Raw genomic sequence first — 57096 nt, forward strand, 5'->3', positions numbered from 1 at the left:
GCACACGATCCGGTTCTCCGTATGTTGCAGCCGTTGATGAGAAGACAATTTGCTTTACATCGAACTCTTTCATGACCTTTAACAGGCAAACGGCTCCGTAAACATTGTTGTCATAATATTTGAGAGGATCTGTTACGCTTTCTCCAACCAAAGAATCGGCCGCGAAATGCATGACAGCCTCAATCTCGTTTTCCTGAAATACTTTTCTTAGGAATGCTTCATCGCGCAGATCTCCATTATAGAAAGAAGCTCCCTTTAAAGCCGCCTCTTGATGTCCAGTTTGCAGGTTATCAATAATCACGACTTCTTCATTGCGGCTTAACAGTTCCGCTACAGCATGGCTTCCAATATAGCCCGCCCCTCCGCATACTAATATTGCCAATTCATTTCTCTCCTTTCAGCGGCGTTATTCTTCCATTTTAAGTCTATAAAACGCCTGTGAATCTCTTTTTTAATCCTAAGATGATATATTCGCTTTTTCATTTTACCACCTTCAGCATTTTCCAGCTCGTATTTTCATCATTTTTTCAAATAAAAACTAGGGGCAAAACAAGTGGAAAGGTTTCTGTTCCATTAAATGCCTTACAAGGAATAGTTCGGGTTTTTATCCATTACAATGGTTTCATCCTGGTGAATTAAAGCGATTTTGAGGCAAAAGCTATACTTTTTTCTCTGCATTTGAAACCAATGTTCTTTTTTTCCACTTAATACTGGTCGATAATAGTATTTTCGTATTACCCTTCTTTAACCCATACAGCAACTAAGCCGAAAGGACCCTCCCTACCCACCATGTCTTTATTCTAAATCATTCCTTGAAACCATTGATTTTCCAATACTTTTGCGTAATAATCTGCCAAAAATCTCTTTCTTATTTTTAGAATATTCAAAGGATATTCGGCTGCAATTGAGAAATTCTTAATAGGGAAAAATGATCATTTTTAATTGAATACTATCCAGTCAGTAATTGATTGTTTATTATTATAAGTAAGAATCTAAGATTTTTTGGTTTTTTTAGTCAGTTATTTAGGGAATAGGTAGGTTTATCAAAGATGACTTTGTGAATTTTTTATGAAATTTGTCATTGTTTTCACATGGCTGTTGTTTTATAACTTTTATTGCATCTCAAGGAAAAACCGTTTTTTTCTTTGAGGTGAACAACGTCTTATCATATTGGAGGAAGCTATGAATACTCAAACGAAACACAAGTTGGACAAAGATTGGGTGATTTTGATGAAGGAGGCGAAAAAACTTGGGCTGCAAATTGAAGATGTGAAAGAATTTCTTCACAGTCAGCCCGTCCAAAGCGATGCTGAAAAACCGATAAAGCAGTAAGCGTTTAGAAGCATCAGTTATCCAAAAAAACAGGCGGTTCTGTTGAATCTTGATCTATCAAGATGATCCAACCGGCTGTTTTAACGAGTGTTTTAATTGATAATGACGTATTTGAGCAGCAGGCCTGCTGCCTGTGTATAGATTCTGTCTGCTCCATAGAAACGCGCGTTTTAAGGAGCAGCCTTACCTTTGCCCTGTACATAGGTCGTTTCATTTTTCCAGCTTCACTCTCTTAAGGGGTACCAGACCGGATTGAATAAGGCGTTTTAGAGCCATTGCTAACCAACGCTGACGCCAGCAGTCCCATTCACTTTCTTCTGCATCGGTTTCGATTGCCTTTCTCCCGAAGGGGGGCGGAGCTTTTCGTCTTGATCCTTCTGATAATATCCTCATGCTTCCTTTCCATTCTCTCTTTTCTGTTAAGTTTGCCTATATAATCGATTTTTCCGATGGTAAATATCTAAAATATCAATTTTACTGATGATTGTTGTTATCTTAAACTGAATTCATGACCGATTCCAAAGGAGGATGAAGAATATGGGGATAGCAGCAATCTGCGGAAGCTCCCGTGAAAATGGAAATACGGAAGAACTGATGAATCGATTAGTAGACGGACTTGATGCCGATAAGATATTTCTGCGAAACTATCACATTCAGCCCGTATCGGACTACAGGCACAGCAATACAGCCCCTTTTTACCCTGATGATGACTACAGAGACCTGATCAGCCGGGTGCTGGAGAAGGATATCCTAGTTTTTGCCACTCCGATCTATTGGTACGGCATGTCGGGTCTGATGAAAAATTTTATTGACCGCTGGTCACAGACATTGATAGAGCATGGAAGATCTGCATTTAAACAGCAAATGGCGAAAAAAACGGTCTACGTGGCAGCTGTCGGAGACGATGATCCCCGCTTGAAAGGGCTGCCGCTCATTCAACAGTTTCACTACATATTTGATTTTATGAACATGACATTCGACGGCTATTTGCTCGGCAAAGGAAACAAGCCCGGCGGCGTGATAACAGACCGGGAAGCGATTGCGTCTGCAAATGAACTGAGAAGGAAGCTGACAGAGGCGGAAACGAGGCGGAAGGCATGACAAATGAGAAGAAAAAGGTGAACAAACGGTTTCTTTTATGGAAAAAACATTTATTCGAGATGATCAGGTCTTTCATCTTATATAAATAAAACGCTGTGTGAAAATTGAAGAATAAATCCGGAGCGCGTTACATACCTTTGTTGTATCTTTTCAGACAAACACAAGGAGGGGCAAAGAACAAATGAGAGAAGGCAAAATAGATTACAGCAAAGCTGCGGCATCTCCGGAGTTCCAGCGGTTGTTATCACGGAAACGGGCTTTTATTGTACCGATGACGATTTTCTTTCTGCTCTTTTATTTCCTGCTGCCGGTTATGACATCATACTTCACATTTTTGAATCAGCCGGCAGTCGGAGCCATCACATGGGCATGGGTTTTTGCGATAGCTCAGTTTGTTATGACATGGACGCTGTGCATTATGTATACAAAAAAAGCCGGTCAATTCGATCAAATTGCAAGCGATTTCAAAAAGAAGATTGGAGGCGTTGATTCATGAGTGCCACAGCCTTTATTCTGTTTCTTGCCATTGTTGCTCTCACGCTTGTCATTACGTATTTCGCGGCCAAACAGACAAAAACGGCCAATGAGTTTTACACGGCGGGAGGAGGGCTTACCGGCATTCAAAACGGACTGGCTATTGCGGGAGATTACATGTCAGCGGCTTCTTTCCTCGGCATTGCCGGGATGATCGCTTTGAACGGGTTTGACGGTTTTTTCTACAGCATCGGCTTCCTCGTCGCTTATTTAGTCGTGCTTTACATTGTGGCAGAGCCGCTCCGAAACCTCGGCAAATTTACAATGGCGGACATGATTGCCTCTCGTTTTAAACAAAAGAAAATTCGCGGTGTCGCCGCATTAAACACGATCACGATCTCCACCTTTTATATGATTGCACAGTTAGTCGGCGCCGGTGCGCTGATCAAGCTTCTGCTCGGCATCGATTATACGCTGGCCGTGTGCATTGTCGGGGTTTTGATGACCATCTACGTCGTATTCGGAGGAATGATCGCAACCAGCTGGGTCCAGATCATCAAGGCCGTTCTCTTGATGGCAGGGACGCTCATTATTTCAATCATCGTTTTTTCAAAATTCGGCTTCAGTCTGACGAACATGTTTGAACAAATGAAAACAGCTACTCCGCTTGGGGCTGATTTTTTGAACCCCGGCAATAAGTATAATGTTCCTCTTGAAACACTCTCACTCAATTTGGCACTCGTCCTCGGGACAGCCGGCCTGCCTCACATTCTCATCCGGTTTTATACAGTAAAAGATGCCAAAACGGCAAGGAAATCGGTAATCTCGGCTACATGGATTATCGGTATATTTTATATTATGACGGTCTTTCTCGGTTTTGGTGCTGCCGCGTTTGTCGGTTTTGAAAACATTTTAGCTGCCGATAAAGCGGGGAACATGGCTGCACCGCTGCTTGCTCAGGCGCTCGGCGGAGATTTTCTGTTCGCCTTCGTCTCAGCCATCGCGTTCGCAACGATTTTGGCGGTGGTCACAGGTCTTGTGCTGTCGGCGGCATCCGCTTTTGCGCATGATATATACAGCCAGATTATCAGAAAAGGCGCGGCTACGGAAAAAGAGCAAATGATCGCTGCAAGATGGGCTTCCATCGGCGTATCCGTCCTTTCGATTCTGCTTGCTGTCTTCGCCCAATCGCTGAATGTCGCGTTTCTTGTCTCGCTTGCATTTGCCGTGGCGGCAAGCGCCAATCTGCCGCTCATTATCTTCACCGTCTTCTGGAAAAGATTTAATGCGGCCGGCGCTTTGGCCGGCAGTCTGACCGGTCTTTTAAGCGCGCTGATTCTCGTCTCCATCAGCCCGAGTGTCTGGGACCCGGCCGGAAACGCTATCTTTGTTGGAGAACCGCTGATCCCGCTTTCCAACCCGGGTATCATCTCCATTCCGCTCGGCTTTTTAGGCGCTTATCTCGGGACGATTCTGTCTTCAAAAACCCCTGATCAAGAAGCATTTGCAGAAATTCAGGTCAAAGCACATACAGGCATTCACATGGATCAATCTTAAACTGGATGCACACCCGAAAAAACTTATGAGCCGGCCGGCTCATAAGTTTTTTTATTCCCGAAAGCTCGCCAGCCGCTCGTTCAGCGCTTTCGTGTGCCGGTAGACATCTCTGTAAATTTGAAACAGAGCTTTGTATTGTCTGCTGTATTCACGGCGGGGTGAAAAGGTTTCTTTGATGAGAACGAATCGGTCTGCACAAGCTTCAAGCGACGGAAACCAGCCGCACCCGACGGCCGCGATCATGGCTGCTCCATATGCCGGCCCCTGTTCGCTTGTGAGTCTGATGATGTCGGCGTTGAAGATATCCGCCTGGATTTGCAGCCATTGATCGCTTTTGGCGCCTCCGCCGATTGAAATCACGCGGCTGATATCCTTTCCCGCGGCACGGAATTGTTCAATGCTCTCGTGTAGGGAGAATGTGATGCCTTCAATGACGGCTCTGACGAAGTCCGCCCGTGTATGTGCGCTGTCTATCCCGATGAAGCTGGCGCGAATATCTGCGTCGGCATGAGGGGTTCTCTCCCCTGACAAGTAAGGGGTAAACAGCAGCCCCCGGGCACCGGGACGGGAATGGTCAATATCGCTAATTAATTCGTCAAATGACGTTTGCCCGGCAAATACATCTTTAAACCAGCTGAAGCTGCGTCCTGCGGAAAGCGTCACTCCCATTGAATAAAACGCATTGGGGGCGGCGTGGTTCAGAAAATGAATATTGCCATCAAACGCTTGATCTCGGTTTGATTCATATGTGAGAACAACCCCTGAGGTGCCTATGCTGCAAAGGGCCATTCCTTCTCTTAAAATACCGGCGCCGACCGCGCCGCATGCATTATCAGCGCCGCCGGCAAACACCTTGACTTCAGGAGCCAGACCGGTTTCGGCCGCGAATTCCGGACTGACGCCGCCGACACAGGCGCCCGGCTCAATCAGATCCGGACATAAGGACTCCGGGATGCCGAGCTTGCTGCAGATTTCCCCGCTCCATGTCTGATGTTTCACATCGAGCAGGAGCGTTCCGGCCGCATCTGAATATTCGCTGTGCAGACGCCCCGTCATCGTGTACCTGACGTAGTCTTTCGGCAGCAAAAAAACGGCCGCCTTTTCAAACAACTTTTTTTCATGTTCTTTCACCCATAAAAGCTTCGGAAGGGTAAAGCCTTCGAGCGCCGGGTTTTTCGCGATCTCGAGCAGGCGCTCCTTTCCGACTTTCTCGTTAATCAGACGGCATTGTTCGGTTGTCCGTGTATCGTTCCACAGGATCGCGTTTCGCAAAACCTCTCCGTTGCCGTTTAAAAGTACCAATCCATGCATCTGTCCGGAAAAGCTAATCCCTTTAATCTGAGATGCTTTTCCCGGGAAATGCATAACTAATTCCTTAATGGCTTCCTTCGTTTTTACCGCCCATTCTGCGGGATCCTGTTCAGAATAACCGGAATGGGGCTGAATGATGGAAAATGGTTTGGAGACCTCGCCGCACAGCTCTCCCCGCTGATTGACAAGGATGATTTTAACCGCGCTGGTGCCGAGGTCGACCCCGATCACGTATTCCACTAGCGTGTCTCCTTTTCTGCCGGCGCTTCGCGCAAAGCGTTCAATAAGTAACGGTTAACGGTCGCTTTCAGTCGTTCCTGGCGGCCTGACTGATTTTCAATTTGGTCGTGTTCAAGAGCGTATGCGGCAAGCTTATTCAGATCGGTGCGGCCTTCTTTGATCTCAAGCCCGATCCCTTTCGTATAGCTTTCATAACGCTCTTCAATGATCTGGTCGAGGGCTTTGTCTTCAAGCAGACGGGAGGCGACTTTCAAGCCGACTGCATACGTATCCATTCCTGCGATATGAGCGTGAAATAAGTCTTCATCCGCAAAAGACGAGCGCCTTACTTTAGCATCGAAGTTAATGCCACCGGTTTTAAACCCGCCTGCTTTCAAAATTTCATACATCGCAAGTACTGCAGAATACAGATCGGTCGGGAACTCATCAGTATCCCAGCCCAGGAGCAAATCGCCCTGATTGGCGTCAATGGAACCCAACACATCGTGCAAGGCAGCCACCCTTAGTTCATGCTCAAATGTATGCCCGGCCAAGGTCGCATGGTTCGCCTCAAGATTGAGTTTAAAATGGTCTTTTAAACCGTAAGTTTCTAAAAAAGCGATCGTTGTGGCCGCATCAAAATCGTACTGGTGCTTCGTCGGCTCCTTCGGCTTCGGCTCGATCAAAAATTGGCCGTCAAAACCGATTTCGCGTGCATACTCAACCGCCATTCTATAAAATGAAGCCAAGTTTTCGAGTTCAAGCTTCATATTTGTATTCAGCAATGTTTCATAACCTTCTCTTCCGCCCCAGAACACATAGTTTTCCGCTCCAAGCTCCTTGGCGATATCCAGTCCTTTTTTCACTTTTGCGGCCGCATAGGCATAGACATCCGCATTGCAGGAAGTTGCGGCCCCGTGGACATACCTCGGATGGGTAAACATATTGGCTGTATTCCAAAGCAGCTGAACACGGCTAGTCTCCATCATTTCTTTAAGAAAAGACGACATTTGATCCAAATACGTAAAGGTCTCACGCAACGTTGCTCCTTCATCAACGATATCAACGTCATGAAAGCAGAAATAGGGCACGCCGAGCTTTTCAAAAAATTCAAAAGCCGCTTCCGCCCGGGCTTTTGCTTTATCCAAAGGATGCGTCATCCGGTTCCACGGCCGGAACATCGTCCCGTCGCCGAAAGGGTCTTTCCCGTCCGCATCAAAGGTATGCCAATACGCAACAGCGAAGCGAAGATGTTCCTTCATCGTTTTGCCGCCGACGTATTCATCAGGGTTGTAATATTTAAATGCGTAAGGATTTTCCGAATCGGCTCCTTCATACTCAATCACTCCGACATTTCTAAAAAACATTCCGATCTCCCCCTTCACTTTTCCTTGCAAAGCAAACGTTAAAAAATAAGTTTGTTTAACCATTAAACTAACTTCCTTGTATTTATTTTACAAGATGAATCAACCGCTTTCAATGGAAATGAAGGAAAAAATTGAGTTTTCTAAATTTGTTATACTATAATAAATTCACAGCTTCAAAACAATGGAGTGATTGACATTGAATACAGCGGATCAAGCCCTTGTAAAAAAAATGAACAAAGCTCTGATTCTTGATCAGATTATTGAGAACGCACCCATTTCAAGAGCAAAACTTTCGGAAATAACGGGATTAAATAAAGCGACCGTTTCCTCCCAAGTATCTTCCTTGCTTCAAAAGGACATCATTTATGAAACCGGCCCCGGCGAGTCAAGCGGCGGCAGGAGGCCCGTGATGCTGAAATTCAATCGAAAAGCCGGCTATGCGGTCGGTGTAGATATCGGAACCAATTATCTGATTGTTGTGTTAACCGATCTTGAAGGGCATTTGATTGAACAATTCGAACGGACGCTGGATGAAGAAGACATTCAGGCGACAGAAGAGGCATTAATCGAATTGACAGGGCTAGCCGTTGACAAAATACCGCCTTCCCCATACGGATTGACCGGAATCGGCGTTTGCGTACCCGGCTTGGTAGACAACGAACGGCAGGTGGTGTTTACGCCAAATAAGCCAATCCATTTGATTCCGTTAAAGGAAAAACTGGAAGAAAGGTTCGGCGTTCCCATTTTAATTGAAAACGAAGCAAACGCCGGCGCCGTTGGCGAGAAGAAATACGGAGAAGCCGGACAGCTGGAGCATGCCGTGTTTGTCAGCATTAATACCGGGATTGGTTTAGGGATTTTAATGAATGGAAAACTGTTTAGAGGTGTGCAAGGTTTTTCCGGAGAAGCCGGGCACATGTCCATTCACTTTGACGGCCCATTGTGCCGGTGCGGGAATAGAGGCTGCTGGGAGCTTTACGCTTCGGAAAAAGCCGTCTTCTCTCACTATGGAGCGAATTCCGAAGCCCCGCTTTACGAAACCGTTAAAGAACTTGCAGACCGCAGTGATCCGGGGATGATGGAGACGTTTGAAAGATTCGGTTTTCATATCGGCATCGGACTTCTCAACATCTTGAAGACGTTGAATCCCGATACGATTATCTTGCGGAATACCATTGTAGAATCCTATCCGATCATCGTCGATGCGATTAAAAAAACGATTGCCTCAAGAAGTGCTGCAGAAGCCTTGTCTAATTATCATTTGAAAATCTCCTCGCTTGGCCGCACTGCCTCATCGCTCGGCATGTCCTCCCTGGTGATCGGGCATTTTCTGGAACGGTTTATGAACGAGAGATTTTAATTTTTATATCAAAAAGCGCATATTCCATTTAGGAATGCGCGCTTTGTTTAGCAGCTTGCACTTTCTTGCTGAACGCCTCGGCGGCCGCCTTTGGATCGGCAGCTTTGCTGATGGCGCTGATGACACTGATGCCGTCAGCGCCGGCCTCGATGACGGGGGCGCAGTTTTCGGCCGTGATCCCGCCGATTCCGACCACAGGTATGCCAATCCCCTGCCTGCGGAGCTCTTGAATGAGCGAGACACCCTGCACAGCTTTTGTATCCCGCTTTGTTTCAGTCGGGTAAACCGGCCCTGCACCGATATAATCCGCTCCATCCTTTTCCGCCTTTACGACTTCTTCAAGTGTATGCGCGGAAACGCCGAGGATTTTGTCCCCGATTCTCGCTCTGACGTCGGCGGCCTTATCATCATCCTGCCCGATATGCACACCATCGGCGTCAAGCGCAAGCGCGAGTTCTACATCATCGTTGATGATAAACGGAACATTGAACTGTTTGCAAAGAGACTGCACCTGTCGAGCAAACGCCTTTTGATCTCCTGCTTTTAACGCGCCCTCGCCTTTTTCGCGGAATTGAAAAAGTGTCGCACCGCCTTTTAAGGCTTGTTCAATGACAGTTAAAGGATCGCCTGCAGTATTGTTTGAACCCATAATAAAATAGACTGACAACAGATCTTTTATCGTTTCTTTTGAGACTCGCGTCATCTTATTCCACCTCTCTGATCCTGCCGCGTTCTTTTATATCCATCGCTTCAACAGCGGCAAGCTGATTCAAAAACTCGATTTGAAAGCTTCCGGGCCCCAGGTTTTCCGCTTTCTCCGCGGCCAACTCGGCCGCCGTTCCATAAAAAGCGGCTGCAGATACAGCGGCATGGCAAACGTCTTTTTCAACGGCGCAAAACGCACCGATGATAGAGGTAAACAGACAGCCTGTCCCCGTCACTTTCGTTAACAGTTGATGTCCGTTGCCTACGGTATACGTTTTTGTTCCATCCGTTATGACATCTTCAGCTCCGGTTATGATGACGGCTGTATCCCATAATTTCGCGGCTTTTTTGGCGAGCTCTGTTCTGTCGCCGCTCCCTTCGCCTGCATCCACGCCTTTGATCAGCCAGTCCTCTCCAAGCGTGTTGGCAATTTCCGCGGCATTGCCTCTGACGGCGGAAACCTTCACTTCGCGCATAATCGCTTGAGCCGATTCTGTTCGAAACGGCGTCGCCCCAGCACCGACTGGGTCAAAAATAACCGGCACACCGTGTTCATTGGCGGACTTTCCTGCAATGATCATCGATTCAACAGATTCCCGGCTGAGCGTGCCGATGTTCAGCACAAGGGCTCCGGCGATCTTTGCCATGTCGGCGGCTTCTTCCCTCGCATACGCCATCACCGGCGATGCGCCGAGAGCCAGTAAACCGTTCGCCGTAAAATTGGTGACGACATTGTTTGTCATATTGTGTACGAGCGGTTTTTGCTTTCTGACTTTTTCAATTCCTCTTGCGGCATCTTCCAGATTCATTCGGCTGCATTCCCTTCTGTTTTTGAATTTTCGCTCCATATATACGATTTTGTATGATCAATCCACGCCCTCGCCGCGAACGACAGATAGCGGTCTTTTCTCCAAATGACGGCGACATGCCAAGGAATGGCCGGCCTCACCAGCGGAATGATTCTCACTCTTTCCGGGTCAAGATCGCGGCAGATTCTTTCGGGCAAAAGCCCGATTCCAAGGTTAGCGGAAACCATTTCGCTGATGAAATCCCATTGCGAGGTTTCATAAATGACATTCGGCTGAAATCCAGCCTTCAAGCAAGCCGTAATGATCCGTTCGTGAAGAACAAAGTCTTCCCGGAAAAAGATAAACGGTTCTTCGCTTAACTGCCGAAGCTCGATCTCATCCGCATCGGCAAAACGATGAGACGGGTGGACGATCAGCATCAAGTCTTCTTTTACGATTGTAAAGGAGTGAAAAATCTCCTCTTTTGCAGGCAAGACGACAACGCCGATATCAAGCGATCCGTCTTCCACTCCTTCCTGCACTTTCACAGAGCCGTGCTCAACAAGCTGAAAGGTGACGTTCGGATATTTGTCTCTGAAATCCCCTATCACTTTCGGAAAAAAGCCGGAGCCAATCATCGGCGGCAAACCGATCCGCACGTGCCCTTTTTTGACGTCCATCAAGTCATTCAGCTCTGAAGTTAAATTTTGAAACGACTTGGTGATTTCCTGGGCCTGCACATACATGCTTTGCCCCGCATCAGTCAGCTCGATCTGACGCCCCCGCCGGTAAAACAGCTCAATCCCGAGCTCTTCTTCAAGATTTTTAATCATTTTGGAAATTGTCGGCTGAGATATGTATAATGACTGAGCGGCTTTTGTGAAGCTTTTCAGACGGGCTACCTCCAAGAAATAGGTTAAGTGGCGTATGTCCATTTGTTTGACACCCTTTCAGAGTTCCTGCTTGTATTCATATTCTAAACCAATTTCATTGTTTTCTGCACCCCCGCGGAGCACCCTTCTACATCAACATAAAAAACGCCGCCGGCATACAGCCGGCAGCGCCTATCTTCGGGCAATCGCTTCATCCTGTTCCTTCAGCGTGTCCACATTGGAGCGGGTGTCCTCAATGTTTTTACGAACAGCCTCTTTATACTGTTCGACCATATTGCAAATTTCGGCTTCGCGTTCAAGCCACTTTTTCGTAAAATCAAGGTTGTTCCGCCCGAGCGCTCCGGCTGACGGGCTTTTTAAAGACACGGCTTGAAGCGTGCTGCTTACTTGCTCCAGCTGCTTCATAACCGCTACATGGTTAAGTTTAATCGTTTTGCTCATTTCAACCATCCTTTTAAACCGTTGATTGTGCTGTGCAGAGCGTCGACGGCCTCTTCTCCTTTTTCCATCAGAAAGTCCGCCCGGTCGGCTGACCAGCTTGCAGCTTGAACAGCCCCTTTTTCAGAATCTAAAGCAAATATCTTTAAATCAATTTTATGAATATACCGATCATATTCATCGGTAAAAATTCTGTACATTGCCGTGTGCGCTTCATCACGTGCTTCGTCAAAATCGGCTGCCCTGCTTCCGGTCCACGACTCATCAAGGTTCGGACGCAAAATCTGCCTGATTTCTTCGATTCCGAGGTTTTGTTCCCGCTCTACATCGCGCTTTGCCCGCTCCAGCCTTGAAATTTGTTCTTCCAGCTCTGCCGCCTTATGGGAGAGGACACCGTGTATTTTTTGCAGCGTGTCTGAGTAGTCCATTATTGTCACCTCTGAAATTGCAGTATGATTCGCATGGATTGTTTCCTTGTCAAATTATGATTCGGTTGGTTTTTCATAGATTCACATCTTTGACTGGACTTGCTCTCATTTCCAATATTTATAGTTTAAGTCGAAAATCACGGATGTTGAATAGGCTGTAAATACTGTTTTTAGGGATATATACACAGTTCATCATCTTCCTCACAGCGCATTTCAAGGACATATAACCCGTCTTTTTGAATCATCTGTACACCGCTTTCATCGCGGACAAGTCTAAAGACACGGGAATACGGCAGTTTAATGGTCACAAAAAATCGCCAAATGATTCCGGACGACAATTTCTAATTTTAGTCAGGAAACTGTTTCTTTTGACCTGATTTGCGCTTTTAACTATAGACAAAATGAATAATATCTATTCTGTATATGTATTTTACCTATACTTAAAACTCATGTACACTCATGTTTAGAAAGGGGGATAATGACATGAAAACATTCATTAAAGGATTAGGTCAGGTCGCTCTTTTGTTTTTATTCGCGCGTTTCATGAATCTGATTGCCGAGGTTCTTCATATAAACATTCCCGGCAGCATTCTCGGGATTATCGTCATTTTTGCGCTTCTTCATTTCAAAATCATTAAGCTGGAATGGATTGAAATCGGCGCCTTGTGGCTGCTCGCGGAGCTGCTTTTGTTCTTTGTCCCTTCAGCCGTCGGGATTATGAACTACGGAGATATTCTGGCTGAATTCGGCACAAGCATTATACTCGTTGTCCTCATCAGTACATTCGTCGTCATGGTGTCGACCGGAATGCTGACTCAATTGATTGCCAAAAGAAAGGAAAGGAAAAAAACATGCTCATCGGATGCTTAAGCCTGATCGCAACAGTGTTAATTTATCTGGGCGCAAAAGCGGTGTATTCACGCCATCCAAAGGTGTATGCGTCACCTTTATTGGTCACGCCGGTGATACTTGTCGGCCTGCTGCTTTTCATCAACGTGCCCTTTGAAGCGTACAATGCGGGCGGTCGCTTGTTGACAGACATGCTCCAGCCGGCAACGGTGGCTTTTGCGATTCCGCTGTACAAATACTTTCCAGTCTTGAAAAAATACGCGGTTGAGATCATTATCAACGTGACTGTAGGCTGCTGTATCGCGATCCTGTCAACAGCGTTTATCGCAAAACTTTTCAAGCTGAATGAAGACCTGATTGAGAGCCTCGTTCCCAGATCGGTCACAACGCCAATTGCAATGAGCGTTTCTGAAATGATCGGCGGAATGCCCGCGGTGACCGCTGTTTTTGTTATATTGACCGCCCTGTCCGGGTCAGTGATCGGACCGATGGTCATTCGCTACTTCCGGATTGATAATGAAATCGCAAGGGGCGTGCTGCTTGGCACAAGCGCCCACGGCGCAGGTACGTCAAAAGCATTTGAGCTCAGCTCCGTGTCCGGAACGATTTCAAGCGTATCGATGATCCTGGCTGCGATCATCACGCTTTGCGCAGCGCCGTTTCTCATTTCCCTTATTGCAGTATCATAGCCGAAAAATAAAAAAACCAAATTGGGGAAGTTTTTTTCCGCCAATTTGGTTTTTTTCATTTAGACATCGAGCAGCCATATGAATATGGACATTATTAATAATATAAGGGCCAGAATAAAAGAAATACACCTGAGAGCCCAGTCATGCGGCAGTTTTGGAGAAATTGCTTTTAACAGCTTGGCGAACAGCAAACCAATCAAACCGAAAAGTGTGAAGATTCCCGATCCATCCGCCGTCATTTCCGAGAAAAATTCATCGCTTTTTTCTTTGGAAAATGTCCACAGAAATCCCGTGAAAGCCCCTGTGAGAAAAGCGGCCGTCAACAATACGTTGACAAAGACCATCACCCTATTCTCAACCTTTCAGCTGTTCAACCGCCGTCTCAAATTCCTTTTCAATCTCTACGGACGGTTTCTTTGTCATCAGGCTGACAACGATGATCACGACTGTACAAACAATAAATCCGGGAATGATTTCATAAACCGGGTCAAAAGCTTTTACTTGCTCCCACACAATAACAGTCAGCGCCCCGGACAGCATCCCTGAAAGCGCACCCCACTTCGTCATTCGTTTCCAATACAGACTCAGCAGAACGACAGGACCAAATGCTGCTCCGAAACCTGCCCACGCATAGCCGACAAGATTCAATATCGTTTCATTCGGATGAAGCGCCATCATGAGGGCGATCAGTGAAATCGCGAGGACAGACAGCCTTCCGACAAGAACAAGTTCTTTGTCAGAAGCTCCTTTCCGGACAAACGCTTTATAAAAATCCTCTGTCAGCGCGCTTGAGGTTACAAGAAGCTGTGAAGAAATCGTGCTCATGACAGCTGCTAAAATGGAAGCCAGCAAAAACCCCGTAATCATCGATGGGAACAAAAGGTCTGCCAACTTAATGAATATCGTCTCGGCATTCTTTAACGAAAGATGATTTGCGCTGAAATAGGCGATGCCGACGAGTCCTGTCAGCATCGCGCCGCAAATCGAAAAGATCATCCAGCCCATGCCGATTCTTCTGGCACTCTTCAACTCTTTCACGCTTGAAATCGCCATAAACCTGACAATAATATGAGGCTGTCCAAAGTAGCCGAGCCCCCACGCCAGTAAAGAAACAATACCGATTGCGGTTGTTCCTTGAAACGGACGGAGGAGGTCCGGGTTGACCGCGTTCACTTCCGAAAACGCCGGCGCAATTCCCCCCAATTGGACAAATACGACGATCGGCATTAAGATGAGCGCAATAAACATGATCGTCCCTTGAACAAAATCGGTCCAGCTGACAGCCAGAAAGCCCCCGAAGAGCGTATAAAGAATGACAACCCCGGCCGTCAGCCAGATGCCGATCCGATAATCAAGGTGGAATGCTGTTCTGAACAGCTCTCCGCCCGCCACCATTCCGGATGATGTATAAAAAGTGAAAAATACTAAAATAACGAAAGCCGACGTCACCCGTAACAGCCTTGAACCGTCTTTAAAACGGTTTTCGAAATAATCGGGTATGGTAATGCTGTTGCCGGCCGTTTCCGTATACGTTCTCAGCCTCGGCGCAACATACACCCAGTTCAAATACGCGCCGATTGTCAGACCGACAACGATCCAGCCGCTGCTCAATCCGTTCAGAAACATCGCACCAGGCAGCCCCATTAATAGCCAGCCGCTCATATCGGAAGCACCTGCGCTTAACGCGGTGACGGCGGGGCCCAGATTTCTTCCGCCAAGCATGTAGTCGGTCAAATTTGAAGTTCTTCGATATGCAAAATATCCGATAAAAAGCATTCCTGCCATATAAATACCTATCGATATTAAAATTCCGTAATCCATAACTTCCCCCTGCCTGAGTTTTTCGCGTAATATCAATATACATGAATAATTGATCGACAGGTATTGTTTTTATCGCAAAATTTTTCCCCAGCCTTACATTAACGGCGGCGGATCCGCAAAAAGACAACTTTTAAATAATCGCCTTCAGGATAGCTTTTCACCGTTTTAAAATCTTCGGGCAGCGAATGCTCCTCAAGCACTGTAAAGCGCGTCCCCGTTTCTTTGCATGCCGCTTCGATAAAGCCTTTGAATTTTTTCATCCCAAAAGCGCTGCTGTTCGTCGAAGCGACGATCACACCTTGATCTTTAGTGATTCGAATCGCGTCTTTCAACAGATTTTTATAATCCTTTGCCGCGCTGAATGTATGCTTTTTTGTTCTCGCAAATGAAGGCGGATCAAGGATGACGAGGTCAAAGGCGAGTTCTTTTTTGGCCGCGTATTGAAAATATTTAAAAACGTCCATGACTTTAATATCATGAGCTTCATAATCCAGCCCGTTCACGCTGAATTGTTCGATCGTCCTGCTTAAACTGCGGTTTGCAACATCAACGCTCGTCGTTTTTTCAGCGCCTCCAAGCGCCGCCGCCACAGAAAATGCACCTGTATATGAGAAGGTGTTGAGCACGGTTTTTCCTTCCGCATACCGGTCCCTAACCGCCTTGCGGACATGGCGCTGATCGAGAAAAACGCCTGTCATCGCACCGTCATTGAGGTAAACGGCAAAATGTATGCCGTTCTCTTTCACAATGATCGGAAATTCCCCTCTCTCTCCTCTGACAAAGTCGTCATCTTCTAAATACTGCCCGGCCGTATTAAACCGTTTTTTCTCATATACGGCTTTATAGTCTGTTAATTCATCGAGGGCTTCCATAATCGCTTCCTTAAACGTATAAATCCCTTTGCTGTACCATTGGAACAAATAGTAGCCGTCATAATAATCAATCGTAAAGCCGCCGATTCCGTCGCCTTCCCCGTTAAACAAACGAAAAGCGGTCGTATCCGGGTCTTGAAAAAGCGATTTTCTGGCCTGAAAGGCGTTCGCCAGCCTGCTTAAAAAGAATGATTGATCAATTGATTCCTCTTCGTTTCGGGTCAGAATCCAGCCGATCCCTTTGTTTTGCTCGCCATAGTAGCCCTTTCCCAAAAACGTGCCGTTTTCATCGGCAACCCTGATCAGCGAACCTTCTTTTATGCCGTTTTCTTGCGAAGAAACAGCTTCTTTTTCAATTAAGGGATAGCCCTTTTTCATTTTTGCAGCGAATGGATGTTTTATTTTTAATGTATGCATTTGATTTCAGTCCTTATTTTAAAGTCTTCTCTATCCTACCATAACGCCTGATCAATATTCTTATTCATCATGTAATCGAGATAATTGACAGATGATTCCGACCTTTCTAAAATGATGGAGAAACAAAAGGAGGAATGGCGTAATGGCGCGAATTGACCACGTAGGACTGATGGTGAAAAACATTGATGCTTCGATCACATTCTACCAAAATGTGATCGGAATGACGCTGAAAGGCAGAATGACCCATACAAACGGCATCATGAAGCTGGCTTTTTTAGGCTTTGAGAACAGAGACGAGACAGAGCTTGAATTGATCGAGGGATATAACGACAGTCTTCCTCAGGAAGGAAAAGTACATCATTTTGCCGTCTCAACCGATGATATCGAGGCTGAATTCGCCCGCGTAAAAAGCGCCGGCATCAAGCTGATGGAAGACGAGATCACCGTATTACCAAACGGCTTCCGCTATTTTTTTCTTTTTGGGCCCGAAGGAGAAATAATTGAGTTTTTTCAAAGAACATAACCGGATGCGGCTTTTCGCCGTTTCCGGTCTTTATGAAACGCGGAAAGCCGGCGGCTGTTTTTCGATAAACCTTTTGATGTTTTGATATGTCACCTCTTCGATGCGCCTGATGCTCTCATACGTAGCGCCGCCGATATGCGCCGTGCATATGACATTGCCGAGACTAGTGATCCGGGCGGCCGGCGGTTCGGTTTCAAAGACGTCCAATGCTGCACCTCTGATCTGTTTTTGTTCAAGCGCTTGAATGAGCGCGCTTTCGTCTACCACTTCTCCGCGGGCAATGTTGACCAGGTACGCGGTTTTCTTCATTTTTGCCAGCTTTTCTTGATTGATCAAATGATAGGTGGCAGGTCTTAATGACGTGCTGATACATACAAAGTCAGATTTTTCCAGGATATCGTCAAGCTCTGCAAACCGTACATTCAGCCGTTTGGCTGCATTGTAGTCTTTGTATGTGCCGTACGCCAAAACGTTCATATGAAACCCGGAAGCCCGTCTTGCAACCTTTTTGCCAATTTCCCCAAAACCGATAAGCCCCAGCGTTTTTCCATCGAGCTCATAGCCCATCTCGGATTGCCACAAACCGGCTTTGACTGCGGCGTTTGACTGCGGGATCGAACGGGCGCCAGACAGCAGAAGGCCGAATGCCAAATCGGCGACTGCCGAGGCGTTTTGGCCGGGTGCATTCGTGACGAGGATTCCTTTTTCGCTTGCATATTCTACATCAATATTGTCGATTCCCGCACCGAATTTCATGATATATCTTAGTTCCGGGGCGGCGTCGATCAGCTCCCGGTCCACTTTTTCAACGCCGGCGATATAAATATGAACATCCTTGATATGAGTCAGTAAATCCTGTCTCGTCAACCGATTGGAATCCAAAAATGCAAATTCGGCGCCGAGCCGTTCGACCCTTTCCTTCAACAGCGGCGCTGCGCGGTAAAACAGTCCGTTAAGTGTCAACAGCACTTTAACCAAAAGCGCTCCTCCATTCGTCAAAAATTTTTGCAGCCAAGAAAAATGCTTGTTTCCGAAAGGAAACAAGCGAATATGGGGATACGTCAGGGTTTGTTATCATTATATCGATTCATCCTGCGATTTAAAATGAGATTGGCATGTTAGCTGACATGGTTTTTAGACAATTTGGCCGGCTGGTTAAAGGCTGTGGACTGCAAATACTTAAAATATTGACGGGCGTACGGGTGTGAGGTGTTTGAATTCCAAGGCTTGTTTCCGCCGCAGAAATGAACGATTGCCGGGTTTGCCCTTGTTTCCATATAGCGCTTTTGATCGATGAGGGAAGCCGGTGTTTTTTCTTTTAAAATAATGTGTGTTTGGGCGTTCCACCTCGGATGAAGTTCGAGCCACTGATCATAAAGAATCGCATTCAACGCGTCTTGGTCATGAAACATAAACATGTCTTCATCGTTGTTATTGATGAAGTCGATGACTTTTTTCGAAATGTTGTTTTTTCTCCAGGCTTCCATATCGATGATCATAATACCTGAGTTAAAATATTTTGCTTCGTCGCTGATGTTCATCTTTTTCAGCCGTTCATGCTGGCCTGCATCTTCTACTGCCGCTGCGAAATAAGGTGAAATGTCCTTGTCCCACAACTTCGATATATCCTCTAACACTAAGGCGTCGCAATCGACATAGATCATTCGTTTGACGGATTCGTCATCAATCAGATCGGGGATGGAAATCCGATAGTATGCCGCTTTTGTAATATGGCTGCTTTCGACCGCACGGTCATACTGGCTTTTTTCTACATTCAGAAATGTAATAGGGGCTCCGAATTGAAGGGTCGTCTCTTCCAGACGCTTTTTATTTTCCGGTTCAATCCCTCCGTCGATGACATACAGTTTCACATCGCGCGTCTGATCCATATTCGTCAGCAATGATGCGAACATCACGCTTAAATGCTGTGCGTAGTTATTGTCTGTACATGAAATAATATGCATGGTTCGGTCGCTTTTCATATGTCTTCCATCTCCTTTTCTTTTTTTGTTCTATTCCCTTTTTTTAAAAAATAAACACCGTCGATAGGCTGAAAAAAAAGGATCATGCAAGATCCTCTGATTGTATGGCGTCTATTTCACTATCTTTTGGCAAAAAGCTTCTTTGAATAAAAGTAAGGGTAGCCAATAATGATGATTGGAGCTGCTAATGTAAGGAGCATCCATGAGCCTGAGTGAATGTCTCTAATGACTCCAATAAATATACAAGTACCGATGAGAAAATATAATAAAGCACCTAAAAACCAATACATATTCATTCCCCTTTTTCTTTACACATGTTCTTGGATTGACTATTTTTGTTTCTATGTTTGTCTGTTTTTTCGTTCGTATTGCTTAATCGATCAGGGCACTGATTTTTTGACACTTTCTCAGTTCTGATTCCTTTTCTTTTTAATGATAAAATTGTGAGATCAATCGATTTCAATGTTGATCATTCCTTTAATAAATAGTGAGTTCCTCATGATTTTAAATGTAAATTTGAAAAGATAAAACGTACATAAAGGCAGAACGCTTATGTACGTTTGGGCAATGATCATATGTTTGGGAACATCTAATGGTTCACTGCACCTCGGTATTGTTGTGTTCTCTCTCTTCCTATAAAATGATTGGATAAATGTATGTTCACGTTCAATAAATTTCATGAATCTCTGTTCGGTTAAACTGTTAAAGGAAGTGGATGAGGTTTGAATCCTTTTAAAGAAAAGCATTACTCACATGATAGACGGGCATTAAATATGCTTGCACTCAGAGTTCCGGGACTGGCTTTTATTCTCATGATCTATGTAGCCTCTATCGTGCTGCAATTTATTATTGGGAGCTGGTCCATTTTATTGCTTAACGTGTTTACAGTATTGACCGCCATTTTTGCTTTGCTGCATTGGCATTCATATCGCTGGGTTAAGAAAAGGGTCATTCTATATTTTGTGCTGCAAGGTTTGATCACTTTTACACTGGCTAATATCATGACTGGCTTCTTAGTGCTGGTCATCATCGGCCTTTATGCATTTTTGATGGGACAGATTGCAGGAATAGCAGACAGAAGAAGGACTTTCCTCATACTGTATTTACTGCTTCTGCTGTCAATCAATGCAACACATCAGATTCACAAAGGTGATTATTTGCATTTTCTTGTCATTGCCGTACCTATTATGATCGTGATTATTACTTATGCCGCTACATTATTTGCCCAAGTCGATGAAAAGATAAAAGCTCAGCTGACTCTTGAACGGCTGGAGCTGGCTCATCAGCAGGTCGAACAGCTGACGCTGCAAAACGAAAGGCAGCGTATGGCCCGGGACTTACACGATACGCTTGCTCAAGGGCTGGTCAGTTTAAATATGCAGCTCGATGCTATTCATGTTCATCTCGCCAAAGGCAACACAGAGAGAGCAATAGAAATCATTCAACAATCAATGAAAAGAGTGAGAGGTACATTGGCCGACGCGCGTTCAGCGATTGACGATCTGCGCAGCAAAGCAGAGGAAATCGGTTTTCTAAAAGAAAGAATTACCTCACTAATGGATCATTTTCAAGAGTCGACAGGCATGGGTGGTTTTTTAGACTATCGATTACATCAGATATTAGACGTTCGTACAGCTGAAAACTGTTATTACATCATTGGAGAATGCATAACGAATGCAGCAAAGCACGCTGAAGCAGAAACGATATCGGTATCCATTTGGGATGATGATAAGGGGAGGCTCCATTTAACTGTCAAGGACAATGGCAAAGGATTTGATGTTGAAAAGAGCAAGAAAAAGAGAGGACATTACGGGCTTCTTGGCATAGAAGAACGCGTCAGAGCCATGAAAGGCCAATTTAATATAAAGAGTACAAAATCAAAAGGAACACAAATTGAGATCACTGTACCAATTCAGGGAGAGATGCAAGATGAATAAGGTTTTAATCGTTGATGACCATCTTGTCGTGAGGGAAGGTCTGAAGCTTTTAATTGAAACGAATGATCAATACACCATTATAGGAGAGGCGGAAAATGGAAAAGTCGCAGTCCGTCTTGCAGATGAATTAGAACCGGATATCATTCTGATGGATTTGTATATGCCGGAGATGAGCGGGTTAGAGGCCATTAAACAAATAAAAGAAAAACACGATACCCCCATCATTATTTTGACTACATATAATGAAGATCACTTAATGATCGAAGGGATTGAATTAGGAGCGAAAGGATATCTGTTAAAGGATACGAGTTCAGAAACCCTTTTTCACACAATGGATGCAGCCATCAGAGGAAATGTGCTATTGCAGCCTGATATCCTTAAACGTCTGCAAGAAATCCAATTTGAGCGGATGAAAAAGCAGCGCAGTGAGACGCAGCTGACAGAAAAGGAAGTCATTGTTCTAAAAGCAATTGCTAAAGGTCTTAAAAGCAAAGCGATTGCCTTTGATTTGGGCGTCTCTGAGCGAACAGTAAAGTCCAGATTAACGTCCATTTACAATAAATTAGGCGCGAATTCAAGAACTGAGGCAGTAACGATTGCCATGCAAAAAGGTATTCTGACAATAGACAACTAAACTGCATATTTGAAAATTGCCCAAACGTACATGCCCGAATGTACGTTTTTTTCATTTCATTGTCAACTACAATGAGAAAGAATGTGATCAAGCAATGTGTTGAAAGGAGATTATCATGTCAAAAATGTTATATACATTAGGAGGATGGGTGGCTCGCAATCGCATAAAAGCAATATGTGCGTGGATCGTTGTGTTAGTTGCTGCGATAGGCCTTGCAGTCACCTTGAAACCAAGTTTTTCTGAGGATATGTCCATACCTGACACACCTTCGGAAAAAGCGATGGATGTCATTCAAAAAGAATTTCCTCACGACCCTGATAAAGGGAGCATACGGGTGATTTTCGGTGCTGAAGATGGAGAGAAACTTACTGCAGAGTCAGCCAAAAAAGCAATAGAAAATACGTTAAAGGAAATCGATAAAGATGGTTCTGTTGACTCGATTGCAAGTCCTTTTGTGACAGGAACAATCGCGAAAGACGGCACAGTTGCCTATGCTGATATCAAGTATAAATCATCAGCAGATGATATAAAGGATTACTCTATCAAACACTTAAAAGACAGTTTGAAAATGGCTGATTATGAGGGATTGCAAACTGAGCTAAGCGGAGATGTACCGGGAGCCGAGATGGAGATAGGCGGTATCTCTGAAATTGTCGGCATTATTTTGGCCTTTATCGTTTTAGCCATTACATTCGGCTCTTTATTAATAGCAGGCTTACCGATTTTAACTGCACTGATTGGATTAGGTGTTAGTATTGGACTTGTTTTGATTGGAACACAAGTTTTCGATATTGCTTCCGTCAGTCTTTCATTAGCCGGAATGATTGGCCTTGCTGTTGGGATTGATTATGCTTTATTTATTTTTACGAAGCACCGCCAGTTTCTAGGCGAAGGCATACAAAAGAATGAATCAATTGCCAGAGCTACCGGAACAGCTGGGAGTGCAGTCGTTTTTGCCGGACTTACTGTTATTGTCGCACTTTGCGGATTGACGGTTGTTAACATTCCTTTTATGTCTGCAATGGGGCTGACAGCAGGGCTTAGTGTATTGTTAGCTGTTCTCGCCTCAATCACGCTTGTTCCTGCCGTCTTATCGATAGCGGGGAAACGGATGGTTCCGAAATCAAACAAGAAAAAAGAAAAACAAAGCGCTGAAACAAATGTCTGGGGACGCTTTGTCACAAAAAACCCTATCATGCTAAGTGTATGCAGCATTTTCATTTTGCTCGTCATTAGTATTCCATCTATGCATTTGGAACTGGGCTTGCCTGATGCAGGGATGAAAGCGAAGGATAATCCGGAACGCCAGGCATATGACTTGCTTGCCGACGGTTTTGGAGAAGGATTTAATGGTCAATTAACAATCGTAGCGGATGCTACAAGTGTGACAGAAAATAAGGCGGAAGCCTTCACAGATGCAGTGAAAGAAATAAAGGAACTAGACCATGTAGCGAGTGTCACTCCTGCAATGCCTAATAAAGAAGGGAACTTTGCTATCATTACGGTCGTTCCTGAAACAGGTCCAAATGATGTGGCAACGAAGGATTTGGTAAAGGAAGTACGCAGCTTATCAGATAAAAACGGGGTAGATTTGCTCGTTACTGGATCGACTGCCGTGAATATTGACATTTCAGATCGCCTGAATGATGCGATACCGGTGTTTGCTGTGCTCATTGTGGGTTTTGCGTTTGTATTGCTGACAATCGTATTCCGTTCGCTGCTTGTGCCTCTTGTTGCAGTTGCTGGTTTCGTATTGACAATGACTGCCACTCTTGGGATCTGTGTATTTGTTTTACAAGACGGGAATCTCATCGACTTTTTCAAAATACCAGAAAAAGGGCCGATACTCGCGTTCTTGCCGATTTTATCTATTGGAATTCTGTTTGGATTAGCCATGGATTATCAAGTATTCCTTGTCAGCAGAATGCGTGAAGAATATGTGAAAACAAAGAATCCAGTACAAGCGATTCAAGCCGGATTAAAACACAGCGGTCCTGTTGTCACCGCAGCCGGCCTGATCATGATCTTCGTTTTTGCAGGATTTATCTTTGCTGGAGAAGCTTCTATTAAAGCCAACGGGTTGGCTCTTTCCTTTGGTGTGCTCTTTGATGCCTTTATTGTACGAATGACACTGATTCCAAGTGTCATGAAACTGATGGGGAATGCAGCCTGGTACTTGCCAAAATGGCTGGACAAGATTATTCCGAATGTGGACATAGAAGGGCATCAACTCACGAAGGAAATACAGCCAGAAATAGATTATGAACAAAAGAAACAAATCAGTATGTAATAGAAAGCAGATCTTTTACGAGATCTGCTTTTTTCTTCATATTCCTGATCACGGTGTGAATGATTAGTTAAAAAGGTGACACTCATGGCGTAATCACTCATTTTGATTTTTTAAAGTCTCTTGGCCAATGGAATACGGCCGAACCTATTCAGAAATACAGGAATCATGCAAGATCCTTTTTTTCTTTCACCTTCCTGGCGATCCAAAACGGCAGATAGAGAAGATAGAAGAAGACGATCGTGACCGCTTCCGCTGATAAAAGATACCATGGCCACGGCCCGAGCACGTCTAACAGCGAAGCTCCGCCGCCCGGCTTTTTCATCATGTACATATAGTTCGACTTCAGCAAACGGTTGATTAAAAAGATGAATGCCCCATAAATATTGACGAGAAGAAACGTGACCCAGAGAGAGCGCACGGTCGGCTTATACTTCTCGGCTGCAATCATCAGAAGGCAGGCCAGTACGACGATTCCGTGGGAAATGAAAAATTCAAAAAAGCGGAAATGAGGAAAGCCGTACCTTCCCAAGTCAGGCGTCAGAATCGCCTGCAAAGCGCTTCCCAAACCGGCAAAATAAAGAAATTTAAACAAGTTGAGGTTTTTCGTTAATAACAGAATGATGACGAGATAAACCGAAAGATCGCTGAGGTGAAGCGGCAAACAATAGCGCGGCGTCCAGGAATTTACATAGATAAACCAGGAGTGGTAGCTGATTTCAGAAATCAATAAAACCGCTACAAAGGCATAGCGAAGCATCCGGTTCCACCGCGGTTTTTGCAGCGTCTTGCGAAAGACGAACAAACAAACACCGAGCGCTGCAAGCACCAGCAAAGTCAGTATATGAGATGTTGAAAAAAATTGAAACGAGCCGAGCTGATAATCTTTTTGAAAATATGTTTTCATCTTAAGCACCTGTCATCAAAATATTTTAACGTTATTTTGTGACAAACCATGATCTATTATTCAAAAAGGCCGCCGAATGTCCGGCAGCCGGGTGTCACATAGAAATAGAATCGTTTTCTTTTACATTATCATTGACCTGAATCCGTTCAACCTTTCCGACAAGAAAGATGTACGAAAGGGCTCCCAAAAGGGCAAGGGTGCCGATAAAGACGAGGGCGGGCGCAAAGCTTCCCCCGTTTGCGAGAAAGCCGATGACAATCGGAACGATAACGGAAGCGAGGCTGCCGACAAAATTAAATACTCCGCCGGTCAGTCCGATCAAATGCTTAGGCGCTAAAGACGATACCAGCACCCATGTAATGGAGGCCAGACCGTTTCCAAAAAAGGCAAGCGTCATAAATAAAATGATCAGTGATGTCTGATCGACATAATTGGCACCGATAATGGAAATAGACAGGATCAATCCGGTAATAATCGGTGTTTTGCGGGCAACCCCGGCCGATACGCCCCTTTTGATCAGAAAGTCGGACAGGAAGCCGGACAACAGAACACCGATGAACGCCGCAAGAAACGGAAGCGAGGCGAGAAAACCGGATTGGAGAAAATCAAGGCCTCTATATTTTACAAGGTATGTCGGAAACCATGTCAGAAAAAACCATAAAGTCGAATTAACGGCGAACTGTCCAATATATATACCCCACAGCTTGCGATGAGCGGTCACTTGTTTGAAATGCTTCCAATTAAATGCCGATTTTTCCTTTTCGGAAGTCCGGCCGCGGCGGACGATCCCCCCGCCTTTTTCTATATGATCAAGTTCAGCCTTATTTACCTTTGGATGACGGTCGGGATCACGGTAAAAAATATACCAGATAAGGCCCCAGATGATGCCGATCACCCCAGTTACGATGAACAGGCCGCGCCAGCCGACGACATGCTGGATGGCGCTGAGCGCCGGCGTTAAAAACGCAAGGCCGGCAAATTGCCCCGACGTATAAAACGCAATGGCTGAAGCCCTTTCCTGTTCAGGGAACCATGAAGTCACCACCCGGTTATTGGTCGGAAAAGCCGGCGCTTCAAACGCCCCCGTCGCAAGACGCAACCCGAATAGAGAACCGAAGCCGCGGACAAACCCCTGAAGCAATGTTGCGAGCGACCAAGTAACCAAGGTAAAACCGTAGACAAGCCTCGGGCCAAACCGGTCGACAAGCCCGCCTCCCGGTATTTGCAGGGCGCAGTATGCCCAGCCGAAAGCGGAAAAAATCAAACCCAGTTGAACGGCAGACAAGTTTAAATCGTCTCCTATTGCAGAAGCTGCGACGGAGATATTGCTTCGATCCATATAATTGATCACGACACATACAAAAATAAACAGCAGTACCCGCACTCTAACCTTTGTCGGCTTCTCTTTTACAGCAGCTTGTTTCATGACAGGCCCTCTCCTTTTATTTGTTTGTAATGACGGATATCTTTTGAAAACGGTATCATTTTTACCATTCAGCTATGCTTCCGTCCTTGTGCCGCCATACCGGATTGCGCCAGTTATGCCCGATATCAGCCATTTTCCGGACATGATCTTCATTGATGTCCACCCCAAGGCCCGGGCCATCCGGAATCCGGACATAGCCGTCTTCATAGAAAAACACCTTTTGATCCACTATATAATCAAGCAAATCCGTGCCTTTGTTGTAATGGATTCCTAAGCTTTGTTCCTGTATAAATGCATTGTGGCACGTTGCATCAACCTGAAGGCAGGCCGCCAGAGCGATCGGGCCCAGCGGACAGTGAGGAGCGGCGGCGACATCAAATGCTTCCGCCATCGACAGGATCTTTTTGCATTCGGTAATTCCGCCGGCGTGTGATAAGTCAGGCTGAATAATATCGACATAGCCGTCAGTCAGCAGATCTTTAAACTGCCACTTTGAAAACATTCGTTCTCCGGTCGCAATCGGAATTGAGACGAGGCTGGCGATATCGCGTAGCGCCTCGTTGTTTTCCGGCAGAACAGGCTCTTCTATAAACATCGGGCGAAACGGTTCAAGCTCTTTTGCCAAAATCTTCGCCATCGGCTTGTGCACCCTGCCGTGAAAGTCGATGCCGATTCCAATGTACGGGCCGACAGCTTCTCTGACGGCTGATATTCTTTCAATCACCTGATCGATTTTTTCATGTGAATCAATGTATTGCAGCTCTTCCGTGCCGTTCATTTTGACGGCTGTAAAGCCTTGGTCAACCACCTCCTTGGCAGCGAGGCCAACGTCTTGAGGCCTGTCTCCGCCAATCCAGGAATAGACCTTGATCGATTCCCTGCTCTTCCCTCCGAGCAGCTGATGCACGGGCGCATTGTAAAACTTGCCCTTAATGTCCCAAAGCGCTTGATCGATTCCTGCAATCGCGCTCATCAGAATGGGTCCGCCCCGATAAAACCCGCCTCTGTACATGACATTCCAGTGGTCTTCAATGTTCATCGGGTCTTTGCCGATTAAATATTCCATTAACTCGCCGACAGCCGCCTTAACTGTCGCCGCCTTTCCCTCGATTACCGGCTCTCCCCACCCTGTAATGCCTTCATCCGTTTCGATTTTTAAGAAAAGCCAGCGCGGTGGAATTTGGAAACACTCGAATCCCGTTATTTTCATCTCTGATCTCCCCTTTTACTGTTTTGCTGCTTCAACAAATTGCTTTGCTTTTTTGGACAGCTCTTCTAAAAACGCGTCATTCACATCTTGATGAGCCCTCACAAGTGAACCGCCGATTCCAGCACCGACCGCACCGGCCTGTAAAAACTCGTGAAGGTTTTCCAACCCTACCCCTCCCGTCGGAAGCAGCGGAATATGCGGAAGCGGTCCGTGGATATCTTTGATATAGCCAGGCCCCATCGTTCCGGGAAATACTTTGATGATGTCTCCACCGCTTTCATACGCCGTCAATATTTCCGTCGGGGTAAAGGCGCCCGGAATGCTGATCGCTCCATATCGCTTTGTCAGCTTGATCGTCTCTTCATGAACAGTTGGCGACAGGATAAACCGCGCGCCGGCTAAAAGCGCCGCTCTCGCAGATTCGGGATCAAGAACGGTTCCCGCTCCGATAAGCATTTCGTCTCCAACATCTTCTGAAACCGCTTCAATCGCTTTGATCGCTTGAGGGGAATTAAGCGTAATTTCCACAAGCCTGATGCCGCCCGCTTTTAAGGCGCCGGCAATGCTCACTGCCTCCTCCGGATTGTATCCGCGGATGATCGCAATCACTTTTTGTTCTTTGATTTGTGACAATACATGCATTTCTGCCACCCTTTCTTTACGGTTTTTTATCGGCTGACATCTTCTTCATCAGATTGTTCCATAAACGCAAACAGTGAATCGCTGTCAGGCAGCCCTTCAATATCACCGTTTACCGCAGCTACCATGGCGCCGACGGCACAGCCGCGTTTGACAGCTTCAGAAAGCGGAATATGATCAATCAAACCCGATAATACACCGGCTGCAAAGCCGTCTCCGGCACCCACGGGGTCCGCTGCAGTCTGAATCTGATAGCCTTCCGCATAGCCGTTTTCATTCCCGCTGGAATAATAGGCGCCTTTTGCACCAAGCTTGACGATGGCGGTTTCAGCCCCGTGCCCGCGGATGGCTTCCGCTATTTTTTTCTCATCAGCGGTGCCGAACAAAAAACGCCCTTCGCTCAAGCCGGGAAGCACGATATCAGACTGTTTGATCAAATCAAACATCGTCTGCCGCGCCCGCTCTCCGTCCCAGAGCTTTTTTCGAAAATTCGGATCAAATACAACGCATTTATTGTGCTTTTTGGCGAGCTCCACTGCATAAAACACTGCATCTGAAGCGCTTTCACTTAAAGCCGGGGTAATTCCCGTAATGTATAAAAACCCCGCTTTCTCAATGTATGGCTCATCAATATCGCTTTTTTTCAAAAAACTCGCCGCTGAAAGCGTCCTGTAATAGAAGACATTGACTTTGGCCGCGCTTTTCCTTTCTTTAAAAAACAAACCGGTCGGCGCCGTGTCATCGAGCTTCACTTGGCTGACATCGACTCCTTCTCCTCTGACAGCAGAAAGAATCATCGCCCCGAACTCGTCTTTTCCAAGCCGGGTAATCCAGCCGGCTTTTTTCCCGAGCTTCGAAAGCCCGATCAGCGTGTTGGTTTCTGCGCCCGCTATTCTCACCTGATAGTTTCTTGCGTATCTGAGAGGGCCGTCTTCATTCGGAGTGAACAGCGCCATTGTCTCTCCTATGCTAATAACATCCATCAGAACTTTCCCCCTTTGCTAAAGCGGCTTTTTAAATCCGCCAATGCTTTCTGTAATTTTTCCGGCTGTGTGAAGCAGCTGCTCAACGATAAGCGCCTTTCTTGCGAGCATGCGCTCCTTTGGCCCGGCGGTGCTGATCGCCGCATTCATTACGCCATCCGGACCATAGACAGGAGCCGCCAGACAAAACAAACCTTCTTCATTTTCTTCATTGTCAACGGCATATCCCTGTTCCAAAAATGTCTGCAGCTGCTTTTCCAGCTCATCTCTGGCGGTGATGGTATGCCCGGTAAACCGGATAAATTCCATGCGGTCGAGCAGCCCTTCCCTTTTGTCCTCCGGCATGAATGCCAAAAATGCCTTGCCAAGCCCGGTGCAATATAGCGGCTTGCGCGAACCGGGCTGTGCGGTTGTTCTGATTGACCTGTTGTTATCGATTTTTGCGATGTAGACGAGCTGATCATCGGATAGAACGGCCATAAACACCGTCTCCTGAACGCCGTCCATCAGCTGTTTTAAAAACGGAACACCTTGCGACGAAATGTCGATCGACTCCATGGCAGCGGTTCCAACTTGGATCAGTTTTGCCCCCAGCCTGTAACGCTTGATAGCATCCTGCTGAAGGTATCCTTCATCCAAAAGTGTAGCGGCCAAATTGAATGTACTGCTCTGCGGCAGCGACAATTCTTTGCTGATCTCCTTTACGGTTAATCCATCCGGATGATTTGACAGCAATTCAAATATACGTACAACACGTACCGCGGATTTTACTGACATGACACCCTCCAACATTCACATATGTGATTCAAAATCAGGATCCTGATAATTCGGACGTATTCTAAACAGAAAGAATGCTCACGTCAACCATCCTATTAAACAAAAAAACTTTTTTATCAAACTTCAAATTACTGGTCTATCGAATCATTTATCAGATGCATGCAGGATTCACCCGCTCAGCTGCGAATATCTCTTCTCAGGAAAACAAGACCATCAAGGAGGTTTATGTATGAAGAGAAAAATGATGATGATCGGATTGGCGCTATCCGTAATAGCAGGCGGCGTGTTCGCCGATGGAACGGGAAATGCTGTTCAAGCGGCGCCTCAGGAAACAGCCATCGCAAAAGATGTCGAAAAATTCAGCAAAAAATTCAACGAAAATCGCGCCTATCAAACGATTCACCATTTAAGCGAAACAATCGGACCGCGTGTGACAGGCACGGCGGAAGAAAAAAAGAGCGCCGCTTTCATCGCCTCACAGATGAAAAAATCAAATCTGAAAGTGACCACACAAACCTTCAGCATACCTGATCGGCTGGAAGGAACGCTTACCGTTCAGGGAAATAACGTGCCTTCGCGGCCTGCCGCCGGTTCCGCCCCGACAGCAGCAGAAGGCCTGGCAGCTCCTCTCTATGATGCCGGCCTCGGCCTGCCCGGCGACTTCACCGAGGAAGCGAGAGGCAAAATCGCCGTCATTTTAAGAGGCGAGCTGACATTCTATGAAAAAGCAAAAAACGCTGCTGACGCAGGCGCAAGCGGAGTGATCATTTATAATAACGTCGACGGCCTCGTCCCTCTGACTCCGAATCTCAGCGGTAATAAAGTCGATGTTCCGGTAGTCGGCGTCAAAAAGGAAGACGGAGAAAAGCTGCTTTCTGAACAAGAAGCGATCTTGAAGCTGAAGGCTCATAAAAATCAAACATCGCAAAACGTGATCGGCGTCCGCAAAGCAAAAGGTGTCAAAAATCCGGACATCGTGTATGTGACTTCGCATTATGACAGCGTCCCTTATGCTCCCGGAGCCAATGACAATGCCTCCGGCACTTCAGTCGTCCTTGAACTAGCCCGGATCATGAAGACGGTTCCAGCCGACAAAGAAATTCGCTTTATTACATTCGGTGCCGAAGAAATCGGTCTCCTCGGATCGCGCCATTATGTCAGCACCTTGTCAGAGCGGGAAGTCAAACAGAGCGTTGCCAACTTTAACTTAGATATGGTGGCGACAAGCTGGGAAAATGCTTCACAGCTGTACATCAATACACCCGACGGTTCGGCAAACCTCGTCTGGGAGCTAAGTAAAGCCGCTTCTTTAAGCCTTGGGAAAGACGTATTATTTTTACATCAAGGCGGTTCATCCGACCATGTCCCATTCCATGAAGCCGGCATCGACTCGGCCAACTTCATTTGGAGAGAGCCGGGAACAGGTGCATTGGAGCCTTGGTACCACACTCCTTACGACACGATTGAACACATCAGCAAAGACAGGCTGAAAACAGCCGGTCAAATCTCGGGAACAGCCGTGTATAACCTGAGCAAAAAAGAAAACAGAAAACCGTCTTACAGCTCAGTCGCCCAATAATATTAAAAAGGAGCAGATCGAATTGATCTGCTCTCAGACCGTTGACAAAATAGGTCGGATTTTTATAATCCGACCTATTTTTGTCCAATTTATTCTGTTTTTTCGATGAGAATGCTGACGATCAGGCCCTTTCCAGGTCCAATTCGCCAGCTTTTTGAGATTCATGGCAGCGAAAACAAGCATCGCCTGCATGGACAATTTTTTCTTTCCCCGCAGGGTTGTCCAGCGCAGGCCATGCTTGTGTTTTAAATCCGCAAAAACTCGTTCGATCGTTTCTTTGCGTTTGGCGTAGATTCGCCTATTCTCATCCGTGTGGCGAAGATGGTCGGCTTCATCCAAATGATCCTGCCAGAGATGCCTGTGAATCATCTTTCGATGATTTCGACTTTCCGTACATTGCTTCAGAAAAGAACAGTGTTCACATCGGTTTGGATCTGATGCATAAATCCGATAGCCTTCACGGTTGGTTGTGCGATATGTCAGAACGTGATCGTCAGGGCAAATATAAGCATCGTAATATTCATCGTATACATATTCATGTTTTCTCATGAACCCTTTTTTAGTTTGTGGTCGAGTGTAAGGCATGACGGGACGGACATTTTGATCACTTAGAAACTTTGCGATAAACGGCGTTTTATATCCGGCATCAACTGCGACTGTATGAGGCTTAGCGACGTGCTCTTTCACCTGTTGAAACAGGGTCGTGAACACTTGGCTGTCATGAATATTGGCAGGCTCAACAACCGCCCCCAGCACAAATCCATTCCGGTCACAAGCTGTATGAAAACCATAAGCAAAAAGACGTTCCCGTTCACCTTTTACAAAATAACCGCTCTCAGGATCTGTCGTACTTTCTTTTATTTCCCGTTCTTCTGAGCATTGCCTGGGCTTTAAGGGCTTTTTGCCGTTGGCTTCGCGATCGGCATTAATTTCTCGATCTAATTGTTCCTGATAAGCTCTTGTTTCTTTTCTCACAATCTTCTTCACAAACTTTTTCTTATTCGCATTGGCTTTGACATGGGTTCCATCGATAAAGGCGACCGACGGGTCGACAAGACCGAGATCCATGGCCTGACGCAAGATTTTATAGAAGATTGTTTCAAATAGGTCCGTATCATGAAAACGGCGCTCATAGTTTTTACTGAAGGTTGAAAAATGAGGGATTTTTTCAGAAAATCCATATCCAATAAACCAGCGATAAGCGACATCGGTTTCGATCCGTTTAATGGTTTCGCGCATCGAGCGGTGGCCAAACACGTACTGAATCAGAACCATTTTGATCAATACAACGGGATCAATGCTTGGGCGCCCTTTTGAAGAATAAAGGGGAGCAACTTTTTCATAAATAAAAGAAAAGTCCATGGCTTCTTCTATTTTCCTGACCAGATGGTCTTCCGGGACAAGTTCACTTAAGGCAAAGACTTCAAGCTGTTCGCGCTGATCTTTAGAGTGCTTAGACAACATGGCAAAACCTCCAAAAACTAGATTTCACTCACATTTTAACAAAAAAAGCTTGTCGATCAAGCCACTTTTTGTGGCTTTGTCGACAAGCTGGGAGCAGATCGAATTGATCTGCTCTTTTTTTATACCGCTTCTTTTCATAGACCCGAAGCACCTATCCTTCCCACCGCTGCCGTGTCATCACCTTTCCCATGCATACCTAAAAATAATTCAACGATTCAAGAAAACGCCGTTGATTCTCCCAACATGTCCAATTTGTGCTGCTTACAAATTCACATGTCCCGGCCTAAAGATGGATGTAAGCATAGCCTTTTCCTATCATCAGCAGTTGCAAGGTTGAGCCTAAGGGCCTAATTTTGTAAAGCTTCCTTGACGTGAAGTTTATTTTATTTCAAGATGAGAACACAGGAGAAGCAGCCTTTTCGACACTACATTAGAAGCGAAGATGTTTAGGAAGTTGAATCATGAATTCGCATTTAAATCACTACACGCAATTAGCTTTTTCTTGTTGATTTTATGTCTCTATCTGGTTTTGCACATTGGCTAATGGAAAATTGGATCCTATTCCTTTTTCTTTATTTATCATGTTTTTCACATTGAGATATTTACACCCTCCATTTAAGCAAAATGACGAGCACCATAAACTAATAAAACAGAAAGCCATGTTTTATAATTATTTTATTTTGATGGGATGTTTATTGATTTTTCTGAGTGCGCAGACAGTTATCGCAATCCTTAGCGCTCTTATTATTGCAACAGTCAACGTTTATTATATTTTCGAAAATTGATCAGGAGATGATGGATTATGTTTCCCTTCTTTATTCAGCTATTTACTATCTTTATTGTCATTATGATCATCACAGCTGTGACCAAAAAGAAGAAACGTTAAGTTTTCAACTTATTATTAAGCAATGACCGTTTTGAATTTTTGCTCAGGCATTCGGATCTACGGAAAGCAAAAAAATGGAGCCGCATCTCGAGCTCCATTTTTCAATCCTTCATCAGCTTAATAAACCGGAAGCTCATCAAAACGCTGCCAATGGCAACCACAATCATGACCACCCCCAGATCCTGAAAATGACCCGCGGTTATTTCTTCTCCAAACAACAGACCCAGAATGACGGACGAAAAGATCGAGCCAAGATAGCGGCATGTTTGGAAGAGCCCCGAAGTGGTCCCGACGATGTCCGGCGGACTTGCCGAAAACATGGCAGCCTGCAGGGCGACATTGCCGAGTCCGTAGCTGACCCCCAGCAAAGAGAGGATAATGCCTTTCCACAACATCGGTGCATCGACAAAAAACAATGTAAGCAGGATGGCGCCGGCCGCCATTATGCAAGAACCAATGAAAACAGGCTGCGTTTCACCTGAACGGTCAATCCATCTCCCGACGAAAGGCGAAATCAATACGCTCGTCCCGGACATGAACAGCATCAAAAGACCGCTCGCTTGAACGGAAAGGTGCATTTCATCCTGAAAATAACTCGGAAGTCCAAAAAACAAACAGTAGTTAAAGATGTTCAGCATAATAAATTGAGCATAGACCGAAGTTAGCGTCCTGCGCGCGATCAACAGTCTGATATCAATAAACGGGCTGCTCACTCTCAGCTCCCACCAAACAAACATCAAAAGCAAGACAAGCCCGAACATCCCCTCGGCAAAACGGGGCTCGCCCGTGCTCAATGAGAGCAGGAATGCCAGCAGGAGAACGATTCCGCCCGCAAACAGAAGAATCCCGGTCAGATCAAGCCGCTTGATGACGGCGCGGACATTTAAGCCGGCTTTTTTCTCATCTTTCGGAAACATGTACATCCCCAGCAAAAAGCTGAACAAAATAAATGGAAAGTTCACAAGGAAAATGGCGGGCCATCCCCCGAGAACGATTAAAAATCCCCCCACAGTCGGTCCAAAAGCGGTCATAGCCGAAGAAAAAATGGACAGCACACTTAGTGCTGACGCCCGCTTTTCATGAATGTGGCTTCTGATCAGGCCCACTCCCGAAGGATAAATGGCGCCGCTCCCAATCGATTGAAACAAACGCATGATCAGCAAGACGGAAAAAGCCGGTGCGAGAGGAGCGCCGATTGCCGATACGGCAACGAGAACAAGCCCTGACAAAAACATCTTTTTCCGACCGATTAAATCGCCGATTTTTCCCGTGACAGGCTGCGCGACCGCACTGGCTAAATAAAAAGATGAAATCAGCCACGATACGGTTGCAAATGAAAGATGAAACTCATGCTGGATGCTGTGCAGCGCCAAAGAAATCATTGAAGAATTGAGCGGATTCAGCATCGTCCCTGATGCAACGGCTGTTAAAAACAGGGCGCGGTTCTTTTTCAATCCGGCCATTTACTTAGGGTAAAGCAGCCTTTCGCCAGCTCCGTCCGCTTTACCTTCCGCACCCGCATCACGGTCGAAAGCATTGCCGACGGTCCCGTATAAAGCAGCATCAAGCCGTTGCGACTCCCGGTTCATCATCGCTGCCGCTCCGTTTTGCAAACCGCATTCCGCAAGTTTTTCAATATCCGATTTCATTTTTAGACCTCCTCGTGCTCTTATCATTTTCTTGTTTTCTTTTTTCGATTCATGACAGTCATAACCTTTGATACAAAGGAGCGTTCTTCCTCTTTTCTTTTAGTTTAGTGAAAAGTTCACAAAAGAAGAGCGCGAAGGCATCGCCGGGCCATGATTTCCAAAACAAAAAGCGGAAAGAAGTCGAGCGTCTTGCCGGAGATCAGGTGAAAGTGTGGATGAAGAGCGCGCTCGGCAAACTGCAGGGTGAATACCGGACGGACGTCTTGAAATTCTGGAATCGAAAAGCGGAAGGGAAATGGGATGAGATTTTCACCGAATCCGATATTACATATGAGGTTGATATTCAAGGATTGACAACTTCGGGTCAAGCGGCAGAAAAAAATAGCAGCCGGGCTAAAAAATGCCCGGCTGCTTTTTATTGATCCGCTTTTGTTCGAATATGAAGCATCTTTTCATCCAGATAGTTCGCGATGTCAGCCGCTTCTTTCAGCTCATCCGTGAGCTGGTTCGGCACTTCATTGTTCAATTTGTAGTAGATTTTATGTTCGAGGCTCGCCCAAAAATCCATCGCGATCGTCCTGATTTGAATCTCCACCTTGGCGTGCTCGACGCGGTTGGTCAAGTAAACAGGCACTTCTACAATCAGATGGAGGCTCCTGTATCCGTTCGGCTTCGGATTTTTAATGTAGTCTTTCATGTTTAAAATCTTGATGTCTTCGTGTTCCTTCAGCACTTCAACCATATTGTAAATATCGGATAAAAACGAGCAGACGATTCTGAGACCTGCGATATCATTGATGTGCTCCTTAGCGGCCTTTGTGGTAATATCGCAGCCCTTCCGCACAAGCTTGTTGATCAGGCTTTCAAAGCTTTTTACCCTTGATTTCGTATGCTCAATCGGGTTATGGCCATGGATTAAATTATATTCCTGGCTGATAATCGAAAATTTCGTATCCATTTGATCCAAGGCAAATTTATAGACAAGGAGTTCGTTCTTCCAGTCCTCCATCAGGTTTCTTAAATCTTCTATCTGGGCTTCAGGCAGTCCTATCATCTTATCTATCGCCATATCCATTATATTTTTCTCCTTATGACATCATATCGTTTTTTCAGTTAGTAGACGGGCACATCCACGGTAAAGTTTCGACTTAAATCGCAAGATCAAAAAGTGGTCTGGTTGATCATTTTCCACTTTTATAAATTTATTTCCCTTTCAAAAGTCATAAAACATTCATATTCTGTATTACCACTTTTCGGAGGTGAGAATATGTCATACTCTAATAGCTTCGCTTTGATCGTTGTATTATTTATTTTGCTGATCATTGTGGGTTCCGCTTTTGTAAAGTATTAATTCCTTCACGCACTTCCGACAAACTGCAGGTTCATATCGAAAAGCGCTCCGCTTTTCATATGAGCCTGTTTTTTTGTGATTTAAAAAGAAGTTATTTCCACAATAACAAAAAATGTTTATAATAGGATAGGCTCTGAGCTGACAACGCTCAGAAATAAAACTCTCCCACAAATGAAACTTTTATACAACATTTTCGTCTTATACTGTTGTTAAGGCAATTCAATAACGGAAAGGAAAAGATCAATGTTAAATAAGCTAAAAATGTTGTATGAAAAAACAACAATGAAGTGGCTGCTCAACACTTCCTATTACTTTCTTATTCTCGTACTGCTGTTTTTAATTTACGGATTCCACACAGCAAATACAGGTTCATATATTTATAATGACTTTTAATGGAGAAAAAAACAATGAAACTGATAGAAACTATTAAAAAATACGCGCAAACACAACCCGATACCCTTGCTTTTGTGAATGAAGAAGAAAAGCTGACATACGGAGAGCTTTGGTCACAATCTGAGCGCCTTGCCGCGCGGATTCAAAGCGAAGCATTAACAGAGGCTTCTCCGATCATTGTCTACGGACATATGAAACCGGTCATGGCGGTTTCTTTCCTGGCTTGCGTGAAAGCCGGCCATCCGTACATTCCAGTTGACGTATCGATTCCGGCAGACCGGATTCTGAAAATCATCAACAGCTCAAAAGCCGAGCTTATACTCAATAACTCAGGCACTTCGGTTGACACGGGAGATGCCCTCATTTCCGTTGTGGAACCGGGCGTTCTTGAAGGAGACGGGGTGCCGGAGACAGATCCCGGACGCTGGGTTCACGGTGAAGATACCTTTTACATTATCTACACATCCGGAAGCACGGGAAATCCAAAAGGCGTGCAAATCTCAGCCGCCAATCTTCAGAGCTTCACAGATTGGATCACGAATGACTTTCCGGTGGAAAGCGGCCAAGTGTTCTTAAATCAAGCCCCGTTTTCCTTTGATTTATCGGTGATGGACCTTTATCCGTGCCTGCAGTCCGGAGGCACATTATGGACGGTTACGAAAGATATGATTAACCGGCCGAAACTGTTGTTTGAAGCGCTGAAACAATCCAACGTCAACGTCTGGACATCAACGCCTTCATTCGCACAAATGTGCTTGATGGATCCGTCTTATTCTGAAGAGCTGCTTCCTGAACTGAGCTTGTTTATGTTCTGCGGAGAAACGCTTCCCGCGTCAGTCGCCAGACAACTTAAAGAGAGATTTCCGAAGGCTCGTGTTTTTAACACATACGGCCCGACCGAAGCGACTGTTGCCGTCACTTCCATCGAAGTAACAGACGACGTATTAAACAAGTATTCTTCTCTTCCCGTCGGTTCTGAAAAGCCGGAAACCGAGATCGTGATCATCGATGAAGACGGAAAAGCCGTCCAAGAAGGGGAAAAAGGCGAGATCATTATTACCGGAGCCAGCGTCAGCAAAGGCTATTTAGGCGAAAAAGCGCTGACGGAAAAAGCGTTTTTCTCTTACAACGGCGCCCCTGCTTATCGCACCGGTGACGCAGGGTACAAAGAAAACGGCCAGCTGTTCTTCCTCGGAAGACTCGATTTCCAAATCAAACTGCATGGCTACCGGATTGAGCTTGAAGAGATCGAATACCAAATCAATCAGTCCCGATACGTGCAGTCGGCGGTCGTTATTCCATACTACCGCGAGGAGAAAATCGAGTATCTGATCGCCATGATCGTGCCTGCCGAACACGATTTCGAAAAGGAATACCAGTTAACCAGCGCGATTAAGAAAGATTTGGGCAGCAAGCTGCCTGCATATATGATTCCGAGAAAATTCATGTATCAAAAAGAGATTCCGATGACAGCAAACGGTAAAATTGACCGCAAGAGATTAAAAGAAGAGGTAACCGTATGACACCCTATGGTTCATTTCTTTTCTTCATCATATTAGGAATTTTACTGGCGCCGACCATCATTCTCGGACTGAACGGAAAAAGCTTCCGCTTATATAACATGGCGGTTTCCGTTCTGGTTTTGGCGCTTATTTTTTCAAACAGCCTGCACGGGCTGATCATGCTGTGCCTGTTTACGCTTTGGCAGATGGTTCTGATCAAAGGCTATATCGCTTACCGTCTCAAAGCGAACAGCGGCATCGTATTTTGTCTCGCTGCAGCAGCTTCTATCCTGCCTCTGGCACTGTCAAAGCTGCTGCCGTTTTTCGCCGTTGACAACTGGGCAACATTTCTCGGTATCTCGTATTTAACTTTTAAAGGGGTTCAGCTCATCATTGAAACCCGCGACGGTCTCATTAAAAAGCAGCTCCCAATCAGCAGACTGCTTTACTTTATTCTCTTTTTCCCGACCATCTCGTCAGGTCCGATCGACAGGTACCGCCGTTTTGAAAAAGACGATCAGACGGTATGGACGAAGGAGCAATACGAAGAACTGCTTTACAAAGGAATCAATAAAATCTTTCTCGGCTTTTTATATAAATTCATTATCGGCTATTGTATTAATACGTATGTCATTATGAAACTGCCGTTTTTGACTTCCGGCAGCATCTCGCATGGCTTGGCATACATGTATGCGTACAGCCTTTATCTGTTTTTTGATTTTGCCGGCTACACTGCTTTTGCGGTCGGCGTCAGCTATATCATGGGAATCAAATCCCCTGAAAACTTTAATAAGCCGTTCATCAGCCGCAATATTAAAGATTTCTGGAACCGCTGGCATATGTCGCTTTCATTCTGGTTCAGAGACTACGTGTTCATGCGCTTTGTCCTTTGGATGACGAAGAAAAAATGGATCACAAACCGGATGGCTGTTTCCAATATCGGATATGTGCTGCTGTTCCTTCTGATGGGTGTCTGGCACGGCCTTGCCCCTCAGTACATCGTCTACGGGCTGTATCACGCGCTGCTCATGGTCGGCTTTAACTTCTTTGAAAAATGGAATAAGAAATACAAGTGGTGGCCGAACAATAAGTGGACGACAGCCGTCTCAGTCGTGGTGACCTTCCACTTCGTATGTTTTGGATTTTTAATTTTCTCAGGGAAACTAATACACTAAAAGGAGATTTTCATAATGGATTTTAATCAAGAAGTACTTTCAGTTTTAGCAGAGGTATGTCAGGACGATATCGTAAAGGAAAATCCGGATATTGATATTTTCGAAGAGGGAATCCTCGATTCCTTCGGCACGGTGGAATTGCTGCTTGCATTCGAAAGCCACTTTAACATCACAGTGCCGATTACAGAGTTTGACCGGGATGCATGGAACACGCCAAATCAAATCATAAAGCAGCTGAATGAGTTGAGATAATGAAAAAGCGTTTTTTATTCGGGCCAATCATCTTGGCATTTTTACTTTTTTTCACCGCGATCTTGATTCCAAATGCATGGCTGGCAAAACTGGTTCCTAAAGATCGTGTCGAAACTTCAGCTACAGAAATAAACCCGATGATGTTCCAGGGTATGTATCTTCAAGGCAAAGCGCTTGAAGATCCGAAATATCTGCCGATTTACGGATCATCGGAATTGTCCCGGTTAGATGCCTTTCATCCGTCTAACTATTTTAAAGTAAACAACCAAGGGTTCACGCCTTACCTGGTCGGGAAAGGCGGTTCACAGTCCTTGATTCATGCAATCAACTTTGCGGCGCAGTCTGGTCAATTAAAGGGCAAGAAAATCGTTTTCATTATTTCTCCGCAGTGGTTTCAAAAAGACGGCTCGGACGAATCCCACTTTGCGCCGAACTTCTCGGCTTTGCAGGCATACGATCTTGTGTTCAATCAAAATGTCGATCCCGAGCTGAAGAAAAAAATCATCAAACGCATGCTTAAATTTCATGCAGTTACAAACGACGCTCTGCTTTCAGCCCTTTTTAAAGCCGAGCTCGATCAGGACAAAGTGGCGCTGTCCCTTCTGACGCCGCCGGCAAAAGCTTACCGGAGCATTCTGGAGAAAAAGGACATCTACTATTCCATGGTTGAAGGAAACGGACCGAAGCGGACCATTTCCCAGGATGTAAAAAACAAATCGTGGGATGAATTAAAGCAGATGGCCGAAAAGGTCGGCGCCAAAGAATCCCGCAACAATGAGTTTAAAATTTCAAACGGCGTTTATAAGAAATTGAAGCCGAAGCTGAAAAAGCTTAAAGGCCACAATAAAAAGATGAACTATGCCGAGTCAGTCGAGTTCCACGATTTTCATCTCATGATGGATGTTCTGAAAGAATCCGGCGCAGAACCGCTGTTCATCTCGGTTCCGGTCCACGGCAAGTTTTACGACTATACCGGCTTCCCTAAAAAAGGCCGGACAGATTTCTATAAAAAGATTAAAAAAGAAATCGAACAAGAAGGCTTTCAAGTTGCTGATTTAACGAATCATGAATATGATCCATACTTCTTGAAAGATACGCTCCACCTTGGCTGGAAAGGCTGGGTTTACGTCGATCAGGAGATCGAATCCTTTTATAAAAAGTCATCATAAAAAAGGATTCCCCCATGGGGAGTCCTTTTTTTGTCCGATTTAAATATTTAAAGTTTCCAAAAATTCTATTTTACAAATTTCTCTGAAATCTATTGCGATTATCAAGAGAAGGTTTAAAATAGAAGATAAATATTTTTTGGAAAAAGACTAGAAACGGCAGGGAGAATGAATATGACAAAACAAACGATCAGCGTACAGCTCAGTACAGCAAAAAAGCAAAAGCCAGAGGCTGACCGGCTCGAATTCGGCCGGACCTTTACCGACCACATGTTTATCATGGACTATACGGCTGAAAACGGCTGGCACGATCCGAGAATCGTTCCTTATCAGCCGATTGAAATGGACCCGGCTGCAATGGTTTACCACTACGGGCAGTCCGTTTTTGAAGGGTTAAAAGCTTACTTATCAAGCGAAGGCAGAGTTCTTCTGTTCAGACCTGAAAAAAACGTCGAGAGGCTCAATAAATCCAACGACCGCCTCTGCATTCCGCGGGTTGACCCTGACACCGTTCTGGAAGGGCTGAAGCAGCTGGTTCAGATCGACAAAGAGTGGATTCCTCAAGCTGAGGGGACATCCCTTTATATCCGTCCGTTCATTATTTCAACGGAACCGTACCTCGGCGTCGCCCCGTCCAATATGTATAAAATGCTGATCATTTTATCGCCGGTCGGATCTTATTACAAAGAAGGCATCCGCCCTGTGAAAATTGCCGTTGAAAGCGAATTTGTCCGTGCTGTGGCAGGCGGTACAGGCAATGCGAAAACGGCCGGCAACTACGCGGCGAGCCTGAAGGCTCAGGAAGTGGCGGAAAGCAAAGGCTTCTCGCAAGTACTTTGGCTTGACGGAGTAGAAAAGAAATACATTGAAGAAGTAGGCAGCATGAACATCTTCTTCAAAATCAGCGGTGAAATTGTCACTCCGGCTCTAAACGGAAGTATTTTGGAAGGCATTACGAGAAATTCCGTCATTCATCTATTAAAACAATGGGGACTTTCCGTAACCGAAAGGAAAATTTCAGTTGATGAACTGGTTCAGGCTCACAAAGACGGTCTGCTTGAAGAAGCGTTCGGCACCGGAACCGCCGCTGTCATTTCCCCGGTCGGCGAGCTGATCTGGAAAAACGAAAGCCTTGTGATCAACAGCGGACAAACAGGCGAAATCGCCAAAAGGCTCTACCAAACGATCACCGGTATTCAAAAAGGCGCTTTGCCTGACACATTCGGCTGGACAGTTGAAGTTGATAAAGTCAGCCAATCCTGCTAAGCGGTTTAAGCTCTCTTTTGCAAAAAAGAGGGCTTGCACCCTTATCGCGAAATGTACCGGCGGCAGGCTCTGTTTCCACACCGCTCGCCCCTCTTTTTCATTCCGCCTAGTCAATCCCCCGCACAAAACGATTCCATTTTATATATTTTATGTTAAAATTATCAATAACCACACCGGAAAGGAGAGATTATCCGTTCTCATGTAACATGCAAATCAAGAAAGGACGCTGAACAATGGATCAAACAAAATTGAGCGTCTGGGAAAAGAATTACACGTTCCTTTTCATCTCCAGGCTAATCAAAATCTCGGCTGACTGTTTTGCCTTCAACTCTATTTTATGGTTCTTAATTTTTGACGGAAAAGGTGCAATCGGCACCTCCCTGCTTCTTGCCGTCACTTTCCTCCCCGAAGCCTTTTTGGCGCCGGTTACAGGGCCTTTAGTCAAAAGAAGCGCCCTGAAATTCTGGATGTATTTTTCGGATTTAACAAGAGCAGCCGTCGTCATTACAATACCGATTTGCTACTTAAACGGCTTTTCACCGATGTGGTTTGTTTTAGGGCTCATGATCATCCATTCGGCAACTGGTGCGACTTATAACCCGGCGTCGATTACGCTGATTCCGCAGATCGTGAACGAAAATCTCATCCAAAAAGCCAACGCGATTCTCCAGTCTTCTTCAGAAATCATCAGGCTGGGAGCCGTTACATTGTGCGGTGTGCTGCTGACTTTTATCGGTCCTGCAACGACTTTGGTCTTTTCATTTATCTTTTATATCATATCGGGCCTATTCGTGCTTTGCATCAAATACACCATCATCCGGAATCAATCACAATCTAAGTCTCTTGCTCAAAGAGGTACATATTTTGCGAGATTAAAAAGAGGATTTACATTGGTGAAAAACCACAAAATATTATATCCGCTGGCGATTTACTGCATCTTCATGAACCTGGCGGCTTCACCCTGGGAAGCCCTTTCTGCGGTATATGTTGCAGAGGATTTAAACGGAACGCCGTTCATCCACTCGCTGCTGAAGGCTACGACGGCAGGAGGAGCATTTTTACTTGGTTTTATCCTTGCAAAAGTAAAAATCAACAGGTACGGACTCCTTTTCATCACGGCAGGCATTCTTGAAGGTGCGGCTTATTTTATCGCTGGACTGAATACTTTCCTGCCGCTCGTATTTCTCGCAGCCTTTGCATTCGGAGCAGCCATCAGTTCGATCAATGTCCCCGAATTCACGATTATCCAGACATCTGTCGAAGGGGATGACCAGCCTCAAGTGTTCGCAGTCATCCATATGATCACAAATCTATCGCTTCCTTTAGGAGCAATTGCCTGCGGATATGCCGCAAAAACGCTTGGCGCGGGAAGCGTGATCGCAATCGGCGGCTTCATCGAAATCATTGCGGGCATCGGCATCCTCATATTCACTCAGCTTGCCAAAGCCCGGCAGTCAGATCTGGTCAAAGAAAAAGAAGCAAGCGCAAATATGTAGGCATGAATGGGACGGCCGCTGTTTCGCCGGGCCATTCGGACACGGCGGCGCCTATATCTTATTAAAAGGTTCCGGCTGACACACCGGAACCTCAATTTTATTCCTATGCTTCTACAGATCTAAAAAACTGCGGAAGATGCTCTTTATGCGCTTCAAGCATTTCGTCCAGTATTTGTTTCGCAATCTTGTCGGACGGAACGAGCGGGTTGATTGTCATGGCGACAAGCGCGGTGTTGTAATCACCTGTAACAGCCGCTTCAGCCGCAACGCGTTCGAATGATTTGATTTGCTGGACAAGGCCCCTCACGGTGACAGGCAAATCTCCGACCGCGATCGGTTTCGGCCCGTTTTTCGTCATGACACAGTTGACTTCCACTGCGGAGTCATCCGGAATGCTTGCGATCGCTCCGTTATTCATCGTGTTGACAGGCTGAATATCGTGCTTGTCATTATAAATCGAGCTGATCAAATTGCAGGCGGCATCACTGTAATATGCGCCGCCGCGCTTTTCAAGCTGGGGCGGTTTGATCGCCAGCTCCGGATCTTTATACAGCTCAAACAATTCCTTTTCAACTTGCTGAACGACCTCTGCACGCGTCCCTTCCGTTTTTGAAGCCTCCAGTTCATGTTCAAGCATCTCCTGCGTTTTGTAGTAGTAGCGGTGGTAGCCGCACGGAATCAGGCCGAGCCCCCGGATAAAGTCAGGTTCCCACGATTCTCCGGAAATGTTTTTCATCGTCATCGCATTTTCGGGATCTGCCATCGCTTCGATCACTTTGTCTTTGACGCTGACGCCGTCCAGGAAAACGTCGAGTCCGAACACCATATGATTTAATCCGGCAAATTGAATGTTTATGCGGCTTTCATCAACATCAAGCGCTTTTGCAACCCCCATCTTCATGCCGATCGGCACATTGCAGAGCCCGACGACTTTTTTCAAATTAGAGTAGCGGAGCAGTGCTTCAGTCACCATGCCTGCCGGGTTGGTAAAGTTGACAAGCCACGCGTCAGGGCACAGTTCTTCGATGTCTTTTGCAATCTCAAGGATGACCGGAATGGTGCGGAGCCCCTTGAAAAGACCGCCCGGTCCATTTGTTTCCTGTCCGATCACCCCGTATTTTAATGGAATTCGTTCATCTTTTGCCCTCGCTTCGAGCAAACCGACGCGGAATTGCGTCGTGACAAAATCAGCGTCTTTTAAAGCCTCCCTGCGGTCGAGCGTCAGATGGACTTCGATCGGGACGCCCGCTTTTTCGACCATTCGCTTCGCCAGCGTGCCGACGATATTGAGTTTTTCTTCCCCTTCCGGTATATCGACGAGCCAGAGCTCGCTGACCGGAAGTTGGTCATGCCGTTTGATTAATCCCTCGACAAGCTCGGGCGTATAACTAGAACCTCCGCCAATTGTTACGATTTTCAATCCTTTTTTCATCAATTGACACCTCCGTGGACATTCATTTTTTCATACAGCTCGACAATCTCCGCGGCCAAATCTTTCATGGTCATCGCATTCATTAAATGATCTTGGGCATGAATCATGAGAAGTGAGGGTTCGGTTTTCGCCCCCTTCGCTTCATTTTGAATCAAAGCTGTCTGAAAATGATGCGCCTTGATCAGTTCTTCGTCAGCCGCCCGGATCTTTTCTTTTGCAGCGGCGAAATCTCCCTTTTTGGCTTCGGCTATCGCTTCCATGCAAAAGCTCCTGCCGTTTCCTCCGTGAAGGATAATTTGAAATATCGTTCGTTCCAATTCCTCGGACATCTTGGCACCCCTTTTCTATACACTGGCCTGTTGACCATCGATTACGGCCGTTCCGGCCTCCAGTTCGCTCTCTTCTCTCAGCTTTTGTAGATCCCACATTCTAAAGAACGGATAGTATACGACAAACGAGATCAACAAATTAATCAACTGCATGACCGCTCCGGAAATTTTCCCTCCTGTTGCTAAATATCCGGAAAAGCCGGGCGGCATTGTCCACGGCACCGCAATCCCAGCCGGCTTTGCGACAAGACCTGTACTCATTCCAATATAGGTTGCCGTTAACATTAACAGCGGCGACACGATGAACGGAATCAGCAGCATCGGATTCATGACGATCGGCATGCCGAAAATAATCGGTTCGTTGATGTTAAAAATAGCGGGACCGATGGCTAATCTGCCGAGCTGTTTCATCTGTTTGCTTCGCGCTCTAACAAACATCGTAATGACCAAAGCCAAAGTGGCGCCGCTTCCGCCGATGTTAACCCAAATCTCAAAAAACTGTGTCGTAAATATGTTTGGGAGCGCTTCACCGGCTTGGAAAGCGAGACGGTTTTCGTCCATCGCACCGTACCAGATCGGCGACATCACTCCGCCGACAATGTTTGCTCCGTGAAGGCCGCAGGACCACAGCAGCATTTTCACAGTTTCGGCTATAAGGCTTCCGCCGAGACTGCCTCCAAGGATGGATAGAGGTGTGCCTAAAAGTACGTTGACGACATTATGGAGGCTTCCAAACGGCGTCATCTCAATTAAAAGGCGCGCCCCCCAAATCGAGCCGATAACGGCGAATCCCGGAATCAGAGCGATAAATGATTTGCTGACAGCCGGCGGTACGCCGTCCGGCATTTTGACGACAATATCCTTTTGAACGACCCAGCGGTAAACCTCAGTCGAGAACATTGCAATCAGCATGCCGACAAACAGACCTTTGCTTCCCATTAATGAAATCGGGATGCCGCCCGACACTAAAATTTCCTCTGTTGCGCCTTCCGGTGTGAACGGAATCTGGTAGGGGGTCGCAAGCAGAAAAGCTGCTACGGCAATGGCACCTGATGACAGAGCATCAATGTCGTATTTTTCGGCCAGCCGGTAGGCGATGCCGAACGTTGCGATCAACGCCATAATGTCAAAGCTGACATTAACCGGGTAGCTTAATTTATCAGCCCATTGCTCGCCGAAAATCCCCGCCATGAATTCCGGATATCCCGGAATCGGCAAATTGGCTAAGATGAGAAACAGCGATCCGATAATGATTAATGGCATGGTCAGAATAATACCGTCTCTGAGTGCCTGCAAATGGCGCTGGGCGGCAATTCTGCCGGCAACCGGCATGACCTTCTTCTCTAAAAACGCATTAAACTTATTCACTTGTGCCGCCTCCTTTAAGAGCCGGCAAGCTGTTCGGCGGATTTTAACACTTCTGCCCCATTACAAGTTCCGTAATGGACCGTATTGATGACATCGACGGGTACACCTTTCGATTCTCCTAATTTTTTTAATTGCGGGAGCATGTAACGGACTTGCGGGCCAAGAAGCAATACGTCAGCTTTATCGATATGATTCTGAACCTCTCCTCCGGAAACGGCCCAGATTTTATAGTCTTTGCCTTGTTCCTCTGCACTTTTTTCCATTTTCGTCACAAGCAGACTCGTTGACATTCCTGCAGCGCAAGCTAGTAAGATATTCATGTTCATATGTCCCCCTTTTACGTATCGTGTATGATCTCTTTTACAGTTCCATCATACAATGAAACCGTTTTCATATACACTTAATGATTTTCCTCAGTGAAGAGGAAAAAAGACAAGGGGACATCTTCATTTTGCATATCGATGAGCCGGCCCGCTTTTTTTGAAGACGGACATAAACTCCCCGTACGTTTTGCATTTCAGAAGCTCCCGAACAATGACCCTGTCATCTAAAACACGGCCCAAAAATTTGTACATCTCTTGCAAATTTGCTGTATTGTCCTTTTCCACGCAAAGAAGGCAAACGAATTGAACCCTCTTATTCTCCCAGACTATCGGTTTTTGCAGCGTACAAACCGCCCAAAAAGTCGAATCGGTTTTTGGTGCCATCGGATGCGGAATTGCAACCAGATTACCGAAGCAAGTGGGCGCAACGGCCTCCCGTTCAAAGACGGAGGCTTCAAGCCCAGCGTCTGCAAGCCCTGATTGCTTCACTTTTCCGCACAGAAAGCGGAGGACCTCCTCTCGGGAAGACAGACTTTCCTGCAAAAAGACGAGCTGTTTTTTCGTATAGGTCGAAGCGATTCCGTCATCTTCAGCAAGTACCTGTTCTATTTTCGTTAAATCTCCCCCTCCCAATATGGCGTTAACTTGAATCACCGGAATAGGAAGATCAGCGGACAGCGGTATGGTGCTGATGACAAAATCGAGTGCATGGAGAGACATTTGATTCAGCTTGTAGTAATCAACTGTTCCAAGGATTTCAAGCTTTGAACCGAATGTAGCCCGCAGTCTGTCTTGAAGCAGCATGGCGCTTCCGGCTCCTGACGCGCAGACAATCATGCAGCGTTTTGAGGGCCTGTTCATGTTTCGTCTTTCCATGGCTGCGCCGATATGCAGAGCGAGATAGCCGACCTCGCTTTCCTGAATGTCAAATCCCGTCTCTTTTTTGATGACTTCACCAGCTTGAATCCCGGCTTCAAATGCGAGGGGATAATTGGCTTTAATTGCGTCCAGCATCGGATTTCTGATATTCATGCCGTATCTGCAGCGATTCAGAGCCGGTTTCAGGTGAAGACCGAGACCGATTTTTAATTCTTTGTCATTCCCAATGCCAAGGGTAAATTTTTGATCGATGGCTTTCATGATCAATTTCGTCAGCCGGTCTGTCTCTTCATCCATCATATTTTCGATTGCATCGCTGCGAATGGAGGCCATAACCGTCCTTTTCGCGCCAAGCAGATGGATGGCGATGTAGGCCGTTTCTTTATCCGGAAATGCCACTTGCAGCTTTTGTTCAAGAGTGCGGACAATCTCCTTCGCCACTTCATATTCTTTATGATTCATAATCTCCTTTACATCTTTGGAATAAAGAGAAACATGTTTGCCGCTTCGAATACGTTTGCATGCAATGGCGACGTGAATGAGAAGGTTGTTTAGTCCGATATCTGAAAGAGAAATGTGATCTTCGCTTATTTTTTCTAAAATCGTCTGACGGATCATAGCCAGCTCTTCTTTTGGGAGGATGGATATCCGGGTGTTCATAATATCAATATCCGTTTCCCGCTTTGGAAAAAGGTGCTCTGCGATGCAGGATCGCAGCTTCATCTCATCTCCCTTCAGCTTAAAGCCGTAATTCGGTTTGATCTCCAGTTCGATGTCGTAAGGTTTAAGCCTTTTCTTCACATCTCTCATATCGTTTTGGACCGTCGATTTGCTGATAAACATCTCACCGGCTAAATCTTCAAGTTTGACATACTCCTCAGTTAAGAGAAGCCTTTTTAATAAATAGAGAATACGCTCATTCGGAAAAACGGGAGTAGAAAGCTCTTCATGAAATGTGTGCTGCAGAAGCTGGCGAAAGAGGCGGTCATTCTTGATGGAGAGCCGATAGCCTGCACCTCTGATCGATTGAACGGCAGCGCCGTTTTTGGAGAGAAGCCGGTCTAATTCTTTCACATCTGACCTGATCGTCCGAGAGGTCACATTTAGCTCATTGGCCAAATATGTGCTGGTTAACGGTGATTCTGCTCCTATCAATTCGCCGAGGATAAGCTTAAGCCGAGCATTGAGCATAGAAAAAGACCCTCCCACTAAGATACTTGAACCGAGACCAAACCCATACACTCAGGTATATTCATTCTTTTTGTGAAATTTGTCTCATAGTTAAGTAAATTCTATTATGGCTGCGCTTTCAAGTCAATTTGGCCTTTCTCCAAGAAAAAAAGCCGGTTTACCCGGCTTTCAGATTCTTTTTCTCTCTTCGGCTTTTGATGATTTTCCATGCGATCGGATAGATGACAGGCGCCCATTTGACGGCGCTTTTAAACACTTTTTTCATAGCTTGACTCCCTCCTGTTTTTTTATTGTTTTCCCTGTTGAACGGGAGCCAAACCTTTTAACTATCTTGAGACATAGCGGTTTTCTTTTATCCAGAAACGCCAAGGGTATTCCCTCGCTTCTCCAGAGTTGTCAATTCCAATTCGCGGGCCGCACAAAATGTTCTGAGGTTCATATCCCTTTGCGATATAAAGCGGCGGCGATGTCAGCGGTCTGCCGTAATCGTTCATCGTGATGGAAAGCGCTTTTGTCAGCTTTCCCGGTCCGTTCGTCCAATCGCGCGGTTTCTTTCCGCTCCTTCGCTTCTCCATCAGCGCGAGGCCTTCATGGGGTTCAAGCGCTCTGATCAGCACGGCCTCAGGTTCATCGGCTCCTCCGCTTACAACATTGATGAGTGTGTGGGTGTGCATGGTGTACGTATAGACCAAGCCGGCTTCATGAAACATGATTTCCGTACGTTTCGTCCGGCGGTTGCCGTAGCTGTGCGCCGCTCTGTCCCCGGGCCCTCTATAAGCCTCTGTCTCCACAATATATCCTGAAGCAGTCCCTTCTTCTGTTTCCTTGACAAGAAGACAGCCTAACAGGGATTGAGCGAGTTCAATTGTTGGTTTGCTATAAAATTCGAGCGGGAGAGGTTCGTGAGCTGGATTCATTTTTGGATGGCCTCCTTTTTGCTCAAAGGCGAAATGCCTCTTTGTCGATTGTGATATATTTTACCATTTTCGACAGACGGGATGCCAGAAAATGAAGGTGCCTTGATTAAGATGAGGATCTCCCATTGATTTTATTTTTCAGTCTTTCATGGATGACATTGACATATCTGTATTATTGTATACAATAATAATTATATTCTGAAAAAAGGAGGCGAAAGCTTTTTTCATGCACTCTTCAAATCCAGTCAAAAGACAGTCTGCAAGTGATTACGCTTACAATGAATTAAGAACGAAGATCATCGAACTTGAATACCCTCCCTCTGAACAGCTTGCTGAAGACAGTCTTGCAAAGGGTTTAAACATCAGCAGAACTCCTCTTCGCCAGGCTCTTTACCGGCTGGAGCTTGAAGGATTGGTCAGTAAACAGCCGAACGGCCGGCTTCGCGTATGCCCGATTTCGCTTGCTGAAGCGAAAGAGGTTTTTAAAGTTCGGGAAGCGCTTGAAGGACTGCTCACTGCCGAAGCCGCACAGCTGGTGACACCGGAGAGCCTTCATCAGCTTGAAGACCGCATCGAACTGATGAAACTGGCTGCCGTAAAGGGCCGCAAAACAGATACGGTCAAATACGGATCAGAATTTCATTCCATCTTGCACGCCATCAGCACAAACGCAACCGCAAAACGTTTTCTGGATCAGCTTGAAAGCAGGATCGAACGGTATCGCAGAATCAGCGGATACAAAAATCCTGACTACAAACCGTCTGTATCTTTCAATGAACACTTGGACATTTTTAATGCCGTCAAAGAAAAAAACAGCGTTTTGGCAGAAGCCGCCATGCGTTCCCACATTAAACGAAGCTTGCGTTCCATTGAAGAAACGCTGGAACGTTCATACTAATCCGCCGAACAGCCAATGCCATTCTCACAGCACGTTTTTGACACAAAAGTTAAAAAACGAATAAGAGGTGGAAAAATGGGCAAACAAGGTGTATTTAAACCGGGATTAGAAGGCGTTATTGCTGGGGAAACGAACATTTCCTTCTTAGATACGGAAGCGGAACAAATCGTCATTAAAGGCTATGATTTAATCGAACTTGCAGAACAAAAAACATATCTTGACCTCGTCTATCTCCTCCTTCAAAATAAACTGCCTGATCCAATGGAATTGCAAGGAATTGAAAGCGCTATAAAAAATTCGTATGAACTGCCCGGCGGAATCTATACCATTCTGAAGGCGCTTCCGAATAACACCCATCCGATGGATGCGCTCCGAACCGGGATTTCCGCTTTAGCTGGATATGATCCTGAATTGAATGACAGGTCTCCATCAGCAAACAGAAGCAAAGCGCTGCGCTTGATCGCACAGGTTCCGAATATTACCGCCAACAGCTACCGCATCCTTCACCAGAAAAATGTCATCACGCCTGATAAACAGCTTTCATTCAGCCAGAACTTTTTATACATGCTGACGGAAAAAGAACCGACTCCGGAAGAAACAGCCGTCTTTGATCAGACATTAATGCTGTACAGCGAGCACGAAATGCCGAACTCCACATTTGCCGCAAGAGTCATCGCATCGACAAACACAGACATATACGGTGCTTTCACAGGCGCCGCTGCATCGCTTAAAGGACATTTGCACGGCGGCGCGAATGAAGCAGTGATGTACATGCTGCTCGAAGGAGAAACAAAATCGGGCTTCTGCAAGCTGATTGAGCATAAGTTAAGCAGAAAAGAAAAAATCATGGGCTTCGGCCACCGCGTCTATATGAAAAAAATGGACCCGCGCGCAGCCCTGCTGAAAAAGGCGCTCTATTCGCTATCTCATAAAACCGGCCGACAGGATTTATATGAGATGTGTGATGCCGGTGAAAAGCTGATGCGCGAAGAAAAAGGCCTGTATCCGAACCTCGACTACTATGCGGCTCCGGTCTATTACCTGCTCGGCATACCGATCGATCTCTATACTCCGATATTTTTCGCGGCACGTTCGGTCGGTCTAAGCGCGCATGTCATTGAACAGCACGAAGACAACAGGCTATTCCGCCCGAGAGTTCACTATACCGGACCGCGTCATCTTCATCCATAGTTCGCCTTTGATTCAGAAAGAAGGGAGATAAATGTTATGAAAACAGAAAGTCAAACGCTCCAAAATTGCGATCAATTGCTGGAAGAGATCGCAGACTATACGGTAAATGCCAAGATTTCAAGCGAAGAAGCGATTGAAACCGCCCGTTACGTCTTAATGGATACACTGGGCTGCGGCATTTTGGCGCTCAAATACCCGGAATGCGCCAAACATCTCGGCCCGATTGCCCCGGGTACCGTCGTCCCGAACGGCACCCGCGTCCCGGGAACGCAATTTGAGCTCGATCCTGTTCACGGAGCCTTCAATATCGGCTGCATGATTCGCTGGCTCGATTATAATGACACATGGCTGGCAGCCGAATGGGGCCACCCGTCAGATAACCTTGGAGCGATTTTAGCCTGCGCTGACTATGTCAGCAGGCAGCGGCTCGCGGCGGGCAAGGAACCGCTCACCATTCACGATGTATTAACGGCAATTGTGAAGGCTCATGAAATCCAAGGCGTCCTTGCTCTCGAGAACAGCTTAAACAGAAACGGGCTTGACCATGTGCTGTTTGTAAAAGTCGCCTCCACTGCTGTGGCATGCTCACTATTGGGGGGGACAAAACAGGATGTTGTCAATGCCGTCTCCCAAGCCTGGGTCGATAATTCAAGCCTGCGGACGTACCGTCACGCTCCGAATACCGGTTCGCGAAAGTCCTGGGCTGCCGGTGATGCGACAAGCCGCGGCGTGAGGCTCGCAATGATGACCTTGAAGGGCGAAATGGGATATAAAACCGCTTTGTCCGCTCCAATGTGGGGTTTTCAGGATGTCTTATTCGGCGGAAAAGAATTGACGCTCGCCAGACCGCTCGACTCTTATGTCATCGAAAATGTCCTTTTTAAAATTTCGTATCCGGCGGAATTCCACGCACAAACGGCTGCTGAAGCCGCGATCAAGCTTCACCCTGAAGTGAAGAACAGACTTGATAACATTGATCAAATCGTGATCACGACGCACGAATCGGCCATCCGGATTATCGACAAAACGGGAGAATTACACAATCCGGCTGACCGTGATCACTGCCTTCAGTATATAACAGCGATCGGGCTGATCTACGGCGATATTACCGCTGACCATTACGAAGACGAAACCGCGCAAAATCCGGAAATCGACAGACTGCGCGAAAAAATGACCACAGTCGAAAACAAACAGTATTCTACCGATTATCTCGACCCGGAAAAACGCTCGATCGCCAACGCTGTTCAAGTGTTTTACAAAGACGGCACACAATCGCAAAAAATCGCGATCGAATACCCGATTGGTCATCGGCGCCGCCGCAACGAAGGCATCCCGCTGTTAAAAGAAAAGTTCACCAATAACTTAAAAACGCGCTTTCCGGCGGGGCAAGCGGAGCGAATCAACGCCCTGCTGAATGACCCTCGCCAATTAAGCGGTACACCTGTGCCGGACTTTATGGAATTGTTTGTGATTTAGGAGGTTTTGAATATGTGGATTGTCTCGAAACAATCAACTCAGGAAGAACTGGCCAATACATTCAGAAAGCTGATGAAAGCGCCTGATATTTTGAAAATACCAGGCGTTCATGACGGGATGGCAGCCATTACCGCAAAAAACATCGGCTTCAAAGCGCTCTACCTCTCCGGGGCAGCCTACACGGCAAGCCGCGGACTCCCTGACCTCGGAATGATTCATTCCCAGGAAATCGCTGAAAAAGCCAGCGAACTTGTGAGAGCCGCAAATCTTCCGCTTTTGGTCGATATCGACACCGGCTACGGCGGTGTCCTAAATGCGGCGCGCACGGCGGCCGAAATGGCTGAAAGCCGGGTCGCAGCCGTTCAAATCGAAGATCAGCAGCTGCCTAAAAAATGCGGACATTTAAATGGAAAGACGCTTGTCCCGGCAGAAGACATGATCGCAAAAATTAGAGCGATAAAAGAAACCGCCCCTTCACTCGTCATTGTGGCACGCACGGATGCAAAAGCAGCGGAAGGAATGGAGGCCGCCGTCAGACGCGCCAATTTATATGCCGACGCGGGAGCCGATGCCATCTTTCCGGAAGCATTAACGAACGCAGCTGAGTTCAAGGAAATGGCCTCATCCATTAAAGTGCCGCTCCTCGCCAATATGACCGAATTCGGAAAAACGCCTTATTACACGGCTGACGAATTCCAAATGCTCGGCTGCAGCATGGTTATTTACCCGGTAACCTCCCTGCGCGCTGCCGCAAAAGCTTATGAACGGGTCTTCGCAGAAATTTTCGAAAAAGGCACGCAAAAGGGTGTGCTCGATGACATGCAGACGCGCGAAGAATTATATGATGCGATTCAATACTACGACTATGAAAAATTGGACGAAAATATCGCCAAAACGGTGCTTCCCGAAATCGGAAAAGAACATCGTTAATACGAGAAAAAAGGCTGCCGAATTGTCGGCAGCCTTCTCCATTTACAGCAGTTGCATCAATGCACCGCCGGCAGCACCGGCTGCAACGATGATCCATGGCGGAAGCTTCCAGTAGACAAGCAGGCTGAATAAAACCGCGGCGAATGCAAAATCAACCGGCGCCAATATCGAGCTGGTCCAGATCGGATGATAAAATGCGGAAATCAATATTCCCACAACGGCTGCATTCACTCCCATTAAAGCGCCTTTCACTTTAGGATTGCGGCGCAGCGTATCCCAGAAGGGCAGCGTCCCCAAAATCAGCAGGAACGCCGGCAGAAAAATCGCCGCTGTGGCGAGCATTCCGCCTTGCCAGCCGCTGATCACCGCACCAAGATATGCAGCGAATGTGAACAAAGGCCCCGGGACAGCTTGAGCGGCTCCATACCCGGCTAGAAAAGCCTCTTCGCTTAACCAGCCCGTCGGTACAAATTCCCGTTCTAATAACGGCAGGACCACATGCCCTCCGCCGAAGACTAAAGAACCCGACCTGTAAAAACTGTCAAACATGGCAATCCAGCTGGAAGATGTCAGTTCTCTGAGCATCGGCAGCAGTATGAGAAGCCCGAAAAACAAGCTGAGACAAACCGCCGCAAAACGGCGCGACACTGGAAATCGCATGACAGAATCATCTGTCTCAACTTGCTCTTTATAGATGAGATAACCGGCGAAAGCGGCGAGCAGGATGACTCCGACCTGTGTAAAAGCCGTCTGCCAGAGAAGGGTGGCGACTAGAGCAAACAGCGCGATCGCCTTGCGCCTTTTATCAGGTGTCAGCTTTTGCGCCATCCCCAAAACAGCATGGGCGACTACGGCTACGGCTACGATTTTCAACCCATGAATCCAGCCGGCTGTCCCGATATCGAAGCCTTGCAGAATCATAGCAAATAATACGAGTGCTATGACAGATGGGAGAGTAAACCCGATGAACGCTAAGATGCCTCCAATGATGCCGGCTCGCATGACGCCGATTCCGATCCCCACCTGGCTGCTGGCAGGGCCGGGCAGGAACTGGCATAAAGCGACCAGATCGGCATAGTTTTTTTCGTCCATCCATTTTCTTTTGCGGACATATTCAGCATGAAAATATCCCAAATGGGCGATCGGGCCTCCGAACGATGTCAATCCAAGCCTGGTTGAAACGAATAGAATTTCAAGCAGCGACCTCAAGCTTCTGTCCGCTTTATGCTTTGTCATGATTTCACTCCTCTATTCTTTAATTTCTTTAAACAGTTCATATGCTTTCAACCTTGCTTCCTTCAGTACGCTTGCTCCTTTTTCCGTAGTTGAGTAGTATTTTCTGATTTTCCCGTCCACATTCTGTTCTTCTTTTCGAAGAAGTCCGTCAGATTCCATTGAATGAAGGATCGGATACAGCGTTCCCGCACTGATGTTATATCCGTGCTCTTTCAATTCCTCAAGCATCCACAAGCCGAAAATCGGATGTTCGCTGGCGTGGTGCAAAATATGAATTTGAATAAATCCCAGAAATAGCTTTCGCAATACTTTATCTTCCAATACCGCACCCCCTTTAACGAAACTCAATATCGAAATCCGATATCGACAGTTTATAACGAAAGTGTAGCATCGGTTCTCTCTCTTTTCAAGGTCTTTTGCCCTTAAAAAAACAAGCCCAAACATGGGCTTGCCTGTTTCAAACATTTACGACTGATACTGTACACGATGAAGATTCGCAAAAATACCGCCGCGCTCAACCAGTTCATCATGTGTTCCTTCTTCTGCGATTCCGTTTTCTGTCACGACCACAATCCGGTCGGCATTGCGGATCGTAGCAAGTCTGTGAGCAATGACAAGCGTCGTCCTGTCTTTTGCGAGCTCTGTCAAAGCGTTTTGAATCACCTGCTCCGTCTCTGTGTCAAGTGCTGATGTGGCTTCGTCCAATATGAGAATCGGCGGATTTTTAAGAAACATCCTGGCGATTGCGATCCTTTGCTTTTGGCCCCCTGACAGCTTCAGCCCTCTTTCGCCGACTTGGGTCTCATAACCGTCCGGGAGCG

General features: G+C 46.2%; 59 protein-coding genes (2 of these 59 only partly in view). 25 read left to right on the forward strand and 34 right to left on the reverse strand.

Annotation, left to right across the window (positions count from 1 at the left end):
• On the reverse strand, positions 1–382 hold the 5' portion of the coding sequence (galE, locus tag MKZ04_RS15440; RefSeq protein WP_023856996.1) for a UDP-glucose 4-epimerase GalE. The gene continues 608 nt to the left of window position 1, outside the view; only the first 382 of its 990 coding nucleotides appear in the window; the start codon lies at positions 380–382; its stop codon lies beyond the left edge, outside the window.
• An 800-nt stretch (positions 383–1182) separates the two neighbouring features.
• Here galE and MKZ04_RS15445 point away from each other — a divergent pair.
• From MKZ04_RS15445 to MKZ04_RS15460, 4 genes are all read left to right on the forward strand, one after another.
• Positions 1183–1332 carry an anti-repressor SinI family protein gene (locus tag MKZ04_RS15445; protein ID WP_023856995.1) on the forward strand — a complete coding sequence of 50 codons (150 nt, stop codon included), beginning with the start codon at positions 1183–1185 and terminating at the stop codon, positions 1330–1332.
• Between the two features lie 537 nt (positions 1333–1869).
• Positions 1870–2433, forward strand: coding sequence for a flavodoxin family protein (locus MKZ04_RS15450; protein ID WP_025810603.1), 564 nt, complete (start codon positions 1870–1872; stop codon positions 2431–2433).
• A gap of 181 nt (positions 2434–2614) precedes the next feature.
• Positions 2615–2929, forward strand: a complete 315-nt coding sequence (locus tag MKZ04_RS15455) for a DUF485 domain-containing protein (RefSeq protein ID WP_023856991.1) — start codon at positions 2615–2617, stop codon at positions 2927–2929.
• Positions 2926–4464: a solute symporter family protein gene (locus MKZ04_RS15460; protein ID WP_023856990.1), complete on the forward strand. Its 1539-nt coding sequence runs from the start codon at positions 2926–2928 to the stop codon at positions 4462–4464. The genes MKZ04_RS15455 and MKZ04_RS15460 overlap by 4 nt, the downstream gene beginning before the upstream one ends.
• A gap of 51 nt (positions 4465–4515) precedes the next feature.
• Here MKZ04_RS15460 and xylB read toward each other — a convergent pair whose 3' ends face one another.
• Both xylB and xylA read right to left on the reverse strand, forming a co-directional pair.
• Positions 4516–6015, reverse strand: coding sequence for a xylulokinase (gene xylB / locus MKZ04_RS15465; protein ID WP_341046278.1), 1500 nt, complete (start codon positions 6013–6015; stop codon positions 4516–4518).
• The gene (gene xylA / locus MKZ04_RS15470; RefSeq protein WP_026580282.1) at positions 6015–7361 is read right to left on the reverse strand and encodes a xylose isomerase; all 1347 of its coding nucleotides are present in this window, start codon (positions 7359–7361) and stop codon (positions 6015–6017) included. Before xylA ends, xylB begins: the two co-directional genes overlap by 1 nt.
• A 196-nt stretch (positions 7362–7557) precedes the next feature.
• Between xylA and MKZ04_RS15475 the strand changes: the two genes are divergently transcribed.
• Positions 7558–8721, forward strand: a complete 1164-nt coding sequence (locus MKZ04_RS15475; protein ID WP_341046279.1) for an ROK family transcriptional regulator — start codon at positions 7558–7560, stop codon at positions 8719–8721.
• A gap of 28 nt (positions 8722–8749) precedes the next feature.
• On the opposite strand, the gene thiE is transcribed toward MKZ04_RS15475, so the two are convergent.
• The 5 genes from thiE to MKZ04_RS15500 form a co-directional block, all read right to left on the reverse strand.
• Complete coding sequence (gene thiE / locus MKZ04_RS15480) at positions 8750–9424, reverse strand: thiamine phosphate synthase (protein WP_212110871.1); 675 nt, start codon at positions 9422–9424, stop codon at positions 8750–8752.
• Position 9425: 1 nt separating this feature from the next.
• Positions 9426–10235 carry a hydroxyethylthiazole kinase gene (gene thiM, locus MKZ04_RS15485; RefSeq protein ID WP_144497890.1) on the reverse strand — a complete coding sequence of 270 codons (810 nt, stop codon included), beginning with the start codon at positions 10233–10235 and terminating at the stop codon, positions 9426–9428.
• The gene (gene cidR / locus MKZ04_RS15490) at positions 10232–11149 is read right to left on the reverse strand and encodes a cidABC operon transcriptional activator CidR (RefSeq protein ID WP_023856984.1); all 918 of its coding nucleotides are present in this window, start codon (positions 11147–11149) and stop codon (positions 10232–10234) included. Before cidR ends, thiM begins: the two co-directional genes overlap by 4 nt.
• A 129-nt stretch (positions 11150–11278) precedes the next feature.
• Entirely contained in the window at positions 11279–11548 is a 270-nt protein-coding gene (locus MKZ04_RS15495; protein ID WP_095291360.1) for a YwqI/YxiC family protein, read from the reverse strand.
• The gene (locus tag MKZ04_RS15500; protein WP_144497891.1) at positions 11545–11973 is read right to left on the reverse strand and encodes a YwqH-like family protein; all 429 of its coding nucleotides are present in this window, start codon (positions 11971–11973) and stop codon (positions 11545–11547) included. The genes MKZ04_RS15495 and MKZ04_RS15500 overlap by 4 nt, the downstream gene beginning before the upstream one ends.
• Before the next feature lie 483 nt (positions 11974–12456).
• Here MKZ04_RS15500 and MKZ04_RS15505 point away from each other — a divergent pair, with 483 nt between their 5' ends.
• Both MKZ04_RS15505 and MKZ04_RS15510 read left to right on the forward strand, forming a co-directional pair.
• Entirely contained in the window at positions 12457–12843 is a 387-nt protein-coding gene (locus tag MKZ04_RS15505) for a CidA/LrgA family holin-like protein (protein ID WP_020453376.1), read from the forward strand.
• The gene (locus MKZ04_RS15510; RefSeq protein WP_023856983.1) at positions 12825–13511 is read left to right on the forward strand and encodes a CidB/LrgB family autolysis modulator; all 687 of its coding nucleotides are present in this window, start codon (positions 12825–12827) and stop codon (positions 13509–13511) included. Before MKZ04_RS15505 ends, MKZ04_RS15510 begins: the two co-directional genes overlap by 19 nt.
• A 59-nt stretch (positions 13512–13570) precedes the next feature.
• Here the strand turns inward: MKZ04_RS15510 and MKZ04_RS15515 are convergent, their stop codons facing one another.
• The 3 genes from MKZ04_RS15515 to MKZ04_RS15525 form a co-directional block, all read right to left on the reverse strand.
• Entirely contained in the window at positions 13571–13855 is a 285-nt protein-coding gene (locus tag MKZ04_RS15515) for a hypothetical protein (protein WP_341047164.1), read from the reverse strand.
• 10 nt (positions 13856–13865) lie between these two features.
• Entirely contained in the window at positions 13866–15332 is a 1467-nt protein-coding gene (gene putP, locus MKZ04_RS15520; protein WP_035337945.1) for a sodium/proline symporter PutP, read from the reverse strand.
• A gap of 98 nt (positions 15333–15430) precedes the next feature.
• Complete coding sequence (locus MKZ04_RS15525) at positions 15431–16621, reverse strand: class I SAM-dependent rRNA methyltransferase (RefSeq protein WP_328031235.1); 1191 nt, start codon at positions 16619–16621, stop codon at positions 15431–15433.
• Positions 16622–16763: 142 nt separating this feature from the next.
• On the opposite strand from MKZ04_RS15525, the gene MKZ04_RS15530 reads away from it, so the two are divergent.
• Positions 16764–17144 carry a VOC family protein gene (locus tag MKZ04_RS15530; RefSeq protein ID WP_105979501.1) on the forward strand — a complete coding sequence of 127 codons (381 nt, stop codon included), beginning with the start codon at positions 16764–16766 and terminating at the stop codon, positions 17142–17144.
• 30 nt (positions 17145–17174) lie between these two features.
• On the opposite strand, the gene MKZ04_RS15535 is transcribed toward MKZ04_RS15530, so the two are convergent.
• From MKZ04_RS15535 to MKZ04_RS15550, 4 genes are all read right to left on the reverse strand, one after another.
• Positions 17175–18113 carry a phosphoglycerate dehydrogenase gene (locus MKZ04_RS15535; protein ID WP_023856979.1) on the reverse strand — a complete coding sequence of 313 codons (939 nt, stop codon included), beginning with the start codon at positions 18111–18113 and terminating at the stop codon, positions 17175–17177.
• A gap of 149 nt (positions 18114–18262) precedes the next feature.
• Positions 18263–19126 (reverse strand): glycosyltransferase family 8 protein, encoded by an 864-nt coding sequence (locus MKZ04_RS15540; RefSeq protein ID WP_101561336.1) that lies wholly within the window; start codon positions 19124–19126, stop codon positions 18263–18265.
• A 119-nt stretch (positions 19127–19245) separates the two neighbouring features.
• Entirely contained in the window at positions 19246–19422 is a 177-nt protein-coding gene (locus MKZ04_RS15545) for a hypothetical protein (RefSeq protein WP_095291354.1), read from the reverse strand.
• Entirely contained in the window at positions 19419–19589 is a 171-nt protein-coding gene (locus MKZ04_RS15550) for a hypothetical protein (RefSeq protein ID WP_023856975.1), read from the reverse strand. Before MKZ04_RS15550 ends, MKZ04_RS15545 begins: the two co-directional genes overlap by 4 nt.
• Before the next feature lie 310 nt (positions 19590–19899).
• Between MKZ04_RS15550 and MKZ04_RS15555 the strand changes: the two genes are divergently transcribed.
• The 3 genes from MKZ04_RS15555 to MKZ04_RS15565 all read left to right on the forward strand — a co-directional run bounded on the left by MKZ04_RS15555 (position 19900) and on the right by MKZ04_RS15565 (position 23987).
• Positions 19900–21063 (forward strand): sensor histidine kinase, encoded by a 1164-nt coding sequence (locus MKZ04_RS15555; RefSeq protein ID WP_145930051.1) that lies wholly within the window; start codon positions 19900–19902, stop codon positions 21061–21063.
• Entirely contained in the window at positions 21056–21697 is a 642-nt protein-coding gene (ydfI, locus tag MKZ04_RS15560) for a two-component system response regulator YdfI (RefSeq protein ID WP_015382876.1), read from the forward strand. The genes MKZ04_RS15555 and ydfI overlap by 8 nt, the downstream gene beginning before the upstream one ends.
• Before the next feature lie 115 nt (positions 21698–21812).
• Positions 21813–23987, forward strand: coding sequence for an MMPL family transporter (locus MKZ04_RS15565; protein WP_328066984.1), 2175 nt, complete (start codon positions 21813–21815; stop codon positions 23985–23987).
• Positions 23988–24150: 163 nt separating this feature from the next.
• On the opposite strand, the gene MKZ04_RS15570 is transcribed toward MKZ04_RS15565, so the two are convergent.
• The 6 genes from MKZ04_RS15570 to MKZ04_RS15595 all read right to left on the reverse strand — a co-directional run bounded on the left by MKZ04_RS15570 (position 24151) and on the right by MKZ04_RS15595 (position 29926).
• A complete protein-coding gene (locus MKZ04_RS15570; protein WP_101561333.1) occupies positions 24151–24891 on the reverse strand; it encodes a YwaF family protein in 741 nt (246 codons plus the stop codon).
• Positions 24892–24985: 94 nt separating this feature from the next.
• The gene (locus MKZ04_RS15575; RefSeq protein WP_145608585.1) at positions 24986–26317 is read right to left on the reverse strand and encodes an MFS transporter; all 1332 of its coding nucleotides are present in this window, start codon (positions 26315–26317) and stop codon (positions 24986–24988) included.
• A 61-nt stretch (positions 26318–26378) separates the two neighbouring features.
• Entirely contained in the window at positions 26379–27527 is a 1149-nt protein-coding gene (gene dgoD / locus MKZ04_RS15580; protein ID WP_023856969.1) for a galactonate dehydratase, read from the reverse strand.
• A gap of 15 nt (positions 27528–27542) precedes the next feature.
• Complete coding sequence (locus tag MKZ04_RS15585; protein ID WP_023856968.1) at positions 27543–28169, reverse strand: bifunctional 4-hydroxy-2-oxoglutarate aldolase/2-dehydro-3-deoxy-phosphogluconate aldolase; 627 nt, start codon at positions 28167–28169, stop codon at positions 27543–27545.
• A 26-nt stretch (positions 28170–28195) separates the two neighbouring features.
• Positions 28196–29149, reverse strand: a complete 954-nt coding sequence (locus tag MKZ04_RS15590) for a sugar kinase (protein WP_026580292.1) — start codon at positions 29147–29149, stop codon at positions 28196–28198.
• Positions 29150–29167: 18 nt separating this feature from the next.
• On the reverse strand, positions 29168–29926 hold the full coding sequence (locus MKZ04_RS15595; protein ID WP_023856966.1) for an IclR family transcriptional regulator: 759 nt from the start codon (positions 29924–29926) through the stop codon (positions 29168–29170).
• Between the two features lie 229 nt (positions 29927–30155).
• Here MKZ04_RS15595 and MKZ04_RS15600 point away from each other — a divergent pair, with 229 nt between their 5' ends.
• Positions 30156–31505, forward strand: a complete 1350-nt coding sequence (locus MKZ04_RS15600) for a M28 family peptidase (protein ID WP_341046288.1) — start codon at positions 30156–30158, stop codon at positions 31503–31505.
• A gap of 33 nt (positions 31506–31538) precedes the next feature.
• On the opposite strand, the gene MKZ04_RS15605 is transcribed toward MKZ04_RS15600, so the two are convergent.
• The 3 genes from MKZ04_RS15605 to MKZ04_RS15615 all read right to left on the reverse strand — a co-directional run bounded on the left by MKZ04_RS15605 (position 31539) and on the right by MKZ04_RS15615 (position 35504).
• On the reverse strand, positions 31539–32969 hold the full coding sequence (locus MKZ04_RS15605) for an IS1182 family transposase (RefSeq protein WP_079289155.1): 1431 nt from the start codon (positions 32967–32969) through the stop codon (positions 31539–31541).
• A 987-nt stretch (positions 32970–33956) separates the two neighbouring features.
• On the reverse strand, positions 33957–35318 hold the full coding sequence (locus MKZ04_RS15610; RefSeq protein ID WP_195536781.1) for an MFS transporter: 1362 nt from the start codon (positions 35316–35318) through the stop codon (positions 33957–33959).
• Positions 35319–35504 (reverse strand): hypothetical protein, encoded by a 186-nt coding sequence (locus MKZ04_RS15615; RefSeq protein WP_023856963.1) that lies wholly within the window; start codon positions 35502–35504, stop codon positions 35319–35321.
• Between the two features lie 203 nt (positions 35505–35707).
• On the opposite strand from MKZ04_RS15615, the gene MKZ04_RS15620 reads away from it, so the two are divergent.
• A complete protein-coding gene (locus MKZ04_RS15620; RefSeq protein WP_075212880.1) occupies positions 35708–35926 on the forward strand; it encodes a hypothetical protein in 219 nt (72 codons plus the stop codon).
• On the opposite strand, the gene MKZ04_RS15625 is transcribed toward MKZ04_RS15620, so the two are convergent.
• Positions 35920–36558: a GTP pyrophosphokinase gene (locus tag MKZ04_RS15625; protein WP_031305127.1), complete on the reverse strand. Its 639-nt coding sequence runs from the start codon at positions 36556–36558 to the stop codon at positions 35920–35922. The genes MKZ04_RS15620 and MKZ04_RS15625 overlap by 7 nt on opposite strands.
• A gap of 213 nt (positions 36559–36771) precedes the next feature.
• Here MKZ04_RS15625 and MKZ04_RS15630 point away from each other — a divergent pair, with 213 nt between their 5' ends.
• From MKZ04_RS15630 to MKZ04_RS15665, 8 genes are all read left to right on the forward strand, one after another.
• Positions 36772–36855, forward strand: coding sequence for a YjcZ family sporulation protein (locus MKZ04_RS15630; RefSeq protein ID WP_016885663.1), 84 nt, complete (start codon positions 36772–36774; stop codon positions 36853–36855).
• 243 nt (positions 36856–37098) lie between these two features.
• Positions 37099–37248: a teichoic acid D-Ala incorporation-associated protein DltX gene (locus MKZ04_RS15635; protein WP_023856959.1), complete on the forward strand. Its 150-nt coding sequence runs from the start codon at positions 37099–37101 to the stop codon at positions 37246–37248.
• Positions 37249–37262: 14 nt separating this feature from the next.
• On the forward strand, positions 37263–38771 hold the full coding sequence (dltA, locus tag MKZ04_RS15640) for a D-alanine--poly(phosphoribitol) ligase subunit DltA (RefSeq protein ID WP_023856958.1): 1509 nt from the start codon (positions 37263–37265) through the stop codon (positions 38769–38771).
• A complete protein-coding gene (gene dltB, locus MKZ04_RS15645) occupies positions 38768–39925 on the forward strand; it encodes a D-alanyl-lipoteichoic acid biosynthesis protein DltB (RefSeq protein WP_023856957.1) in 1158 nt (385 codons plus the stop codon). The genes dltA and dltB overlap by 4 nt, the downstream gene beginning before the upstream one ends.
• Positions 39926–39940: 15 nt before the next feature.
• The gene (dltC, locus tag MKZ04_RS15650; protein ID WP_003186284.1) at positions 39941–40177 is read left to right on the forward strand and encodes a D-alanine--poly(phosphoribitol) ligase subunit 2; all 237 of its coding nucleotides are present in this window, start codon (positions 39941–39943) and stop codon (positions 40175–40177) included.
• The gene (gene dltD, locus MKZ04_RS15655; protein ID WP_025810589.1) at positions 40177–41346 is read left to right on the forward strand and encodes a D-alanyl-lipoteichoic acid biosynthesis protein DltD; all 1170 of its coding nucleotides are present in this window, start codon (positions 40177–40179) and stop codon (positions 41344–41346) included. Before dltC ends, dltD begins: the two co-directional genes overlap by 1 nt.
• A 171-nt stretch (positions 41347–41517) precedes the next feature.
• Positions 41518–42609, forward strand: coding sequence for a branched-chain amino acid aminotransferase (locus tag MKZ04_RS15660; RefSeq protein ID WP_341046290.1), 1092 nt, complete (start codon positions 41518–41520; stop codon positions 42607–42609).
• Positions 42610–42842: 233 nt separating this feature from the next.
• Positions 42843–44105 (forward strand): MFS transporter, encoded by a 1263-nt coding sequence (locus MKZ04_RS15665; protein WP_020453400.1) that lies wholly within the window; start codon positions 42843–42845, stop codon positions 44103–44105.
• 103 nt (positions 44106–44208) lie between these two features.
• Here MKZ04_RS15665 and licH read toward each other — a convergent pair whose 3' ends face one another.
• The 6 genes from licH to MKZ04_RS15700 form a co-directional block, all read right to left on the reverse strand.
• The gene (gene licH / locus MKZ04_RS15670) at positions 44209–45537 is read right to left on the reverse strand and encodes a 6-phospho-beta-glucosidase LicH (protein WP_020453401.1); all 1329 of its coding nucleotides are present in this window, start codon (positions 45535–45537) and stop codon (positions 44209–44211) included.
• The gene (locus MKZ04_RS15675; protein ID WP_020453402.1) at positions 45537–45866 is read right to left on the reverse strand and encodes a PTS lactose/cellobiose transporter subunit IIA; all 330 of its coding nucleotides are present in this window, start codon (positions 45864–45866) and stop codon (positions 45537–45539) included. Before MKZ04_RS15675 ends, licH begins: the two co-directional genes overlap by 1 nt.
• A 15-nt stretch (positions 45867–45881) precedes the next feature.
• Positions 45882–47234: a PTS cellobiose transporter subunit IIC gene (gene celB / locus MKZ04_RS15680; protein WP_341046291.1), complete on the reverse strand. Its 1353-nt coding sequence runs from the start codon at positions 47232–47234 to the stop codon at positions 45882–45884.
• 14 nt (positions 47235–47248) lie between these two features.
• Positions 47249–47554, reverse strand: a complete 306-nt coding sequence (licB, locus tag MKZ04_RS15685) for a PTS lichenan transporter subunit IIB (RefSeq protein ID WP_003186297.1) — start codon at positions 47552–47554, stop codon at positions 47249–47251.
• Positions 47555–47680: 126 nt separating this feature from the next.
• Positions 47681–49627 (reverse strand): BglG family transcription antiterminator, encoded by a 1947-nt coding sequence (locus MKZ04_RS15690; RefSeq protein WP_341046293.1) that lies wholly within the window; start codon positions 49625–49627, stop codon positions 47681–47683.
• 326 nt (positions 49628–49953) lie between these two features.
• A complete protein-coding gene (locus tag MKZ04_RS15700) occupies positions 49954–50544 on the reverse strand; it encodes a DNA-3-methyladenine glycosylase (protein WP_020453407.1) in 591 nt (196 codons plus the stop codon).
• Between the two features lie 226 nt (positions 50545–50770).
• Here MKZ04_RS15700 and MKZ04_RS15705 point away from each other — a divergent pair, with 226 nt between their 5' ends.
• The 4 genes from MKZ04_RS15705 to prpB all read left to right on the forward strand — a co-directional run bounded on the left by MKZ04_RS15705 (position 50771) and on the right by prpB (position 55039).
• Positions 50771–51442 carry a GntR family transcriptional regulator gene (locus tag MKZ04_RS15705; RefSeq protein ID WP_003186304.1) on the forward strand — a complete coding sequence of 224 codons (672 nt, stop codon included), beginning with the start codon at positions 50771–50773 and terminating at the stop codon, positions 51440–51442.
• Positions 51443–51517: 75 nt separating this feature from the next.
• Entirely contained in the window at positions 51518–52633 is a 1116-nt protein-coding gene (gene mmgD, locus MKZ04_RS15710; protein WP_020453408.1) for a citrate synthase, read from the forward strand.
• A 36-nt stretch (positions 52634–52669) separates the two neighbouring features.
• Positions 52670–54109: a bifunctional 2-methylcitrate dehydratase/aconitate hydratase gene (locus MKZ04_RS15715; RefSeq protein WP_020453409.1), complete on the forward strand. Its 1440-nt coding sequence runs from the start codon at positions 52670–52672 to the stop codon at positions 54107–54109.
• A 12-nt stretch (positions 54110–54121) separates the two neighbouring features.
• Positions 54122–55039, forward strand: a complete 918-nt coding sequence (prpB, locus tag MKZ04_RS15720; protein ID WP_020453410.1) for a methylisocitrate lyase — start codon at positions 54122–54124, stop codon at positions 55037–55039.
• Between the two features lie 42 nt (positions 55040–55081).
• On the opposite strand, the gene MKZ04_RS15725 is transcribed toward prpB, so the two are convergent.
• From MKZ04_RS15725 to MKZ04_RS15735, 3 genes are all read right to left on the reverse strand, one after another.
• Positions 55082–56275 carry a chromate transporter gene (locus MKZ04_RS15725; protein ID WP_020453411.1) on the reverse strand — a complete coding sequence of 398 codons (1194 nt, stop codon included), beginning with the start codon at positions 56273–56275 and terminating at the stop codon, positions 55082–55084.
• Positions 56276–56287: 12 nt separating this feature from the next.
• Positions 56288–56596 (reverse strand): PadR family transcriptional regulator, encoded by a 309-nt coding sequence (locus tag MKZ04_RS15730; protein WP_020453412.1) that lies wholly within the window; start codon positions 56594–56596, stop codon positions 56288–56290.
• Positions 56597–56740: 144 nt separating this feature from the next.
• Positions 56741–57096 carry the end of an ABC transporter ATP-binding protein gene (locus MKZ04_RS15735; RefSeq protein WP_026580303.1) on the reverse strand. Its footprint extends 1360 nt past the window's final position, so the window shows 356 of its 1716 coding nt (coding positions 1361–1716); its start codon lies beyond the right edge, outside the window; the stop codon is at positions 56741–56743.

This window comes from Bacillus sp. FSL W7-1354, assembly GCF_038002405.1.
GTDB classification, from domain to species: Bacteria; Bacillota; Bacilli; order Bacillales; family Bacillaceae; genus Bacillus; species Bacillus paralicheniformis.

Bases quoted from the DNA above. Each gene is read 5' to 3' on its own strand.
- MKZ04_RS15445 (WP_023856995.1), top strand. From the start codon at position 1,183: ATGAATACTCAAACGAAACACAAGTTGGACAAAGATTGGGTGATTTTG.
- MKZ04_RS15450 (WP_025810603.1), top strand. From the start codon at position 1,870: ATGGGGATAGCAGCAATCTGCGGAAGCTCCCGTGAAAATGGAAATACG.
- MKZ04_RS15455 (WP_023856991.1), top strand. From the start codon at position 2,615: ATGAGAGAAGGCAAAATAGATTACAGCAAAGCTGCGGCATCTCCGGAG.
- MKZ04_RS15460 (WP_023856990.1), top strand. From the start codon at position 2,926: ATGAGTGCCACAGCCTTTATTCTGTTTCTTGCCATTGTTGCTCTCACG.
- xylA (WP_026580282.1), bottom strand. From the start codon at position 7,361: ATGTTTTTTAGAAATGTCGGAGTGATTGAGTATGAAGGAGCCGATTCG.
- thiE (WP_212110871.1), bottom strand. From the start codon at position 9,424: ATGACGCGAGTCTCAAAAGAAACGATAAAAGATCTGTTGTCAGTCTAT.
- thiM (WP_144497890.1), bottom strand. From the start codon at position 10,235: ATGAATCTGGAAGATGCCGCAAGAGGAATTGAAAAAGTCAGAAAGCAA.
- cidR (WP_023856984.1), bottom strand. From the start codon at position 11,149: ATGGACATACGCCACTTAACCTATTTCTTGGAGGTAGCCCGTCTGAAA.
- MKZ04_RS15495 (WP_095291360.1), bottom strand. From the start codon at position 11,548: ATGAGCAAAACGATTAAACTTAACCATGTAGCGGTTATGAAGCAGCTG.
- MKZ04_RS15500 (WP_144497891.1), bottom strand. From the start codon at position 11,973: ATGGACTACTCAGACACGCTGCAAAAAATACACGGTGTCCTCTCCCAT.
- MKZ04_RS15505 (WP_020453376.1), top strand. From the start codon at position 12,457: ATGAAAACATTCATTAAAGGATTAGGTCAGGTCGCTCTTTTGTTTTTA.
- MKZ04_RS15510 (WP_023856983.1), top strand. From the start codon at position 12,825: ATGCTCATCGGATGCTTAAGCCTGATCGCAACAGTGTTAATTTATCTG.
- MKZ04_RS15515 (WP_341047164.1), bottom strand. From the start codon at position 13,855: ATGGTCTTTGTCAACGTATTGTTGACGGCCGCTTTTCTCACAGGGGCT.
- putP (WP_035337945.1), bottom strand. From the start codon at position 15,332: ATGGATTACGGAATTTTAATATCGATAGGTATTTATATGGCAGGAATG.
- MKZ04_RS15525 (WP_328031235.1), bottom strand. From the start codon at position 16,621: ATGCATACATTAAAAATAAAACATCCATTCGCTGCAAAAATGAAAAAG.
- MKZ04_RS15530 (WP_105979501.1), top strand. From the start codon at position 16,764: ATGGCGCGAATTGACCACGTAGGACTGATGGTGAAAAACATTGATGCT.
- MKZ04_RS15540 (WP_101561336.1), bottom strand. From the start codon at position 19,126: ATGAAAAGCGACCGAACCATGCATATTATTTCATGTACAGACAATAAC.
- MKZ04_RS15545 (WP_095291354.1), bottom strand. From the start codon at position 19,422: ATGAATATGTATTGGTTTTTAGGTGCTTTATTATATTTTCTCATCGGT.
- MKZ04_RS15555 (WP_145930051.1), top strand. From the start codon at position 19,900: ATGCTTGCACTCAGAGTTCCGGGACTGGCTTTTATTCTCATGATCTAT.
- ydfI (WP_015382876.1), top strand. From the start codon at position 21,056: ATGAATAAGGTTTTAATCGTTGATGACCATCTTGTCGTGAGGGAAGGT.
- MKZ04_RS15565 (WP_328066984.1), top strand. From the start codon at position 21,813: ATGTCAAAAATGTTATATACATTAGGAGGATGGGTGGCTCGCAATCGC.
- MKZ04_RS15570 (WP_101561333.1), bottom strand. From the start codon at position 24,891: ATGAAAACATATTTTCAAAAAGATTATCAGCTCGGCTCGTTTCAATTT.
- MKZ04_RS15575 (WP_145608585.1), bottom strand. From the start codon at position 26,317: ATGAAACAAGCTGCTGTAAAAGAGAAGCCGACAAAGGTTAGAGTGCGG.
- dgoD (WP_023856969.1), bottom strand. From the start codon at position 27,527: ATGAAAATAACGGGATTCGAGTGTTTCCAAATTCCACCGCGCTGGCTT.
- MKZ04_RS15585 (WP_023856968.1), bottom strand. From the start codon at position 28,169: ATGCATGTATTGTCACAAATCAAAGAACAAAAAGTGATTGCGATCATC.
- MKZ04_RS15590 (WP_026580292.1), bottom strand. From the start codon at position 29,149: ATGGATGTTATTAGCATAGGAGAGACAATGGCGCTGTTCACTCCGAAT.
- MKZ04_RS15595 (WP_023856966.1), bottom strand. From the start codon at position 29,926: ATGTCAGTAAAATCCGCGGTACGTGTTGTACGTATATTTGAATTGCTG.
- MKZ04_RS15600 (WP_341046288.1), top strand. From the start codon at position 30,156: ATGAAGAGAAAAATGATGATGATCGGATTGGCGCTATCCGTAATAGCA.
- MKZ04_RS15605 (WP_079289155.1), bottom strand. From the start codon at position 32,969: ATGTTGTCTAAGCACTCTAAAGATCAGCGCGAACAGCTTGAAGTCTTT.
- MKZ04_RS15610 (WP_195536781.1), bottom strand. From the start codon at position 35,318: ATGGCCGGATTGAAAAAGAACCGCGCCCTGTTTTTAACAGCCGTTGCA.
- MKZ04_RS15615 (WP_023856963.1), bottom strand. From the start codon at position 35,504: ATGAAATCGGATATTGAAAAACTTGCGGAATGCGGTTTGCAAAACGGA.
- MKZ04_RS15625 (WP_031305127.1), bottom strand. From the start codon at position 36,558: ATGATAGGACTGCCTGAAGCCCAGATAGAAGATTTAAGAAACCTGATG.
- MKZ04_RS15630 (WP_016885663.1), top strand. From the start codon at position 36,772: ATGTCATACTCTAATAGCTTCGCTTTGATCGTTGTATTATTTATTTTG.
- MKZ04_RS15635 (WP_023856959.1), top strand. From the start codon at position 37,099: ATGTTAAATAAGCTAAAAATGTTGTATGAAAAAACAACAATGAAGTGG.
- dltA (WP_023856958.1), top strand. From the start codon at position 37,263: ATGAAACTGATAGAAACTATTAAAAAATACGCGCAAACACAACCCGAT.
- dltB (WP_023856957.1), top strand. From the start codon at position 38,768: ATGACACCCTATGGTTCATTTCTTTTCTTCATCATATTAGGAATTTTA.
- dltC (WP_003186284.1), top strand. From the start codon at position 39,941: ATGGATTTTAATCAAGAAGTACTTTCAGTTTTAGCAGAGGTATGTCAG.
- dltD (WP_025810589.1), top strand. From the start codon at position 40,177: ATGAAAAAGCGTTTTTTATTCGGGCCAATCATCTTGGCATTTTTACTT.
- MKZ04_RS15660 (WP_341046290.1), top strand. From the start codon at position 41,518: ATGACAAAACAAACGATCAGCGTACAGCTCAGTACAGCAAAAAAGCAA.
- MKZ04_RS15665 (WP_020453400.1), top strand. From the start codon at position 42,843: ATGGATCAAACAAAATTGAGCGTCTGGGAAAAGAATTACACGTTCCTT.
- licH (WP_020453401.1), bottom strand. From the start codon at position 45,537: ATGAAAAAAGGATTGAAAATCGTAACAATTGGCGGAGGTTCTAGTTAT.
- MKZ04_RS15675 (WP_020453402.1), bottom strand. From the start codon at position 45,866: ATGTCCGAGGAATTGGAACGAACGATATTTCAAATTATCCTTCACGGA.
- licB (WP_003186297.1), bottom strand. From the start codon at position 47,554: ATGAATATCTTACTAGCTTGCGCTGCAGGAATGTCAACGAGTCTGCTT.
- MKZ04_RS15690 (WP_341046293.1), bottom strand. From the start codon at position 49,627: ATGCTCAATGCTCGGCTTAAGCTTATCCTCGGCGAATTGATAGGAGCA.
- MKZ04_RS15700 (WP_020453407.1), bottom strand. From the start codon at position 50,544: ATGAATCCAGCTCACGAACCTCTCCCGCTCGAATTTTATAGCAAACCA.
- MKZ04_RS15705 (WP_003186304.1), top strand. From the start codon at position 50,771: ATGCACTCTTCAAATCCAGTCAAAAGACAGTCTGCAAGTGATTACGCT.
- mmgD (WP_020453408.1), top strand. From the start codon at position 51,518: ATGGGCAAACAAGGTGTATTTAAACCGGGATTAGAAGGCGTTATTGCT.
- MKZ04_RS15715 (WP_020453409.1), top strand. From the start codon at position 52,670: ATGAAAACAGAAAGTCAAACGCTCCAAAATTGCGATCAATTGCTGGAA.
- prpB (WP_020453410.1), top strand. From the start codon at position 54,122: ATGTGGATTGTCTCGAAACAATCAACTCAGGAAGAACTGGCCAATACA.
- MKZ04_RS15725 (WP_020453411.1), bottom strand. From the start codon at position 56,275: ATGACAAAGCATAAAGCGGACAGAAGCTTGAGGTCGCTGCTTGAAATT.